The sequence below is a fragment of the Myroides odoratimimus genome (assembly GCF_004337635.1).
In the GTDB taxonomy this organism is placed as follows: domain Bacteria; phylum Bacteroidota; class Bacteroidia; order Flavobacteriales; family Flavobacteriaceae; genus Flavobacterium; species Flavobacterium odoratimimum.
In genome coordinates, this window is the sequence record NZ_CP037427.1 from 3,010,047 (window position 1) to 3,067,717 (window position 57,671).

The following is a 57,671-nucleotide window of genomic DNA, read 5'->3' on the forward strand; positions in this document are numbered from 1 at the left end:
ATAGAAGCGGCTGTTGAAAGGAAGGTATGATTAAGTACGGCTAATTCGTAGAGCTCTGTTCTATACTTCTGTTTAGACTTAGGCTCTTGAATCATACGTTGAAAGGATGCCATAAGGTTACCTATTTCAATAAAAGCATATTTTCTAGCTAATTTATAAGGTAGGGTTACTTCTCCTTTTTCATTGTAGTAAAGTGTAATTTCCTTTACGTACTCTTTATTCGCTTCTATCGATTTTTTTAGATGTGTATTTAAGTTTAAGAATTCCCATGAAGGCCATAGTAGATAGTTCGCTCCGAAGGCTAATAACGCTCCTATGATAGTATCAATAACTCTATAGATCATAACATCCATAAAATCAGGTGTAAGTAATCCATATATCAGTACTACATACATCGTGATAAAGGTAACTCCAACTTTATAGTCTGTATGAGAGAACCAATACCCTATAATCATGGTTAGTACTGTAATATATGCAATGACTGTGGCACTAGGAATAATATATAACAATCCTATAGCCACTAAACCTCCAATAACAGTACCTATTACACGCTCAAAAGATCGCTGCTTAGTCAATCCAAAACCAGGACGCATAATAACAACGATAGTTAGTAATATCCAATACCCGTTTAATACACCTGATATTTTACTAACGATAAGTCCTGCTAATATGGTCAAGGTAAGTCTTAGAGCATGTCTAAATATGGTAGAGGTAAAGTTTAAGTTCTCTTTTAGAGTTTCTAAACGATAATGCACAGGAGTTAAGAATTTTTCTAAATCCTTAAAGCGCTCTTCTACATCTGCACTAAATGCTTTCTCTGTTAGAGCTTTTTCTAAATCATGAATTTTGTTTACCTGATTTTCCGCATAATGGATAACATTCGAGAACATGACTACAGCTTCTACCATATTAGTAGACTCTCCATTCTTAACAAAATCGTTAAGCATGGCCTGAATCTCTGCTAATTCTTTAGATAGGTCATATTTAGATCTATACTTAGTCCCTAAGTTTATAGAGTAGGCAATATCGTCAATTGTCTCCGCAAAGTGATAAGCTAATTTCTGATAACATTCTATAATTTCAGGTCTTTTGCTAAATAAATCATGTAATTTATTGTGTTCAAAAGAAGTAGACACAGCCACTTCTAGTATTTCTACTAGAGTAGAGAAGGCTACTAGCAATCTACGGTTATTAGAAGAGTTACCAGTATTAGCTTTATTTCGAACTAAATATTCTCTCAGGTTTTCATGTACCTCATTGAGGCTTACTTGTATATTTAATTGTTCTTCTGTGATCTTTTCTACATTCGCATTTTTATCCCACAGTTGTCCTCTGTGTTTTAGATAATCTGCTGTAAGCTCCATACACTCAGATGTCTGTAATACAGCATATCGCTTAGGTCTAAGGAGATTAAAAGTAACGGATACCAATAAGTAAAGTAATCCTCCTAATAGAAGCATTAAACAGTGCATAAATAAGGCATGCCCTTCATAACTATGTGCTAACCCTAAACTAGCCGCTAATAGTCCTGTAAATGAAAGCATATTTGCACGATGTCCATATACAGATATCATGCTTAAAGAGAAAAATACAAAGACAAAAATCGGGTAGAAATACCAGTTGCCATCAGTAATGGATAGGGTGAAAGTAACAGCTGGTACAGTAAATGCACCTACTAAAAGCCCTATTATTTTATCTTTTTTATTACTAGGAATATCAACAGGAGCTGTTAACATGGCACCAATAGCCGCAGCAAAAGCCCAATCAAAAGCTTCATAGGGCATTAGTATTAAAAAAGGGACAACAGCTGATATAGTGATTTTTAACGAATCTGCAAGATGCGTATTATCTGTGAATTTTCTAGCTTTTCCTAGCATAGGTTACTTAATCTTTGGCTTTAATTAGAGAATAGTACTTTTTATCAAGCAAGATAAAACAAATAAGACATCAAAAATAATTTGTAGTATTATTTATTCATTTATTTTTGAGTATTTTTGCACCTTTAGAATAAAATAAGAAGACATGATATTATCAATAGTTGGGTATGGTGATGCTGTTCTACGTAAAGTAGGGGAAGATATCACTAAAGACTATCCAAACTTACAAGAGCTAATAGCTAATATGTACGATACAATGTATGGAGCACATGGAGTAGGATTAGCAGCACCTCAGGTAGGATTACCTATTAGATTATTCGTTGTAGATACAGCTCCTTTTGCTGAAATGGATGGGAATACTGAAGAAGAGATTGCTTTTTTGACTACTTTTAAAAGAACATTTATAAATGCTAAGATTTTAAAAGAAGAAGGAGAAGAGTGGTCTTTTAATGAAGGATGTTTGAGTATTCCAGATGTTCACGAACCAGTTAAAAGAAAATCTAAGATACAAATAGAATATTTTGACGAAAACTTCGTTAAACATGTAGAAGAATTTGATGGTCTTGCGGCACGAGTTATTCAACATGAGTACGATCACATTGAAGGTGTGCTGTTTACAGATAAAATATCTATCTTAAAAAAGAAGTTAATTTCTAAAAAATTAAATAATATCCTTGAAGGAAAAATATTTACAGATTATAAAATGAAATTAACTAAGAAAAAAGGTAGATAAATAACTTGATTATTAATAACAATTTAAGATATTTGCGACTCTTAAAGTAAAATTTAGACAAAAATGAGTTTAGAAAAAGTTTTAGCTATTTCGGGAAAACCAGGTTTATATGAGTTACTAGTACAAACTCGTACAGGATTTATCGCTGAATCATTGGCTGATGGGAAAAAAAGTACAGTAGGATTAAGAAACAACGTTAGTTTACTATCAGAAATTTCTATCTATACTTACAATGAAGAAGTAAAGTTATTTGAAGTTTTCAGAAACATTGCTGCAAAAGAAAACAATGGTGAAGCTATTTCTCACAAAGAAGACAATCCTACATTAGTGGCTTACTTCAGAGAAGTATTACCAGAATTTGATGAAGAAAGAGTATATGTTTCTGATATCAAAAAAGTATTGAATTGGTATAACATCATTCAAAGAAGAGGATTGATTGCAGAAGCTTTTAGTGCAACTGCAACAGAAACTGAAGCAAAATAATTTATAAGAATTATATGTAAAAAGCCCGTTTTGTAAAAAGCGGGCTTTTTTTTATTTTAGACCAAAAGAATCAAGATGTATACAAGACAAGAGCAATTAGAGGCTATAGATCGCTTACTAACTATACTAGACGAGCTTAGAGTAAAATGTCCATGGGATAAAAAACAAACATTCGATAGCTTAAAAAACCTTACTGTAGAAGAAATGTACGAATTAGTAGATGCTATTACAGAAGGGGATACGGATCAAATGAAAAAAGAATTGGGGGATTTATTAATGCATATTGTTTTTTATGCTAAGATAGGTAGTGAACAGTCTTTGTTTGATATTAAAGATATTGCTGATAGTATCTCAGATAAACTTATTTTTAGACACCCTCATATTTATGGTGATGTAAAAGTAGATTCTGAAAAGGATGTATTGGCAAATTGGGAAAAACTAAAATTAAAAGAGGGAAACAGATCAGTCTTAGCGGGCGTGCCTAAAGGTTTACCAGCTTTAATAAAAGCTTATCGCATTCAAGAAAAAGCAAGTGGAGTAGGGTTTGATTGGGACGAAGCTAGTGATGTTTGGCAAAAAGTAGAGGAAGAGATAGAAGAGTTTAAGGTAGAAGCAAAGGCCAACAATCAAGACCTAATGGAAGAAGAATTTGGAGATATCTTGTTCACGCTAGTTAATTATGCTCGTCATAAGGGGATTGACCCTGAAAAGGCATTGGCAAGATCTAACAGTAAGTTTATTTCTCGATTTAATATAGTAGAAGAATTAGTTAATAAAGAAAAAGGTGGTTTTGAAGATGTAACTCTTCAAGATCTAGATCAATATTGGAATAAAGCAAAAGAATAATGGGGCTACAGTCATCTCTCTATTCAAAATTTGTTTAGTATATAATGAGTTAAGATAAAAACAGAAGTCCTTATGCCGTAATGTGCATAAGGACTTCTGTTTTTATCAGCGTAAAGCTTTTTTATCGAAGCTGTAAGTGATTATTTGCTAATCTGTTTTTTGTTAGTTTCTTTCGAATCAGATTTTTGAATTGTTTTTGCTTCTTCATGCTCGCGCAATAAATTAAAGAACATCTCCTGTTGAGCTTTCATGTCTTCTTGCATCCCTTTCATCAATTGCATAAAATCTTGAGCAAAGAATTCTTCAAATTCATCATTTGCTTGCTCAGAATATAATGCTCTTTCTGCATGTGGATCATTTGCAGTATTTAGCATAGGGTTAGTTCGATTACCTAACTCTAAATAGCGTTCACCTGCTTCATTTTGATGTATTTTTACTGTGAAATCAGCTATCCCATTAGAGTTATACTCCGACTTTTGTTGAGAGGATCCTCTTTGGTCTTTAAAGCTTGTTTTAAGAGAAATAAGTTCTCCTTTAGCATTCCTCTTTATATTTGAGAAAGTAAGGTTTGCTATCTTTTCGTTGTTAACTTCTTTTTTAATCTCATCTAATTCACTATCTTTAGTATTCTTATTAATATGATATTCTACTGTAGTACTCTTAATATTTAAACCCTCTTTCTCTTGTGCGTTTATTGTACTACTAGAAAAGAATAGCACAGTAGCTAAGACAGGAACTAGTAATGTTTTAGTTGGAATAATTAACTTTTTAAATGCATTCATAATAATAGATTTTAAATAATAAAATGGTTTAAGGATAAAGACGAATTTAAGTCTTTAAGTTTTAAACTTTTTTTAAAGTTAATAGTATGAATGTTAAAAAACAAAAAATGATATGATTAAAGACTTAATAAAAGAAGAAGTATTAATAGAAGGAACTGCTCGTCCTTTCCTTTCTGACAGTAGTTATCTGAGAGGAGTAAGCTCTTTGCCTTTAGTAATATTCTGTCATGGATATAAAGGTTTTAAGGATTGGGGGGCTTGGGATAAAGCCATGGATTATATTGCAGAGACAGGATGTTATGCAGTTAAGTTTAATTTTTCTTTAAATGGTACAACAATAGATAATCCTCAAGAGTTTGATGATTTAGAAGCTTTTGGGCAAAACACATACTCTCAAGAACAACGCGATCTTACAAGTGTCATTGATTATTATAAAGAAAAGCCAGAAGTAGATAAAGAAAATATTTATCTAATAGGACATAGTAGAGGAGGAGGAACTGTAATCTTACAAGGGTATTACAATCCAGAGGTAAAGGGGATAATTACCTGGGCAGGAGTGTCTGATTATAGAAAACGTTTTCCAAAAGGAGATCGTTTTGAAGAGTGGAAAGCAAAAGGAGTATTCTATAGTGAAAATGGTAGAACAAAGCAGCAGATGCCACACTACTTTACTTTCTGGGAAGACTATGAAGAGAATGAGACAATTTTAAACGTACAGAAAGCGGCTCAAAACTTAAAGAAACCAACTCTAATAGTACAAGGTACTAATGATCCTGCAGTACCACTAAAAGAAGCTCAATTATTACATCAATGGGTATCTAATTCTCTTTTGGATGTAGTAGATGAGGCAGATCATGTGTTTGGTTCTAGACACCCGTATACAGAAGAAACACTGCCTAAACATTTAGAGCATGTCGCTAAAGTTACTTGTCAATTTATTCATTCTACGAAATAGTTATTGATCTTAAATAAAAAAGGAGAGGTAAAATGATATCATTTTACCTCTCCTTTTTTATGATATGACTATATCTTTTAGTCTAGATTACTTTTACCACAGTGATAGCATCTTCTTGCTTCTAGAATTAATTGGAATTGAACTCCAAAAAGGATAGAAGCTAATACTAGGTGAGCTGCTTGAGTTCCGAATGGAAAATGAACGTAATACATCATAATACCAGTGAATATCTCTAGAATTAATAATACCATTACCCACTTCATTTTATCAAAGCCTAAGTTAGATCTTCTATTGATGTAGAACAGATACATATTCAAAAACATAACTATGAAAGAGAAACTACGGTGGATATAGAATTCTACTGTAGGGTTATTTAACCATAAATACTCATTTCCTATACCTGCTTGCACTTGTTCGTCTATAAACTCACGTACTTGTGTTCCTAACACTACTTGTGCAAGAGTGAAGATAAGAGAGATTACTAATAGAATTCTAAAAGTACCATTGTACTTCTTAATCTCGGTTTCTTTTTTAGCGCTTTTAATGATTCCTATTATAATGGCAACAATAACTAAAGCCATGACCATGTGCACTGTAATCTTAATAGGATTTAATACTGAATATACTACAGTAGCTCCTAACCAAGCTTGGAATCCCATTAAGAAAACTACTAACCATGATGCTAATACTAATCCTTTGCGGTCTCTCCAGAAAGAAAACGAAGCTATAGCCATTGCTAAACAAGCTAATCCAGCTAATGCTCCACAAAGTCTATTTACATACTCTGTCCAAGTATGACTAGTATTGAATTGAGCGTAGCTGTGTTTAGTGTATTTCTCCCAGTGACTCTCATTATAAGTGTCTGTAGTTGTAAAGGTTTCTTTTGCTTTCCACAGGCTTTGATCGTGTATGATCATTTGCCCTTTTTCGTATTCTCTATTCGGTTCCCACGTGATCGTTTGTTCATCCGTAGGAGGGATGTAATATCCAAAACACTTTGGCCAATCTGGACACCCCATTCCTGAGCCTGTCATTCTTACTGCTGCACCTGCAAAGATTACTAGATAAACTAGTATAAGAGATGCTTTAGCTAATGGCAAAAAATAGTTTCTCATTATTCTTGTTTTTTATTTACAATTTCAAGTCCCATCTTAGATGCTTTTGCTTTCATAAATTCAAAAGCCGCATCGTATTCATTAGGGATAATACCTTCTAGAATAGCTTCTTTAATAGCTTCTTTGATCATACCGATCTCTCGACAAGGTTTAAGATCATAAAGCTCCATAATCTCTTCTCCTGTAATAGGAGGCTGAAAATTACGCACGTGATCGCGTTCTTCTACTTCGACTATTTTATCTCTAACTATTTTAAAGTTGTTGTGATATTTCTTAAACTTAGAAGGGTTTTTAGTCGTGATGTCAGCTTCACAAAGCGTCATTAAATCTTCTACATTTTCTCCTGCATCAAATACCAATCTTCTTACCGCTGAGTCAGTTACTTCTTTTTGAGCAAGAACAATAGGTCTTGAACTCATAATAACCATTTTTTGGACAAATTTCATCTTTTGATTTAATGGCATATGTAATCTCATAAAGATCTTTTTAACCATCTTACCTCCAAGGAATTCATGTCCGTGGAATGTCCATCCTTGCTTTTTAGAAAAGCGTTTAGTAGGTGCTTTTCCAATATCGTGAAGTAAGGCAGACCATCTAAGCCATAAGTCATCTGTATTTGGACAAATATTATCCACTACTTCTAAAGAGTGATAAAAGTTGTTTTTATGAGTATGTCCTTCTATCTCTTCTACTTGATTAAGAGCTGTAAGCTCAGGTAAGATCAAATCAAGTAGCCCTGTTTTATATAGCAATAAGAACCCTTTAGAGGGCTTCTTAGACATTAATATCTTATTTAGTTCATCTACGATACGTTCTCCAGAGATAATCTCTAATCTCTGATGATTAGCAGTGATAGAATCAAGAGAGTTCTGCTCTATCATAAAGTCTAATTGAGTAGCGAAGCGAATTGCTCTCATCATACGCAATGGATCATCAGAATAGGTAATATCTGGATCGAGAGGAGTGCGAATGATTTTATTAGCTAAATCAGCAACCCCATTAAAAGGATCTACTAACTCTCCATAAGTTTCTTTCTTAAGAGATATTGCTAAGGCATTGATGGTAAAGTCACGTCTATTCTGATCATCTTCTAATGTGCCATCTTCTACAACAGGCTTTCTGCTGTCGAAGTGATAGGACTCTTTTCTCGCTCCAACAAACTCAATGTCAATGTCATCATAACGCAACATAGCTGTTCCGTAATTTTTAAACACTTGTACCTTAGGTTTGTTAGGAAGTAATTCAGATACTTTTAAAGCTAATTCGATACCACTACCAACCGCAACGATATCAATATCTTTTTTAGAATCTCTTTTTAATAAAAAATCTCTTACAAATCCGCCAATTACATAGCTATCTACATTTAGACTTTCTGCTGCTTTAGAGATATAGTCAAATATAGGATGTGTAATGGCTTCTTTATATATAGGGGTCTCAGTCATAATATATTCAATAGGAGGTACTATTTTCTAATGATAGTAACTAGGCTATTATCTTTTAATTTAATAATTGTAGAAGGCTTTGCAGGCTTTGTGTCTTTTTGACGTAGGTTTACTACATAATCAACTCCTTCGATAATCTCTTTGCTAATTTCGCTAAAGTTAGCAGGAGAAGGTTCTCCACTAATATTGGCAGAAGTAGATACCAAAGGTGATTTCATTTTTTCAATTAATCTAAAGCAAAAAGGCTCTTCTACAATACGAACACCTAAAGAGTTATCCGCTGATACTACTTCTTTAGCTACATACTTAGGGTTGTCTAAGATTAAGGTAGTAGGTTTTTCGCTGCAGTCTAAGATATCCCATGTCACAGCTGGTGGAGCATTGAATACTCTGTGGAATATTCTCTCATTTACTAAGACAATCATACTTTTTGATTCTGCACGCTTTTTAAGTGCATATATTTTTTTGATAGCTTCAGGGTTATTTGCATCACATCCTATTCCCCATACAGTATCAGTAGGGTATAAGATAATCCCGCCATTTTTAATGACTTCGTATGCATTGAAAACTTCTTGTTGGATATCTTCCATTATTTTGTTGTAAATAGTATCGTTATAATCAAGGAGGTAAAATTACTAAAAAAATAGGATAGAACTAACTGATAGAAGTCATTAAAAATGCGGACTAAGCCAAATTCAAAACAATTATAATATTTTTAAGAATTCAAGAGTTATTTTCCTTTAATTTTAAAGCCTCTATAAGAGTCTAAATTATATAGAAAATAGAGAAGACAACTGTAAAGTCAGTGGTTTTAGTTAGTATTCTATAAATTTGATTTAGTATATTTAAACAGCGATTTTTTAAACTCAATTCTTCTAGTTAAACTATCGCTCAATCTATGTTTTTAAAACTTCTAACAAACAATGAGCAAAAAGAATATGAAAGACTTTGATAAAGATAAATTATTAGCAATGTATGCCAAAGTGTGTAAGAATACACTTATGGAGACACTCGACATAGAATATATAGATGCTGGACCTGATTTTTTAGTAGCTAAAATGCCTGTCAATCCAAGAGTACACCAACCTATGGGGCTCTTACATGGAGGAGCATCTGTGGCATTAGCAGAAAGTCTAGGAAGTGGAGCTTCTCTAATGCTAATAGATCCTACTAAACAGGAAATAAGAGGTATAGAGATTTCTGCTAATCACGTAAAGAGTAAGCGATCTGGTTATGTAATCGGAACAGCTAGATTATTACACAGAGGACGCACACTGCACTTATGGGAAATAAGAATAACAGATGAGAATGATGTATTAGTTTCTATCTGTAAAATTACAAATATCGTTATCGATAAATAATTAAAGTGATTTTGTTATTTTGGTCTTTTGTGATGAGGATGATGTAAATTTAAGAGTGTAATTCGTGGAGCAAAAACAAAGTAACAAAAGCACAGAAAAACAAATCAACATAAAAGATGTATTTATTTAAATGCTTAGCGAAGCAGTATGCGGATCAAAAGCCTTTTGCAGTCTATCGCAAACCAAATTCTAAAACAATAGTAGGGTTATTTCAAAAAACGTATGCTCTTCATAAGGTGGAGACATTTGAAGAACAGGGTTTTGTATTTGCACCTTTTGCAGAAGGGACACGTTTTTATATTCCATTAGCAGAGTCTGCTATTATAAAGGAAGCACAAGGAGATCTTGCTTTAGACCTTCCTGAAGTGAACCTTAATTATGATGATAAGAAAGCTAAGGAGGATTTTGAAGATCTGGTAAGACGTTGTGTAAGTGCTATTAGAGATAAACAATTTGGAAAAGTAGTTCCTTCTAGAAAAGAAAATGTTCCTTATCAAGTAGAGGATTTAGGACAGTTATTTAATAAATTGTGTAATACTTATCCAACGGCATTTTGTTCTTTAGTATATCATCCAGAAATAGGACTGTGGATGGGAGCAACACCAGAAACATTATTATCTATAAAGAACAATACTTTAAAAACAATGGCTCTAGCAGGCACACAAGTAAATCATGGGCAAGAAGTAGTAGAGTGGGGGATTAAGGAACAAGAAGAACAATTATTTGTAACGGATTTTATTACAGAAACTTTAAGACCATTTGTCCAAGATATAACAACCTCAGAACCTTACTCTAAACGTGCGGCTAAAGTGATGCATATTTGTACAGATATTACTGCTACATTAAGCAACAACAGCCTTAAACCAATAGTTGAAGCACTTCATCCTACTCCTGCTGTTTGTGGGATGCCAAAGGATGTAGCACGCGATTTTTTGGTTAGAGAAGAAGGATATTATAGAGGGTATTATGCTGGTTATTTAGGAGAATTAAATTGCAATGTAGAACAAGAAAATACAGATGAAACGAATCTATTTGTAAATTTGCGTTGTATGAATATAGAAGAGGATAGTGTTAACCTCTATATTGGCTGTGGGGTAACTATAGATAGTGATCCATCAAGCGAATTTATAGAAACAGTGAATAAGTCTTCTACCATGAAACAGGTATTCATTTAAGAATTGTGAATTACAGAATAATAAAAAACAACAAATGAAATTAGATATATTAGCGTTTGGAGCTCATCCAGACGATGTAGAATTAGGATGTGGAGCAACTATTGCGAAGGAAGTTTCTCTAGGGAAAAAAGTAGGGATTATTGATCTTACCCAAGGAGAATTAGGAACGAGAGGTTCTGCAGAGATTAGAAAAATAGAAGCAACTAACGCTGCGGCTATATTAGGAGTGTCTGCAAGAGAGAATTTAAAGTTTAGAGATGGATTCTTTATTAATGATGAAAAGCATCAGTTAGAAGTTATTAAAATGATCCGTAAGTATCGCCCAGAAATAGTATTGTGTAATGCTATTGACGATAGACATATCGATCATGGAAAAGGGAGTAAATTAGTGTCTGATGCTTGTTTCCTTTCAGGATTGAGAAAGATAGAAACTAGCTTAGATGGAGAAGAACAAGAAGCATGGAGACCTAAGGTTGTATATCATTATATACAATGGAAAAACATAGAGCCAGACTTCGTTGTAGATGTAACTGGCTTCATGGATCAGAAAGTTGATTCTGTTATGGCATATAGTACGCAATTCTTTGATCAAAATTCTAAAGAACCGAGTACTCCAATCACGTCAAAAAACTTCTTAGATAGTATAACTTATCGTGCGCAGGACCTAGGAAGACTAATAAATAAAGATTTTGCTGAAGGTTTTACAGTTGAAAGGTATTTAGCAGTCAATACTTTAGAAGATTTGATATAAATTTAGTGTAAAAAATAAGCAAAAAAGCTTGCGAAGTATAGAATAATCGCTAAATTTGCACTCGTTAAACAGAAACATGGTAGCTATAGCTCAGCTGGTTAGAGCGTCGGATTGTGGTTCCGAAGGTCGTGGGTTCGAAACCCATTAGTTACCCTAGTATTTTAATACTGTTTAACATGGTAGCTATAGCTCAGCTGGTTAGAGCGCCGGATTGTGGTTCCGGAGGTCGTGGGTTCGAACCCCATTAGTTACCCTAAGTACTTTTTATTGAAATTAAATGGTAGCTATAGCTCAGCTGGTTAGAGCGCCGGATTGTGGTTCCGGAGGTCGTGGGTTCGAACCCCATTAGTTACCCTAAGTACTTTTTATTGAAATTAAATGGTAGCTATAGCTCAGCTGGTTAGAGCGTCGGATTGTGGTTCCGAAGGTCGTGGGTTCGAAACCCATTAGTTACCCTAAAAAAAAGGCATTCAATAAATTGAATGCCTTTTTTAGTTTTTAAATACTCAAGATTGTTTCTTTATTTAATTCAATAAAATTACCTTTTGTATTCACTTCTATTTTTACTTTATCTGCCTTAAATGCATTGCGTTGTACTTCTTTAAGTTCCTCTTTAGACATAGCGCTTATCTCTCTATCATTTACTGATAATATTTTATCATCTATTTTTAGGTTATTCTTTCTAATAGCTGGACTGTCCCAAACAAAAGAAATAACTAGTTCATTATTCTTTAGTTTAGTTTTAATCCCTATATTTTCATAAGTTTGAGAAAAGCTTTTATTGTATGGTTTAAAATAAAAGTGATTCTTATATAAGATGGTGCGATAATATTGGAGCCATTTAGATCCTAAGTTACTAGTATCATCTACATCTACAGCAGTGATAAATACAGGGATTTCATAATTACCTATTTTCATCTCTAAAGGAGCAATGTATGTTTTACCTATACTTGGACCAAAAGCACTATAACTAATCACCCCCTCACCAGTAAGTGCTTTAGAAAATACTTTTTTATCATTCAAAGTATTAAACATATCTTCACTTAGGTAAAAGAAATCATTATAACCTGTATCAAAGAAAATATTCTTTTCTTTTAGACCATTAAAATAAGACATTGTTAGGGTAGGAGTACCTGTATCCTCTTTTTTTACTTTAACTTTGTTAAATAAGCCTATTTCTTTTTTATCTAAAGTATTAGAGAGTGTTATCCTATTGTTTTCAAGGTCAAAATCCCAACAACTTTTACTTATCATATTGCCACCTATCAGACCATCTACACCTAATGATTTAAATGCATCCATATCACTTTGAACAGCAGTAAAGTTTTTATATTCTAAGTTTCCGATTTTAATGCTTGGAATACTTACATACTTAACTTTAGATACATTGTTAGAAGCATCATGTAGTTCGTCTTCATATATAAACTTAAAATCTCCTTTTACATTAAAAGTAATTGATGTCGGTGCACCAGTATCTACAATGAATTTATAGATCTTATTTTCAATAATTACATCCACATAGATATGGTCCTCTTTTAGTGTGTAATTTAAAATTTCATTATAAATACTAGGGGTTATAATTCCTTTTTTAAAAATTCCTTTTTGTGCAAATAAGTTAAAAGAGAACAATAAGACTAATACAGTTATTATGTTTGTTTTGTTGTTAAAAAACATATTTTATTATGTGTTGAGAGTTAATTTTAATTGATTACAAATATAAAGTTATTAAATAAAACAAATATATCTGTTTAGTATACTTTTTACTAATAGAAAGGAAGACTAAGTAATATGCATAATCACTATCTCTAATGCTACTCTTTTAGTATTTTTGTTCTAGAACACATATATTTATAAATCTCGATATGAAAGCATTATTAGTAGTAGACTTACAATATGATTTTTTGCCAGGGGGGAGCTTAGCTGTAGAAGAGGGGGATAAGATTATCCCTGTTATTAATACAATCCAAAAGCAATTTGATTTAATCATAGCAACTCAGGATTGGCATCCTAATAACCATAAGAGTTTTGCCAGCCAACATCCAGATAATAAATTATTTGATGTAATTAATCTTAATGGAATACCACAGGTACTTTGGCCAGATCACTGTGTACAAGGAACTAAAGGAGCTGAGTTTACTGCTGAATGGGATACTACTAAAGTAGCAGCTATTTTTAGAAAAGGAATGAATGTAGAAGTTGACTCCTATAGTGGTTTTTACGACAATGATCACCAGCATAGTACAGGTCTTCTAGGGTTTCTAAAAGATAAAAAAGTAACAGAACTATACGTCTGTGGATTAGCGGCAGAATTCTGTGTTTATTTTAGTGCAAAAGATGCCCAAGAAGCTGGAATCAAGACGTTCTTTTTGGATTTTGCTACTAAACCTATTACAGCAGAAGGTTTAGTGAACGCAAAAAAAGAAATGGAAACCTTAGGTATTACTATCCTAAAAAATCAAGAAGAGTTAGATTAAACAATGAAAAAATACAGTAGATTCAACTTTTTTAAACACACCTATTGCGAATGGCAAGAAATACCTATGTCATTTATCGAAGGGAGAAAACCTGATTACAAAAGCAAGACGGGGAGTATGTATTATTATGATGAGAAAGGGGTAGCGAGGTATGCAAACCACTGGGGTAGAGCAGCTAACTGTAGATGGAAGATCACGTCTGATGAGTATAAGAATAGTGTATATACATTAGCCTATGCTACCTGGGATAGCTTCTTTCCTAACAATGAACAAGAACCTTTATACGCGATAATCATAGATGAAGAAAAAAAATATGTGACTTTTAAGCATAAAGGTTGTCTTAATGATACAAACCATGTGTTGAGAAGTGCTTCTGAGACTGCAAAGAGGATTACGAAGATCAAAGAGATACTAGAAACAGATGGATGGTATAAGTATCTAGACTTTATTAATATTGAAGAAGCTAGAACATTCTTGATAAATGGTTTAGTGAATTCAAATATTGAATTCCTTAAACTAAAACAAGAATTATTGAAAAAACAGTAATAAATACGTTTAAATTTATTAATTTAGCTTTTATTAAAACAAATACTAATTAGTCTAGTAAAAGGATTACAAATTAAACAGTAAAAATTATGAAAAAGATTACTTTATTGGTAGCATTATTAGTAGCTGGAATTACAACTGCTAATGCTCAAATCAACGTAGAAACTCCAAAATTATCAGAAAAAGTAGGTACTACACCTATTAAAAAAGGAAACTGGATGGTAGGAGCTTCTGTAGGATCAACAGGCTATAGCTTTGAAGACAAAAGTTTTAATCTTAATATTAATCCAAGTGCAGGATATTTTATTTCTGATGGATTTGCAGTTGGTTTAGAAGTTGGAGCTGGTGTAACAACACATAAGAAACCAGTAAAAGATGACTGGAATTATAAAGTTATGCCATTTGCGCGTTACTACTTCCCAGAAGGAGCAAGCGCTACAGGTAGATTCTTTGGACAAGGAGCAATTGGTATATCAGGTACAGAAAATGCAACAAGTAAAACATCTTTTGCTTTTGATATAAAAGGAGGTTATTCTCACTTCGTATCTCGTAATGTCGCTTTAGAGGCTACTGTAGGATACAACTATAGTAAATCTAATGTTGCTGATTCAAAAGCACAAAATGGTATTGGTTTAGCAGTAGGATTCCAAATTTTCTTAGGAAAAAACTAATCATTTAAGGTGATTAAAATGAATAAAAAAAGCCAGAGCATATTGCTCTGGCTTTTTTGTATATACTATTTCCATCGTTTATGAGACCACAGCCATAAAGTAGGGTTTTTCTGAATACTTCTCTCTAATTCTTTAGTAAAATGAGTTGAAATAAAACCTTGTTCTGTCTGTGTAGCTTCTTTGCAAATAGTACTTATAGATAATTGCCATTTCTTATTGCCAAAAGGTGTTATTTCTCCATATAATACATAGGCATTGAGCTTTCTAGCTATTTGTTCTGCACCTGTATAGATATTAGTCTGTTGGTTTAGGAATGAGAGTTTTATTCCCTTGTTTTTACCAGGAAACTGATCCGCAATAAATACAGTCATAGTATTAGTATCTTTCTCTTTAAGTAATATGCGTAGAGCATGTTGTGAAGGAATAAGACGGATACCATATTTTTGTCTACGATTTTTGATTCTATTATTCCAAAATTTGTTCTTTAAAGGCTTATATAGCGCTTGTACTTGTATGTTAGTAGAGAGTGGGAGTTGCTTTATTAATTCCCAATTTCCATAATGACCAAGTATTAATATTATATTTTTATTTTCTTTTTTAATCTCTTCTAAATTGTCTTTTGTTCCTTGTGTTAGATATAGTAATTGTCTCTTAAAAAATAGCGTTTCAACTAGTACACGACTAAGGTTTCTATAAAATTGTTTATGATAGTGTGCCACCTCTTGATAAGAAGCATTTGGGAAAGCCCTTGTTATATTTTGAAGGGATACGCTGACTCTGTAATGAAACACCTTGCTTAAGAAAAACCCAATAGAATTATAAATATACTGCATAACTTTTTTTTGAAGAGCAAATATAATTGCTCTCTTTTATGCCATTAAAAGTCTTTGACCATCGGTGATACTGATGTGATTAATGGTTATTATTCCATCGTACTTCTTTAAGTATAAAAGTAGTAAAGGTTAATTCTGATTGCTATATAAAGAAATTCAAATCCAAAGACCATCATATAAGTATACTATTTTATTGTTGTTGCCTAATGTAATTCACTTCGTAAAGTATCTATTGAAACACTTGGTTTATCAGGAAAAATCAAAGGATTCCAATTAGAACATATTTCTTTTACTGATTACATGGCAAAACTACGATCGAAAAGAACAAGTTTTTAGAATAGCTTCCACTTCTTTCCAAAAACTTCTCTTTATTTCCAAAAAGTTCCACTTTTTTCCTATAATTAATTTTTAATTAACTGATTTTCAACAACAAAAGATATTGGTACTATGCGTTTCTTCGGAACCTCGTCGGAATAATTCAGTGTTTCTTCGGAAGGAAGGCCAGTTTTCCGAAGAACTCCAAAAGACTCTCTAATCAACGCCCGAAGAAAACCCTGTTTAATGTTTAGTTTTAGTAGTGCTAATCAGTTTCTTTTGTACAAATATTAAAAGATAAAACAAGTCTCTCTGTTTTGACAGCCTTTTAGGTTTAGTATGAAATAAAAAAGTATTATCGGACACTAATGATATTTTTTATACTAACTCTAAATACAATACTACATTTTTTTTAACCAAAATATAATGTTAATTTCGGTATCCTTTATTAAAAATCCTTACTACACATTATTAGAATATTAATTAAAAATCAGATTAAAAATGAAAAAAATTAGTGTAATCATCATGATGATAGCATTATCTATTTCTTCTTGTAGTAGTGATAATGGAAGTGTAGAAGCAGATCCTGGAGAAACAGATCCTATAGAAGAAGTCCCTAGTTCTAAAAACTCTTATGGTTCTTTCTCTGTAAATATGAGAATAGATAATAAGAACGTAACTTATAAATATTGGAATTACTTACCTCGTCATAGAGAAGGCAAGAGTTATAATGATACTTTTATAACAATGACTGATACTGACTTTTTTCCATCAAAAGATGATGCTAAGTATGGCGATTTTCCAGGAGGTCTTTTGACGATTAATATTAATAAACCTGAGCCAGGACTATATACAGTAGTAAGGTCTAGAACTTTTGTTTTAGCTAATGGTAAATTTCCTATTGGTCATGATAGATTAGCTACCGTAGCAATTAGAATAGGAGCTAATAAGAAAAACTATCAAGATGCTAAATATGAGTACATCGGTGATGATTATCTTGTAGACGCTGTAGAAGTAACCCAAGATGAAAAAGGAGTGTTACATTATACAATTAAAAAAGCTATTCCTGTTTCATTTATAGGAGGTATATTAGCCCCTAAATAAGCTGGAGTGAAATTAGTAAATTAATTACATAACTTTGGACTTATGAAATACAAGAAATGGAGCTTATCTGAGAAGCTATCAATTTTACAAGAAGCAGAAGAAAATGGGGCAATAGAAACTTGTCGTAAATACAGTTTAAGTACAGGTACTTTCTACTCATGGAAGAAGAAATTCGATTCTCAAGGAGAATCAGGATTAAGACCTGCTGTTTCTGACAAATCAAAAGAACTTAAAAAAGCAGAAGAAGAGAATAAGATTCTTCGTAAACTACTAAGTGATAAAGAAATAGAATTAGAAGTTCAACGTGAACTGCTAAAAAAAAAGTTTGGGACATCCGATCCAAAAAAGATCTGGTAGATTACTTTTATAGTAAATATCAAAAAAGTAAAGCTAAACTAATACATTGGATTGGCTTAAGTGAAAGCACGTACTACTTCAAGGGTTCTGGCAAGTCAAAAGGTAATAAAGCTACTTTATTAACCTATCATAAAACCCAAGGTTGGGTTAACGAACAAACTGTTGTAGAGTCAATTAAAGAGCTTTTAAAGGGTGATTTTATGGATTGTGGTTACCGTATGATGAGCGAGTATCTTAAACGCGAAGGGTACACCATTAACCATAAAAAAGTATTTCGTATCATGAAAAGCGCCAAACTTTTACAAACTCGTATAACTAGAGATCATTCGAATAAGAAGTACGTTAAGCATCGTAAAGTAAAGACTACAAGACCCTTAGAGTGTATTGAAATGGATATTAAGATGGTATGGATACCACAAAAAGGTAAAAATGCTTATTTACTTTCTATAATTGATGTACACAGTCGTAGAATATTAAAAGACTACTTCAGCTTTAATATTAAGCAGAAGCAGGTAATAGAATTATTGTCAGGGCTTTTTGAAGAGTTAGATTACCCTAAAAATGTGGTTATTAGATCGGATAATGGTAGTCAATTTATTGCCAAGAATGTAAGAGAATATCTTTCCTTAGTAGGTGTATCACAAGAATTTACACACGTAGCAACACCAGAGGAAAATGCTCACATAGAAGCCTATCACGGTACTTTAAAAAGAGAGGTTTTTACTAAATTTGAATACTTTACTTTTGGACAAATAGAACAAATATTAAAGAAGTACGTAGTATTTTATAATAACAAAAGACTACATGGTTTGCTTGGAAAAATCACTCCAATGGAGAAATGGGAAAAGGACAAACACTTGATTTGTAGTAGAGAAAAAGTAGCCTAAAACATTATACTTTAAAATTTAAAAATACTCTAGGTTTATAGGGGTCAAAACACCTATTTATATATAAAATAGACTCTTACCTTACGTTTTTTTGATATAATCTATAATGAATTTATAAAGGGTTTAAGTTTAGATTTTAATAACTTAGTAAGTTCATTAACACTGTTCTGAGCTTTGATTACCTGAGGTCTATTTTTATAAATAGCTTGTGTGAAGGTACCAGGTATAGCCTCTATATCTTTAATAGCTGTTGTAATTGCAGCTTTCACTTCATTATCTAAAGCTTTATTTTTTTCTGCTACTAGAGTTGATAATCCTTTTACTTGTTTATTATACTTTCCTAAGTAAACATTTTCAATTCCTTTAATATTATCAATAAAATCTTGTTTAGAATTATTACTGAAGCGAGATTCTTCTTTTTCAGGGAAAGGAGAACTTCCTTCAGGGTTTAAGGGGTCTTCTATTTTACCAGTTGCTACTTCATCTGATATAGTGATTAGTCCTTCTACTATTTCTTCTAATGCTGCTATTCTTGACGGGTATTTTTTAGATCCCATTCCTGCAGTATTAAAGACAGCGGCATAGTTTCCACCATCTGATTTCCATTCATTATATAGAAACTTAGTATTGTTCTGTAAATCTTCAGAGGCAGCTTTAAGATATTCTTTTTGTCTAGCTGTAATTTGTTCAGCTTTTTTAGCACCATCTTCTCCCCATAATAAAAACTCTATTAGGTGAAAACCTCTTGCTTCATTATTAGAACTAATCAAAGATGGAGTTATTTTTTGATTACTTTTTAGAATATTATTCATCGCTTCTACATCTACAGGCCAAGTATCCATAGCAGGATCAATACCATTAGTTTCAACAGGTCCATAAAGAAAACCTTCAGATAATTCCCATGGTATACGAGTGTCTACCCATGCTTTTTTTGCAAGTTCTAAGTTTTGTTGAGTTGATGTTGTGTTAAAGGTACTAATTGCTTTATCTAACGCTATAGCTTTATTATTTAACTCTTTATATGTCTCGATAATTATATTACCCGTAAGGTCAGTAATGACAGCTGTATGTAATTTATCTTTGCTATCATCTATAGTGGGACTATCATCATTGTTACTACAGTTAGTCATCATAAATGACATCGTGATAAGTCCTAATGTTAAAATTTTGTGTTTCATTTTCATTGTGTTATTTGAGTTAATTAAATTAAAAAGTAAATCCTATTCCAGCAGTAAAGGTGTTTTCTCGCTGTTTTTCACCTGTGTTTAATGAAGTAATAGGGTCAAAGTGATCAGAACCTAATCTTCTAGAAGAGTAATGCGCTTTTAGAACTACCTGAGGGTGTACAAACCAGTTGATACCACCAGTTATAACACTTCTTTCCCATCTAGGTTTACGTACTACTGCACCTTCTGTTTTATACATTGTATCGTAGTACTCATAGCGCATAAAAGGATATAATTGTTGCTTTGTTTTGAAGTTTAGGAAGTGTAAAACTTCATATCCAATATCACCAGAGAAACCAATCATTGACTTCCCGACAGGGGTTCTTTTAACACCTAGATTATTAGATAGATTAGCATTTTTTCTACTTACAATATTTGAGTTTTCAATATTTCCATATAAGAATACAGAACTAAACTTTATGTAGTTTTCATCATAACTCACATGCCCTTCAAAAATGGTCACATAAGCAGAAACATCCATATCTTTTTTAGGTCTATTAGCCGCGGCATCATTGACATAAGCAGCAACTCCAGCAAAGGTATTTTTGTTTTTTCCAAATTTATAGTCTAGACGAGCTGTATAAGCTAAACTATTACCCACAGCCATTTCAAAACGAGTTTGATGTCCTCTTTTTACCCAGTTACGAGAACTAAATCCTGTAGCGTCTAGTCCATTTGTAATTGATACTTCATAACGAAGGCGATCCTTGAGAAAAGTACCATAGAACTGAATACCATTTTCATACCAACCTAATGGCAGTATTTCGTTTTCCATTTCTTGGCGATGAGCTGTAAAGTAGTTAGTGGGTCTGTCTAGATTCTGAGCTAAGTTGAAGTGAAGTTTCATTCGACCTACACGAACATTAAAATAGGGGCGAACTTTAAAGTCTATAAATATTTGTTCTAACTTAACTTCTCCACCTGACTCAATTTCTTTTTCATATTCTCCAAATTCTTCTTGAGTATCTAGTTCAATAGTAGAACCTGTACCACCATGTTCAAATTCAATTTCTGTCTTTAAGCTAATCCAATCATTAAAATGATAACCTAAAAACAGATTTAATCTTTCAGCATCAAATTTGTTTTTAATTTGAGGATCTGTATCATATTTACCGTAGTTATAATAGTTAATAGCACCATAGCCACTAAGTGTAAAATTATCCCAACTTAGCAATCTTTTTTTATCTTCTTTTAATTCTTTAATAATCTCTTTTTTTAATTCATCCTTTAAGATTTGCCTCTGGATAGAATCATTTTCTTGAGCGTAGGTAAGGGAGCTAGTAAATAGCAGGCAAGCAAGTAGTTTTGTCTTCATTTTATATCTTATAAAGTGAATATTCGTGTTTATTTTTCTTCAAATATATACTTATTTAGATTTATTAAATATTATATATTAATATTTGTTAACGTAATTTTAAAAGTTTTTAGTAATAATTATCTATTTTATCCTATTAATGGTATTAATCAATTATTAAAGTAATAATGTCTTAAATAATTAACCACACTATTTTGAATTATTCTTTTTACTTCTAAAAAAAGAAAGGTACTTATGGAAGAGAATTGAATAAAAAAAGCCTCATAGTGAATAAACACTATGAGGCTTTTTCCTAATTAAGGTATTTAAGAAGGATTACTTTATCTTCTCTATAAATTGATTGACCATATTCTCATCTGTAGCCCATGAAGTGATTAGTCTAATAGCAGCATATTCTTGATCTATTGCTTTCCATATATAGAAATCATAATCTTTGTTCAACTCTTCTATCAGTGCTAAAGGAAGAATAGGGAATAACTGATTCGTAGTAGAATCTCCTAAGAAATGATATCCTTTTGCTTTAAATGCTTCTGTTAGTTTGGTAGCCATTCTATTAGCGTGGCTGGCTAAGTCAAAATATAGATTATCTGTAAATAAAGTTTCAAATTGTAACCCTAATAATCTTCCCTTCGCCAGTAAGGCTCCTTTTTGTTTTAGATTATAATCAAAATAAGTAGCTAATTCAGTATTATTAAACACAATAGCCTCACCTAATAATCCGCCATTTTTAGTTGCTCCTATATAGAATACATCAGTTAGATCAGCGATATCTTTTAAGGTAAGGTCGTTATTATCAGCTGTCAATGCGTGTCCTAATCTAGCTCCATCTATAAAAAGGTATAACCCTAATTGTTTACAAATAGAAGAGATGGCAGTTAGTTCTTCCTTAGTATAGATAGTCCCCAGCTCTGTAGAATTAGAAATATACACCATCTTAGGTTCTACCACATGAGGTCTTAATCCATATTCACCTACTGTACGTTCTATATCTTGAGCCGTTAGCTTACCATTAGTAGCCACTACTGGGATTACTTTATGTCCTGTAGCTTCTATAGCTCCTGTCTCATTCGCAAAGATATGCCCTGTTTGAGGCGCTATAACTGCTTGGTGTGTACGTAGGATAGAAGAAATAACTAATAAGTTAGCTTGAGTTCCTCCAGACACGAAGTAGATCTGTGCTTGAGGGTTCTGTATTTTAGCTTGGATTAATTCTTTTGCTCTTAAAGTATAGTCATCATCACCATATCCTGCTTGTTGGATTAGATTAGTCTCTATTATTCTATTTAGTATATTAGGATGCATGCCTTCTGCATAATCATTTTTAAAACTGTACATAATCACTTAGTATTAATTGATACACAAAAATACAGTAGAAATAAATAAAAAAATAGAATGTTCTAAACCTAATAGAATACACTTAACCTCTGTGTTGATTTTTAAACACAGCAGGAGTCACACCATATTTTAATTTAAAGATGCGTATAAAATGACTCTCATCAGAGAAGCCACATTGATAAGCTACTTCAGCTTGACTAATAGGGTGGTATAACAATAAATCGATTGCTTTCTTTAGTTTTTGCTCTCTTACGTATTCTCCAAAACTCATTTTAAAATAAACAGGAAACTTCCTCGATAAATAAACAGGATGCAATTGTAATTCGGTAGCAAGGTAATTTAAGCTTAATACTTCCCAACGCTCTTCATTGACTAGTTCTATCAATTTATTAACCCATAGCGGTTTATGAGTATCTAGGTCCTGAGCTTGAAGACGTGTTATCTGCCCAAAAGTCTGTAATAATAAGCCATCTATAGCAAGATTAGTAGCCTGATCAGCTAATTGAGATTCTATATGTATTTTATGAAATAACGTCTGTAAACTAGGATCTTTTAAGAGTAAGTCTCCTTCTATAAGGCTAGGAGACAAATCGTATTTTAAAAACCAAGCTGAAGGTAATTCTACATGTAAGAAATCAAACTCTTTCTGGATATCTTTATTGTAATGAGGTTCTTGGCTATGGTGGTATAAGAGTGTATTAGGCAGTAGTTCTAAAGTTCCTTTTTTAGTTACCTCATTTAAATAGCCATTTATATTGTATAAGAAATAAGCATGTTTGTGATAATGCCATGGAATATGATCAGTAGGAGAGGCATTTGCCTTGCTTAGAATAACATCTTTCACAACGAGTTGTTGTTTCTTTTCTCCAAAGTGTTCTCCTTCTTTTAAATAGTCCATATTTATCTACTTAAGATCTTAAACAAAGATAATAATACTTCTTAAACCTAGTTTATATCATAGGCATATAAACGAAAAGTAATTAAGTATCACTAATCATGACATTCCATCATCAAAAGATTCCCATTTAGATAATCGATTGTTACTAGTCCATCTTCAGCTACTGTATTGCTACTTCCTGTGCGCTCACCTAGTACGAGAGATTCGTTTTGAAGAGGGTAGAGGAGATTCGTTGTTGTAATATTACTTACTTCACCTACTGGGATAAGAGAAATAATTGTATCCTTTTCGTACCACTTTTTGAAGTGATTAGGTAGAGGGTATATACGTGAGTAGTCATCATACATCGTTATCTTCAGTCTATCTTTATATTTACAGATATTCGTAATATTTGTGATAGTATGATCAGCTCGTTTACCAGTAGCCCAGATTACATTGGCAGCTGGTATACCACGTTTTATAAGGTAGTCAAATGCCTTTTCTAAGTCAGTTGAGTTCTGATCAGCGATATGTACGATCTCTATAGGATACTGTTTTTCTCTATACGCATCTGCATCAAAGTCTCTATCAAAATCACCAAGTAAAACATCCACTTTCACACCTAAATTAATTACTCTCTCGATAGCTGAGTCTAGTACAACAACTAGGGGAGACCATTCAAGTAATTGTCCCATAAGTTCTTGGCTGCAGGCAGCACCATTAGCAATGATTAAAGCAGGCTCTTGGTCATCTCTGACGATATGATGTGAAGACATATTAGTGAGTTTTAGTAAGGCAAATTAAGGTATAATGTAGGATATAGACTCAATTTATTTTAAATTTTTCAAGAAAAGATTGTAGATTTATTTTAACGAATTGTATTCAAAGGCATTCTAATTAAAATAAGTTCATTACTGAATACATAAAAGAGTATCGTTTTATCAAAGTAATAGGATAGGATAAAAATCAAAACTAGATTACAATTCTTTTGATTAACCTAGAGATAATTTTAAAGTTTAAAACCTTCTTTTCTCTTCTTCTATACCTGTATTTCTTATATCATCATCTACTTCTTTTCCCTTTGAGAAATTATAAGAAACGGATACAGAGAATGACCTTGAATTAAATTTATTATAATTGTAATTATATATACCGTTAAAATCATATTCAGTACTAGATCTAAGAGAATTAAATACATCATTAACTCCTGCATGTAAATTAAATGAACGAGATATAGGATAAGATATATTTAGATTTAAAGAATTAATATTCTTATTTTTAGTGTATAGCATTCTGTAAGCCGATGTATAAGAGTAATAAGCGTTTAATTCTATATCTAAAGGTAAATAAAAAGTATTGTTTATACTAAAATCAGCATATAGTGAACTAAACTTTTGAGTTGGTAGCTTGAGCTCTAAGTAAGCACCTGTCAATTTTGTATTGGTTTCCCACCAATCACTGATTTTATAAGGGAAAGAAACAAAGGTATATAGGTCATTTCTATACCCTATATTAGTAGGGCTAGTAATTAAGATTCCATTGGTATTTCGAGGAATTGTCAAAATATTATTTTCTAAATAACGATATCTTAAATCTAATCGTAAATTATTCTTTAAACTATATCCTGTTTGTAAACTGTATATATCTATGGGTTTTAAGTTCTCATTCCCCATATAGGCACTTAAGGGACTACTTTTAATATAAGTGGGATTAAATAGTGAGTAACTCGGTCTTGATACTCGTTGTGAAGCTGAAATATAAAGTTTATTATCCCATACTTTAGTAGAGTAGGAGATATTAGGCAATAGCCTTAAGTTATGATTATTTCCTTCTACAGAGCCATTTGTATAATCATTATAGTTATATTCAGCTCTTAGACCTAAAGATAGTTTAGATTTCTCTTTTATAGGCATAGAGAAAATAGAATAGACAGATAGAATGTACTCCTTTAGAAAAAAATCATTTGAAAAATCTGTATTGGTTATCCATTGTTCATTTTTTAAATCTAAAAAGTGAAAGCCATCCTTATTATCTACTAAAGAAGCTCTGGCTCCTAATGAAAATTCTTTATTATCTTGATACTTCTTCTTCCTTGAAATATTAAAAGCATATATGTCATTATTGGATTTAGAGTTTTGTTGATTTTCTTCTTTTATCAGATTATAATCATTTTGAAAAGAATTCAATTGATAAAAAGGGTTAGTATAATATTTTTTGGCAATATCAATACTTGTATTGAATTTAGAACCTAAACTATCTAAAACATTAGTAAATGATAATGAGAAAGAATGCATTTTATTTATTTGATTAAAATAGGCTTTGGACAGGACTAGAGAGTCAGACTCTATAAGATGTCCAGTAATTTGAGAAGATACTTCACGTTGGTGGTCATGGTCTTGGTCATCTTCAAAGAGATAGAGAAAACTTATACTGCTATTATCGTTGAAATCATAGTCAGCCCCCAATGTAACATAGTCACTTTTTCTATTTAATTTACTATTTTCTGTATTTGTATAATAAAGTTGACTATTACTTCTTATCTGAGATTCATGTCCTTTTGAACTTGTTTTGTGTCTTGAGTGATAGTAATTTCCAAATACCCTAAGTTGTTCTCTTTTATAGAATAAACTTGCATCAGTAGAATAGCCACCTTTGTCATTATATAGAAGACCTTGTCTTATATTGCCGCTCCAGCCCTCTTTTTGGATAGTCGTAATCTTGATGAGGCTTGTTTTATTGCTTTGAACGCTTCCATCTACTCGATCTATAACTTCGATATTCTCGATTGTTTTAGGATTTATTGTTTCTAAAAAAGTGGAGATTCTACTTTTATCTATTTGAATATCTTTTCCATCTAATTGTATCAGAATATTATCATCTCCCAATACTTTAAGACCATTATTCGTTGATATAGTAGGAGCGTAATTTAAAATTGATATCAAATCAGGCTGATTTTGTAATCGTGTGCCTGACACATTAAGAATAACTCCTGTATCAGTTTGTTTAACAGGTTTTCTTTGACTTGTAATAATAAGTTCATCTAACTCTAGAGCTTTTTCAGAAAGAAAGATTACACCTAAAGAAATATCACTAATAATATTGATAGATGATTGATAATCATTATAATAAACAGAGGTTAACTCTAGACTATATAATCCTTCTTGAATATTCTCAATTGTAAATTTGCCATTTTCATCAGAAAGTACACTTTTGATAATTGTATCTTGTTTTTTCAATTTAATAGCACAATTGAAGATAACTTCATTATTGTTATCTTTTAATTGCCCTGTAATGCGATACTGTGCTTTACAGGTAAATGTAAAAAGCAGAAAAAGGATAAATAAACTATACTTCATACAAAAATAATTAATTATCAATAGTGATATGCTGCACAATATCTAAGATAACCTAAGCGCTTATAGACTTTAGATTAGAGATGAATGTTTATATTAAACAAAATATTTTATTAATTTAACAAAAATAAATTATATAATTGTTAATATCAATAACTTGGGCTTCTAGAAATTCTTTTTATAAATAGGAAAGCCCATCCTGATAAGAGTAAGAAATACCTCAAGAATTTCAAGTTATAGTTCAAGGTCAAATCAATTTATTTTAAAAAAATTTCATTTGAAATAGAATAACTTTATATTTGACCCAATTACTAAAAGAACAAACAATGACAAATTTATCACAAGAACAATGGTGGGAAAAAGCGCAAGCTGATTCTAATGCTATTATACTAGACGTACGTACAGAAGAAGAAGTAGAAGAGAAGGCTATCCCAGGTTCTATCAATATAGATATCTATAAAGGACAAGGTTTTTTAGATGAAATAGCTAATCTAGACAAAACTAAAGCTTACTATATCTATTGTAAATCAGGTGGAAGAAGTAGCCAAGCATGTCATGTAATGGAGTCTTTAGGTTTCGAAGAGACACATAACCTTTTAGGAGGGATTACAGAATGGGAAGGTCCTATTAAATAAAGTATATTAAAGCCAATTCATTAGAGTTGGCTTTTTTGCATCTATACGGTTATTTTATCTTATCTCTAATCTATTTATAGATGAATATACTTGCACTATGCTAGGGGTATTCTTGCACATTCCTTGGAGAAAGAGGTGCTCTGGGCAAGGAAACTGCAAGAAAACCGCAAGCAATCCCCTAGAATCAGCAAGCGAGACGTTATATCTATGATGTACAGTATGCCTATAAAAAGATACGCTAACCTAAATTTTAAGGATATCATAAGTATTATGCGATATCATTATTAGAATAGCTTTGTATATTTGTATTCACATAGCGTACATACTGTACGAGCTATGATATATTTCAAATCTTATTATGAAAAAAATCTTTTTTATCGTTAATCCAATTTCTGGAAAAGGAAAGCACAATATTACTGCAGATTATATTAAAACATTCTTTGATGAAAAAGCATTTGATATACACGTACTATATTCTACTTATAAGAGACATGCTATCGAATTAACACAGCAGGCACTATCAGCAGGTGCAGATGTTATCGTAGCTTGTGGAGGGGATGGGACCATTCATGAAGTAGCTACACAAGTAGTGGGTAAGGATGTTGTATTTGGTGTAGTACCTGTAGGTTCAGGTAATGGATTAGCTTCTAATCTATCTATTCCTAAAGATATAGAGCAGGCGATAATACGTGTACGCGATGGAAAAGTAATGAATATGGATGTCGGTAGTATTAATGGAGAATATTTCTTTAGTAATATGGGATTCGGTATAGATGCTACTATTATAGATAACTATGAAAAATCAGGTAAGCGCAAATTAGGTGCTTATATCAAAGCAGCATTAAACTCTGCTCAACAGTATAAAGCGAAGAGAATGCTCGTTACGTATAAAGGGCAAACCAAAGAAGTAAATCCGCTACTATTATTTATCTCTAACTCTAATGAGATGGGATATAATATGTCTCTAACTCCGAAAGCAAGTCTGACAGATGGACTATTAGATTATCTAATGGTGCCAAAAATCAATTTATTAAAACAATTGACTTTTGGACTCTATGTGATCTTAAAGAAAACAGAGAAATTCAGAAAGACAGATTATGTTCAGTCTGATTATATTACAGTAGAGATCATAGGGCAAGAAAGAAATGGTTTTCAGATGGATGGAGAATATTATGAGTACGATACTAATCAGTTTGAGATCCGAGTTATTAAAGGAGGACTAAGAGTATTGTGCTAGTAGTGATTATTATTGATAAAATTAAGAAACTTTAAAGTTCTCTTTTTAGACTAAATTATATAAAAAGTGTAACTTTGTAAGATATATAAAAACAACAAATAAGATAATATATTATGAATTCATTTGACGTAGTTGTAATTGGTTCAGGACCTGGAGGATATGTAGCAGCAATTCGTTGTGCTCAATTAGGATTTAAAACTGCTATAGTAGAGAAATACTCTAACTTAGGAGGAACTTGTCTTAATGTAGGGTGTATTCCTTCTAAGGCATTGTTAGCATCATCTCATCACATGGAAGAGATTGCTCATTTTGCTGATCACGGAATAGAAATCACTGGAGAAGTAAAGTTCGATTTATCAAAAATGATCGAAAGAAAACAAGCAGTAGTTGATCAAACATCTTCAGGTGTTAAATATCTAATGGACAAGAACAAGATTACTGTTTTTGAAGGAGTTGGATCATTTGAGAACGCAACTACTATCAATGTAACTAAAGCAGACGGAAGTGTAGAAACATTCGAAGCTAAACATAGTATTATTGCTACAGGATCTAAACCATCTACTTTACCATTCATTACTTTAGATAAAGAAAGAGTAATTACTTCAACAGAAGCTTTAAAACTTCCTGAAGTACCTAAACACTTAATCGTAATCGGTGGTGGTGTTATCGGTCTTGAATTAGGTCAAGTATACATGAGATTAGGATCTAAAGTATCTGTAGTAGAGTATGCTGATAGAGTATTACCTACAATGGATAGTGCTGTATCTAAAGAATTAACTAAAGTGCTTAAAAAAGCAGGTATGAAGTTCTATACTTCTCACAAAGTACAAGGAGTAGTGCGTGAAGGAGATGTAGTAACAGTAACTGCAGAAGATAAAAAAGGAGAATTAGTAACTCTAGAAGGAGATTACACTTTAGTAGCTGTAGGTCGTCGTCCATATACTGATGGATTAAACGCTGACAAAGCTGGAGTTAAATTAACAGAAAGAGGACAAGTAGAGGTAAATAATCATTTACAAACTTCTGCTTCTAATATCTACGCTATCGGTGACGTAGTACGTGGTGCTATGTTAGCTCATAAAGCTGAAGAAGAAGGAGTAATGGTAGCTGAGTTCTTAGCAGGCCAAAGACCTCATATAGATTATAACTTAATCCCTGGTGTAGTTTACACTTGGCCAGAAGTTGCAGCTGTTGGAAAAACAGAAGAGCAATTAAAAGCTGAAGGAATTGAGTACAAAGCTGGTAGCTTCCCATTCAAAGCTTTAGGACGTGCAAGAGCAAGTGCTGAAACAGATGGATTAGTTAAAATATTAGCTGATAAAAATACTGACGAAGTATTAGGAATACACATGGTAGGAGCTCGTGCTGCAGACTTAATCGCTGAAGCAGTAGTAGCTATGGAGTACAGAGCATCTGCAGAGGATATCTCTAGAATGTCTCACGCTCACCCTACTTTCGCAGAAGCTATTAAAGAAGCTGCGTTAGCTGCAACTGATAACAGAGCATTACACGTATAAGCTGATTATACTGAAATACATAGAAAAGCCTAGATATATTCTAGGCTTTTTTTATTTATAATTACCAGCTTAAGACCATAGAATAATATTTGTTTCTATTGTTAATTTAATTATGTTTGCATTAACTATACGTTAACAATTAAACATGAAAAAATACTTAATTCTTTGTTTTGCTGCATTAGCTTTATCTTGTAGTAAAAGTGATGATAATACTCCTAAAGGAGATCCTATATTTGATGCCCCTTATAGTGGCTTAAAAAGTCTAGACGAATTGCCTGTAGGTACTTTAAAATATGCAGGTAATAAGATAGGAAGTCAACCAGTAGGATTAATAGGAAAAGATAATAAAACCTGTAAACAATCTGATTATCTGCTTCTAGACATGAAAAGAGAAGTATTGACGTATCACTTATTCGAAAAGAAAGTAGGAAATATTTGCGCTTTATTTTGGGATTTCCCAGAAGAGATTATTCTTAGTGAGTTAAAAGAAACAGGAAAATTACCCGTTCAGATTTATACCAAAATAAAAAGGGCTCCTACTAAAGAAGAATTAGAAATAAATCCAGATAAAACTTATTATATTGAAACAAAACTAAAATATAATGGTGAATTAGAAGTTGGTTTTCAAGCAGGATATTTAAGAATAGAAGATAAGCTATCTAATGTTTCTGAAGGGAGTCTAAATAAAGGAAAAAGCTATTTGTATTTCCATATTAAATAATAGTATAAGGGGGATTAAGTTCGTTTAATACCCCTTTATTATTATCTGTAATACTAACATTATATTAGCTTTTAGATTTATTTTTTATTAGTAGATTTGTTACTATAAATACTTGAAATAAATGATCAAATTCAATAAAGAAACTAAAAAGCTCGAAATAACAGATAATCAAAAAGGACGATTAACATCTTCTAGGATTATGTCTTCTGCTATCCTAATCTTAGGAGCGGCTAGGCTCTATACTGCTAACTGGCAACAACCTAAAGAGATGGACTATGTATTCTGTATTATTGTAGCTACCTTCTTATATATTACAGTAAAGAACTTCTTAATACAAACTGCTGTTGACTCTATAGACAAATATGATATTAAGTATGTGAAGATGCCAAAAGCATTAGGTACTAAAGCGGTGATAAAACTGAATAATAGAAAGACTAGAGATGTGTTTGGACTTAAAACTCCTGATGCTAAGAATGCATTCAGAAAGGTCTTAAACGATGCTAAAATAAAAGTGATTAATTAATGGCTGTTGTTAAAAAGCATTATTGTGATTTCTGTAATGAGCTACCTTTAGATTCTGACAATCCTAATAAGTACTATCACGATTATGAATATGGCTTCGAATTAACGGATGACAATGCGCTGTTTGAACGATTTGTTTTAGAAATAAACCAAGCAGGGCTGAGCTGGAATACTATTCTTCAAAAAAGGAAAAGCTTCCAAAAAGCTTATGTAGGGTTTGATATAGACAAGGTGGCTAATTTTACGCAGGTTGATATTGATCGATTATTACAAGATAGCGGGATTATTCGCAATAAACTAAAGGTTAATGCTGCCATCTATAATGCTAATCAAATCATCGTGTTACAAAAAGAATTCGGAAGCTTTAAGAATTGGTTAGACCTACATAAAGAGCATACACTAGAAGAATGGCTAAAGTTGTTTAAAAAACACTTTAAGTTCGTAGGAGGAGAGATCGTAAATGAGTTTTTAATGAGTACAGCTTATTTGCCAGGATCACATCGAGTAGACTGTCCTATCCATAAAAATACAAGATTTTACTTAGACAAGTAAAATAGAGATACAATCACTGGAATGCAGTAGTTTAAAATTTAACTCTCAAAGTAAGTTACTTTGGGGGTTTTTTGGTTAATATTGCATGATCATTTCATTATAAAATAGCCAAATGGAGAATCAATTGGGGTTAAGAACAGTTACTGTTACTAGGTATATTATGCCACTGCGAGAAGGAGGTTCACTTCCTGCACTTGCAGATGCTGATGACGACTTTAAATATGTATTAAAATTTAGAGGAGCTGGTCATGGTATCAAAGCATTAATTGCTGAATTATTAGGTGGTTTAATCGCTAAGAAATTAGGATTGAATGTACCTGAATTAGTCTTTGCTGAGCTAGATGAGGCTTTTGGTAGAACAGAAGCAGATGAAGAAATACAAGATCTACTACAGTTTAGTAAAGGTTTAAATCTAGGTCTTCACTTCTTATCTGGAGCTTTGACTTACGACCCTTCTGCTTTAGAGATAGAAAGTAAATTAGCTTCTCAAATCGTGTGGCTAGATGCTTTTATCACCAATGTAGACCGCACATTTAGAAATACGAATATGCTAATCTGGCATAAAGAGTTGTGGTTAATAGATCATGGCGCTTCTTTTTACTTCCATCATTCCTTTACGAATTGGGAAAAAAGTGCGTTGACTCCTTTCTCATTTATAAAGGATCACGTATTACTACCTGTGGCAAAAGAGCTAGATATAGTGGATAAAGAGTTTAAAGCATTACTTCAAGAAGAAGATCTTAAATGTATTACAGATCAGATACCTACTGATTGGTTAGAATGGGAAGAGAGCGATTTGACTCCTGAAGAGATAAGAAGTGTTTATTTCTCTTTTTTAAAGAACAGATTAGCGAATTCTGATCTATTTGTTAACGAAGCAAAAAAACATCAAGATGCAGGTATATGAGTATGCAATAATAAGGTACACTCCTAAAGTAGAACGAGAAGAGTTTATCAATATTGGGGTATTAGTATTCTGTAAGGCTAAGCGAATGTTGATCTCTTCATTTCATTTAGACAAGAAGAAGATTGAATGCTTCGAAAGCGAGTTAGACTTTGACACTTTAAAAGACCACGTAGATGCTTTTGAGCGCATTGCAAAGGGACAGTGTAAAATATCACCTATAGGAACTTTAGATGCGGCAGAACGCTTTAGATGGCTAACCGCTGTAAAGAGCTCTTGTATACAATCTTCTCGTCCACATCCTGGTATGTCTGAAGATATGGAGGAAGTGTTAACTAGACTTTTTAAAGAATTAGTATTATAAGATGCCACTGTACTACCTTAAAGATAAAATAATAAAGCAAACTACGTTCATCCTTAAAAGATTGCCTTTTTGGGTTAGTTTCATAGCGTTGTTTTTAATGATATACGATTTAGGTTTTAATACACTTAACGATTATCATTACCACTTAAATGTTTTTTACAATATTTGTTTGAGCATCGGGATGCTTGCTATCGTTAGACGTTATTTTAATAAAGATAACCACGAGACTTTAGGAGTGAAGATATTTGACTGTTTTAGTATTGTATTGTTTTTAATCTTGATTATAGCCAGATGGCAGCCTGAGCATACTATAAGGTTCTTTGACAGCAATGCTGTTATTTCGTTTGGTTTATTCCTAATGTTAGTAAGGGAGTTTTCTGTCTTACAGTTAAACTTAAAACAGACTAGAATGAACCCTGCTCAGCTATTTGTTGTCAGTTTTCTATTAATCATTTTTATAGGAGCATTCATGCTTTCTTTCCCTAAAGCTACGAATACACCAGGTAGTATGCGTTATATAGATGCTCTATTTACGGCTACGAGCGCTGTGTGTGTAACGGGTTTATCTACAGTAGATATCGGTGCGCAGTTCACTATATTTGGAAAGACTGTGATGATCTTTTTAATGGAATGTGGAGGACTTGGAATCATGACCTTAGCGAGCTACTTTAGTTTTTTCTTTAGAGGAAAAGCCTCTTATGGAAATCAATTAGTACTTAAGGATATGTCTTATATCGATAAACTAGGAGACGTATTCGCTACGCTGAAACGAATTATTATTATATCTGGTATTATACAGTTTATAGGGATGATCGCGATATTTATCAGTATACGTCATCAGCATTTTGAATCTTTGTTTGACAGAGTGTTTTTCTCTATTTTTCATGCTGTATCAGCCTTCTGTAATGCTGGATTCTCTACTTTACCTGAGAACCTATACACTTTTGAATACCGCTTTAATTACCCATTGCATTTAATTATAGCAGGGTTATTCATTATGGGAGGATTAGGGTTCCCGATTGTATTCAATGTATATAAGTATGTAAAGCACTTGATTATCAATAAGCTTCTTCCTTTTAGCATGAAGGAAGCGAAGATTCATATTCCTCGTGTTATTAATTTAAGTACTCGTATTATCTTAATCACTACAGCTGTATTAATCGTAGGAGGTACTGCAGTAGTCTATATCTCAGAATATAATAATACGCTAGCAGAGCACAGTGGCTTCGGAAAGTTAGTCACAGCATTCTTTACAGCTACTTCACCACGTACTGCGGGTTTTGCGACAGTAGATAATAATCTATTTACTACTTCTACATTCTTAGTCGTGATTCTCTTAATGTGGATCGGGGCATCACCAGTATCAACAGGAGGGGGTATTAAAACAAGTACTTTTGCTATTGCTGTCTTAAATATCTGGGCGTTAATGAAAGGTAGATCTAGAATAGAAGTATACAGAAGAGAGGTGGATCAACTGTCTGTACAACGTGCTTTTGCGATTATATTCTTATCTTTATTTGTGATAGGAATAGCTATTTTTGCGCTCTCGTTTTTTGAGCCCAAGACAGATTTATTAAGATTAGCATATGAGGCATTCTCTGCTTATAGTACATCAGGATTAAGTACAGGGATTACAGCTCAGCTGACAGACCCTAGTAAAGTAACTCTGATTATGCTTATGTTTATTGGACGAGTGAGTATGCTTACCATTCTAATAGCAATAAGCAAAAAAGAAAAATTAACGAATTATAGATATCCAACAGAAGAGATTCTGATTAACTAATATAGGACATGAAATATATTATTATTGGTTTAGGAAATTTTGGTGCATCATTAGCACAAAAACTTACAGAACAAGGAAATGAAGTAATAGGTGTAGACAAAAGTATGGCTAGGGTAGATGCTTATAAGGATATGATATCTCATACTATCTGTCTAGACTCTACTGATCAATATATGATGTCTGGACTACCTCTAGCGAATACAGATATCGTTATCGTAGCAATAGGTGAAGATCAAGGAGCTAATATTATGACTACTGCTGTTCTAAAAAACCTAAATGTAAAAAGGCTTATCAGTAGAGCTATTAGTCCTGTGCATGAGAATGTCTTACAAGCCATAGGAGTAGATGAAATCGTACATCCTGAAGAAGAAACAGCAGAGAGATGGGCGAAGAAATTATGTATAAAAGGGGTAGTAGATTCTTATGAGATTAACGGACGATACAGTATCGTAGAAATCACTGTGTCTGACCGTTTTGCAGGTAGAACATTAGGAGAGATCGGTTTTAGAACTAATTATAACTTAGTCGTTCTTACAACACTGAAGATAAAAGAAGAAAAGAGCTTTATCGGGATGCATAAGAAAATACACGAAGTACAAGGTATTGCCTCTTATGAAACAGTATTGAATAAAGGGGATATCATGGTTATCTATGGTGATAACAGAGATATTAAAAAAATATTAGCAGAATAATCTAAAACTATAAAGAAATGGGAGAGCAAGTTTTAAACGATCTGTTTTGGTTAAAAGATAGAGCAGAGGAGATGCCTGTACTATTTGTGGGGCATGGCTCTCCTATGAATGCTATAAAGGACAATGAGTTCTCTCAATATTGGAAGAACTTAGGGAGACAACTGCCTAAGCCAGAAGCCATCTTAGTAGTCTCTGCCCATTGGTTAACAAAGGGAACACTAGTTACTGCGAACTCTACCTTAGAAACAATTCACGATTTTAGAGGTTTTCCAAAAGTGTTATTTGATGTTGAATACAATGTAAAAGGAAATCCTATTCTGGCAAATGAGATAACTCTTCTAAGCGAACATCAAGATATACACGAAGATTTAACTTGGGGATTAGATCATGGGGCATGGTCTATACTGTGTCATTTATTTCCTGAGGCAAATATTCCTGTATTGCAATTAAGCATAGATTATTACAAAGGTCCTGAATATCATCTAGAAATAGGAAAACAATTAAAAGCCCTTAGAAAAAAAGGAGTATTAATAATAGGTAGTGGAAATATCGTACACAATCTATCTGCTCTAGACTGGCATAATATGAATAAAGACAATTATGCATTTGATTGGGCAATAGAGAGTAATGAATTAGTAAAACAGGCAATCCTCGATAGATCTTTTACAGACCTATTAGATTATAAAAATAAAGGTGTAAGTATGCAATATGCAGTACCTACACCTGATCATTATTATCCGTTATTATATATTCTAGGTCTGACAAATAGTAGTGATAACATCCACATCTTTAATGATAAATATGTAGGTGGATCCTTAAGTATGACTTCTTACTTGTTTGGGTAAGTTTAGTATAAGTACATTTCCATTTCTACTTGTTCTAGATAAGGTTCTCCACCTATAGATTTAAAGAAAGAATGAATACCAAAGTTTTGACCATCTATATTCGTGATATAGAAGTTTCTATCATTGCCAATTAATTCTTTGATAAGATATGACGCGATTCCTTTACGTCTATATCCTTCTTTTACCCAAATTTGAAGGATTTTATTACTGCGTTGGTCATATATTAAATATCCTAATGTGGTAGTGCCATTAAGTGTTGCTTTGCGCATCGTGAGGCTAGTCTCAAAGTTATTCACACAGAACTCATTATTCTCCCATGTAGGGATAATATCTTTTTCTGCAAAATAGATAAGGTACTCATAATATGGCAAATTATTAATTTGCAAACCTTCTATTTCTTCAAACTTAGCACTTTTTACATTCGTTACCCCTTTAACTGAATTAACCACTCTCCACTTCTTAAAGCCTATTTTACGATAGGACTTACAAGCAGTTTCGTTAGAACTGATTACTTCTAAGTTAATTTTACGCATATTAAAACTCTTAAATAAAGGGATAGCATAATCATACATCTTAGTAGTAAGATTATTACCTCTAAAAGAAGGCAATACTCCTGTACCAGCATTATATAGATAGTCATTATTCTTACCGTGAAGAATAAATCCTACTAATTCTTTATTACAAAAAGCCCCTACAGAAATTGTTAAATCGATTCCCTCAGCTTTAATTTTGTCTTTTAATTGTTCCAATGTTAATCTCATAGGGACAGTATAATCTGAAAAAGACTTGTTAAAAACAGATAAAAGCTCCTCTAAGTTTATATTCTTTAAAAAACGATATTGAAAACTATAAGTCATACACTTCCTTAATCAATTTATTTATAATATTTGATGATGAGTCTCTTCTGGCATAATGGGAATTAGTTCCGCACCAAAGAGAATTAAAATTATGAAATTTTTTTTGTTTTGCAAAACTTCTTAATTTTTGTGTTAAAATATTTTGAATAGGATACAAAGGTATGTTTTTATTATTAAAATCTATCATTTTCACAAATTTATTAAGAATACCTCTAGCAAATTTACCAGAAAAAGACTTGGTCAAAACAGTTTCAACTGCCTCTCCTTTGTGTAAAAGATCTTTTTGATAATCCATAGCAGTGCTTTCATCCGCTGTAATAAATAAAGAACCGTAACATACCATAGCGGCACCTTTATCTAGATAATCACGGCCTATAGTACCATTGTATAAGCCGCCTGCCACAAACAAAGGTTTCTGTACGATAGGTAATACGCTATTAAACAATTCTTCTAATGGGAGGTTATCTTCTAAAGAATCTTTCAGAAAAGTACCTCTATGACCTCCTGCTTCGATACCTTGAAGAATAATAGCATCGATACCCTTGTTATCTAAATAAATAGCTTCTTCTACTGTAGTGGCTGTACCTATTAAATATATATCTAGGTCGTGTAGTTCTTTTATCTCTTGATCTGTAAAACAGCCAAAAGTAAAAGCAAGATAGGGAAGGCCTAGTTCTTTTACTACTTCTAGATTACCTTGATACGTCTCTTGATCAAAGTCGGTAATTGTAGTATGAGAATATCCTATTTCCTTGCCTATCTCACTTAATGTATGTTGCATATCATCAATCTCTCTTTGATCAATATCAACTATAGGATTAAGAAACATATTAACGATAAAAGGCTTGTCTGTTAAAGACTGCGTTTTTTTGATTAACTCTCTGCTTAAGCCAGGAGGGAAGCCACCTAATGGAAGTGTACCTATACAACCTGAGTTACTTACTGCTGCTACCATCTCTGGCGTAGCTACTCCTAACATAGGAGCTTGGCAAATAGCATAATCTGTACCGAAAATAATGTTCGCTTTTTTCATAATCTATATTTTTAGAGTTCCATATCTCCTACGGGGTAATCTCCAAAATGATGAGATAAATGAATAGTCTTATAGGTCAATGTAGAATATTTATTAGAGAACAAGATGATACATACATTATCTTTAGCTAGTCTTATATATGAAGAAGTATTTCCTCTCCACCAGCCATTGTGATACGTATACATATCGCCATTGTCCATCTCTAATAATCTTATTCCTAACCCATAATTTCTATTTCCTTTTTTCTCAAAGCTATATCCTTTAAACATTTCTTGTTTAAGATCAGCACTTAGGAAATTATCAGAATATAAAGCAGTATCAAACTTCAGAAAATCTCTAGGAGTGGTATAGATGTTTTTATCTCCATAAGTTCCATCCATATAGTCCCATCTCATTAGTTTTTTCCCTCCAGAGAAAGATTGTGTTACTTCATTTTTTCTCGTTAGATCATCAAATACAAAACTGTGGTTCATCTCTAACGGATCAAAGATTAACTCTCTTACAGCTTCTCTAAATGTCTTCTGAGTGATTCTCTCTACAATAGACGCTAATAATACATAGTTAGTATTACTATACGTAAATCGAGTATTAGGAGTGAAGTCTAGTGATACTCTCTTTTTATTAATTACTTTTATTACATCTTCATTTGTAACAGTGGTTTTATTATCCCAGATATTCTTATAATATCCATAATACCCCAAACCACTTCTGTGACTTAACAAGGTTCTTACCGTTATCTCAGGATAAGGAAATCCTTCTATAATCTCAGATACGCTCTGGTTAAGGTCTAATCTACCACTGTCTACTAATCTTAGAATAGTAACGGCTGTGATAACCTTACCAACAGAAGCAACATGCATAGAGGTCTCGCTTCCTATAGAGTCGTTACCACTTCTATCTGATACTCCAGAATAGTTCTCATAAATAACCTGACCATTCTTAGCCACTAGGAAACTACCTGTATATCCGTTTTTATTAATATTATCGTTATAAAAATTCTCTATAATATGAGCCTTCTCTAAAATATAATCTGTAGTAACTTCTGGAAACTCCACTTTATAAGGGTTATCCACACGTACATTATGTTCTTTTATGATAGGAATATTTGTAGCTAATTCTTTATTCTCTTGGCATGCATATAGAGATAATGCCGCCATTATTGTTATTGCAAAATATCTTTTATTAATCATTCGTTCTTCTAAGTAAAAGACCAGTTAGAGTGATTTTATAACTGGTCTTATTTTAATATCTTATAACTACTGTATTCTCAATTGTTCTTTCGTTTTTTTAAGTAATCCATCTTTGTGTAAAAGCACTGAAATAGACTTTAATTTCATGTATGGAATACTCATGTAAATATAACCATCATTTCCTACACGATCACTATTTGGCCCCCATGAATTTTTTACTTTATAGTAAATATTTCCTTTTTGATCCTTTACTTTACCTACGATGTGCATGAGGTGATCATCTTGGGTATTAAAGTTATAAAACTCTTGTAATCTGTAATCAGCAGTAATGTCTTTCTCTTTAATAATCTCCGTTAAACCTTTTTCTGTATCAGCATTGTCATTGGGAATAAAAGCAATTCCATATTTACCAGAAAAAGTCTTCTCAGATACATCACAATCTAAAGAAAGTGTATAACCATTATCTAAAGCGTAATCAATATTAGCAATATACTCATCTAGTGGAAGATTATACATACTACCATTAGAGAAATTATCTGGAATATTAAGAATAAACGAAGAATAATTCTTTTTATTTTGGAAAGAAGAAATTGTTACATAATCATCAGGATTAAGGGTAGTCATTTTCAAGAAACTCTCAGGAGTATATTTTTTGCCTTGATAAGTAAACTCTTTAATATTACTTCCCATATACATATCTAATACGTGCTCAGTTAGTTCTTTCCAATTACTAGAAATAGGAGCGTCACTCTTAGCAAAAGCATCTATTAGACTCTTTAATACCTTAAACAGTTCTTTATGATCATAGGTTTCTTGTCCTACTAGCCCAGAATACGCTTCTACAGGAACTAATCCATAATCTCTCATACTGTTAATCACATCGTGAGCTAAACCACCTTCACCGAATTGAGTTTTACCTTGTCTTAGAATGTAGTTTTCTATTTTTTTAGGGTATGTATTTCTAACGTTATACATCTCAGAAAGATCAATGTGTTTGTTCGTTTTTCTAATTATTTCAGATTCTAAGAATGAAGAAGTACTAAAGCTCCAGCAAGTTCCTGTTTTTCCTTGACTGATAACAGGTGTACCTTGAATATCTACAATGTTTTGAAAATCATACTTTTGGGCATGTACTCCTAATCCTAAAAATAGGACAGATAGGGATAATAGTGTTTTTTTCATGGATTATAATGTTTTGGAATGGCAATATAATGCAAAAAATAGGTTATTTTTACCCTAAATTAAAAAACATTATGAGTAAGATTCAATGGGAAACAGCTATCGAGTTTGAGGATATTACATACAAAAAGTGTGATGGAGTAGCTCGTATTGCTTTTAATAGACCGGAGGTTCGCAATGCTTTTAGACCAAAAACAACTAGTGAACTATATCGTGCATTCTATGATGCACAAGAAGATACATCTATCGGAGTAGTATTATTATCTGCAGAAGGGCCATCACCTAAAGATGGAGTTTATTCGTTCTGTAGTGGAGGAGATCAAAAGGCTAGAGGGCATCAAGGATATGTAGGAGATGATGGTATGCATCGTCTAAATATCTTAGAAGTACAACGTCTTATCAGATTTATGCCTAAGGTAGTAATCGCTGTAGTTCCAGGATGGGCTGTAGGAGGAGGGCATAGCTTACATGTAGTATGTGATATGACTCTAGCGAGTAAAGAACACGCTATCTTTAAACAAACTGATGCTGATGTAACAAGTTTTGATGGTGGATATGGTTCTGCATATTTAGCTAAAATGGTGGGTCAGAAAAAAGCAAGAGAGATCTTCTTCTTAGGTAGAAACTATTCTGCTCAAGAAGCTTTCGAAATGGGAATGGTAAATGCTGTCATTCCTCATGCAGAATTAGAAGATACTGCTTATGAATGGGCACAAGAGGTATTGGCTAAATCACCTACTTCTATCAAGATGCTTAAGTTCGCGATGAACTTAACAGACGATGGAATGGTAGGTCAACAGGTATTCGCAGGTGAGGCAACTCGTCTAGCTTATATGACTGATGAAGCTATAGAAGGAAGAAATGCATTCTTAGAAAAGAGAAAGCCTAACTTCCCTAAAAAATGGATTCCATAGTAGTTTATATCTAATAAACTCTAGAGATATAGAAGCCATCCAAATATTGGATGGCTTTTTTATACCATATAACTTAAGAGAAACGTATACTAAAATTTAAACAAGGATGAAGTCTAGATGGAATATTTTAGCATTTTTTTCCTAAAAAGTCCAAAAACTTCCACTTTTTTCCTAAAAAGGACATTTTAAAAAATACAACTAATTGATTTTTAGTAATATAATGTATTTCAATATCCTCTTTGTTCGGAAGGTATTCGGTAAAGTTCAGTGTTTGTTCGGAACAGAGGCCTTTTTTCCGAAGAACATCCAAAGAGTGCCCAATGACTCTCCGAAGAAACTGTTCTACACATATCATTAAATAGATGTCTATAAGTATTAATTTACTTATCAAAAACCTATTTCTTTTTTCTAAAGAACCTCATTCTTATTAAAAAAAAGAAGTGTTTATCAGCTAATTCTACTCTCTTATCTTATTCAAATCCTCTATATTAGCAATCCTATAAACTAGATTCAAGGCTTCATATTTACTTAAATTATTACTTTACATAATATGTAATATGTGCTGAAAATAAATAAGTTACAAATACTAATAAATACTTATAACTTATTGTTATAGGGTCAAATATAAGAATTTAAAAGAAAATAAATAGGGTAGAACACTACTCTAAAAAGTTTTTAAATAACTTCTGACTTTATACCCTTAATTCTTGAATAACTTTTTAACTTTACTACAAACCAGGAGACAGTAGAAAATGGCAAAATTAATATTAAGAAGAAAAAAAGCATTTGTAGAGCGATTTAGAAATTATACTATTTTCTTAGATGGAGAGAAAATAGGGTCTATAGCTAATGGAACAGAAATGACTTTTGATATCTCAGAAGGAAAACATATTCTTAGTACCAAAATAGACTGGAATACATCTAATGCTATTATTTTTGAAATAGCAGAAGATCAAACTTTGACTTTCTCTGTAAAAGGAGCTAATCCACTTTATGCTTTATATTATACCTTCGCCAAACCACATAAATATCTCAAGCTAAAACTTATTGGTTAAGCTATCGTATAAATATTAGTAGATAGACTCATAGAAACGTTATCGTATCTCATAAATTCTATTTAATTTTGGCTTCTAATACCTTTCTAAATGCAATAAGCTTTTAGTATTACTTAAATATATAGATGATAAAAATTAAAGCATGGGTAGGTGCTGCAAGATTGCGTACTTTACCTCTCTCTGTTTCTGGAATAATCGTTGGTAGTGCATGTGCATATCCTTATTTTTCTACAAATACTTCTTTTCTAAGTATCTTTTCTTTTGCAATATTGACTACTTTGTTACTTCAGATTCTTTCAAATTTTGCAAATGATTATGGAGATGGAGTAAAAGGGACAGATAATGAAACTCGTATAGGTCCACAGAGAGCTTTACAGAGTGGTTTAATTACTCCTAAGGAAATGAAGCAAGGAGTAATCATTACTTCGTTATTATCGCTCATTTCTGCTTTGGTTCTAATTTATATTTCCTTTGGTAAGGATAATTTTTTCACTTCTATATTCTTCTTTGTTTTAGGAGTAGCCTGTGTAGCAGCAGCTATTAAATATACAGTAGGATCAGGAGCATACGGATATAAAGGATTAGGAGATTTATTTGTGTTTATCTTCTTTGGTTTAGTGAGTGTGTTGGGATCTTTCTATCTATACGGCCAAGTATTTGATTATTGGGTAATCTTACCAGCTATAGCAGTAGGAAATCTAAGTATCGCGGTATTAAATATTAATAATATGCGAGATTTAGAGTCTGACAAATTAGTTGGTAAAAACACATTAGCTGTAAAACTTGGTAGAGAAGGCGCTAAACAGTATCATTATTTTATTGTTCTATTTGCTTTAATAGCTTTCATCGTTTATGGAATACATGCTAATTTTTCAATAGTAAAATATTTCTTTGTAATCGCTTATATTCCTTTATTAAAACACTTGATTTTTGTAAAGAAAAACAGAGAACCTAGAGAATTAGATTCACAAATGAAAATAGTAGCATTAAGTACTTTTTTACTTTCTGTATTATTTTCAATAGCTTTAATACTTTAAAAATTAGAATTATGGAAATTACGTATTATGGACATGCCTGTTTAGGTATTAAAATAGAAGATATTAATATCATAGTGGATCCTTTTATATCAGGAAACCCACTACCTGCCGCTAAAGGAATAGATGTAGATGCTATAAAAGTAGACTATATTCTTATCACTCATGCTCATGGAGATCATATAGCTGATGTAGAGCGTATAGCTAAGAATAATCCAGAGGCAGTTATAGTATCTAATGCAGAAATAGCAGGACATTATGAAGCAAAAGGTTTTCAGGCTCACCCTATGAACCATGGTGGGTCATGGATGTTTGACTTTGGAAAATTAAAATATACTCCAGCTATCCACTCAAGTTCTTTTCCTGATGGAAGTTATGGAGGACAACCTGGTGGGTTCGTAATAGAAAGTAAAAATAAGAATATCTATATAGCTGGTGATACATCTCTTACTATGGATATGAAGTTAATACCTATGTTTACGAATCTAGACTTGGCTATTTTGCCAATAGGAAGTAACTTCACTATGGATATAGATGAGGCTGTTATCGCTTCAGACTTTGTTAAATGTGATAAAGTCTTAGGATATCACTTTGATACATTTGGTTATATAGAGATAGATCATGAAGAAGCTAAACGTAAGTTCTTTGAGAAAGGAAAAGACCTAATGCTTTTAAATATTGGAGAAAGCTTGACTTTATAGTTATGATTGCTAGATATAAAAGACATAATTTAATATTCAAGAGACCTTCTGGTACCTCTAGAGGAATTCTTACAGAGAAAGAAACTTGGTATATTATATTAGAAGATAATAATAAGATAGGAATAGGAGAGTGCGGTATACTGCGCTCTCTTAGTTTTGATGATAGACCTGATTATGAAGAAAAGCTACAGTGGACAGTAAAAAACATTCACTTAGGTAAGGAGAAACTTTGGGAAGAACTAAGAGACTGGCCGTCTATACAGTTTGGTGTAGAACAAGCTTTTCTTTCTTTAGAAAGTAAGAATCCTTTTATCTTATTTCCTTCTGATTTTACAGAGCATAAAGATGCTATAGCCATTAATGGTTTAGTATGGATGGGAGAGGAGGCCTTCATGAAAGAACAGATAGATGAAAAACTAAAAGAAGGCTTTAATTGTGTTAAGTTAAAGATTGGCGCTATTGATTTTGATAAAGAGCTTGGTTTACTTCAGTATATAAGAAAACATTTCTCTGCAGAACAAATAGAGTTAAGAGTAGATGCTAATGGAGGCTTTCATCCTGAAGAGGCTCTATTTAAACTAGAACAGTTAAGTACATTAAATCTTCACAGTATAGAGCAACCTATAAAACAACATCAACAATATCAAATGGCTGAATTATGTAAAATAACACCTTTGCCAATTGCTTTAGATGAAGAATTAATAGGTGTTACTAACTATACTGATAAGGCAGCTCTTTTAGATAAAATTATACCTCAATATATTATCTTAAAGCCAAGTCTAGTAGGAGGATTTAAAGGCAGTCTTGAATGGATAAAATTAGCTAAAGAAAGAAATATTGGTTGGTGGATAACTTCTGCATTGGAAAGTAATATCGGTCTTAATGCTATAGCTCAATGGACTTATACACTTGAGTCAAATATGCCTCAAGGACTAGGAACAGGATCACTTTATATAAATAATATAAACGCTCCACTAGTAGTTAAAAATGGGGCATTATGGTATGATGATCAAATTCAATGGGATCATTCAATCTTAGATAATTAAAAAACAAAAAAATAGCAACAAATATATTTGTTGCTATTTTTTTGTTCATTTTTAAGCTATTATGATTTTCTATATTCATCAGGTGATACTCCTACATATTTTTTGAAAAATCTTGAGAAATAGGAATTGTCTTTAAAACTTAGTTTATATGCTATTTCTCCAGCAGATAGGTTAGTATTAACTAATAGTCTTTTACTTTCTAATAAAATACGACTTCTTATAATTTCGCCTGCAGACTGCCCTTTAATCTTTTGACATATCGCATTTAGATAGTTAGGAGTAACGTATAATAGCTTAGCATATTCTTTAGGGAACCTGAGTTCATAGAAGTTTTTCTCAACTAAGTGTTCAAATTGTTTTATAAGGTTAGTAGGCTGTAACTGTGTATATGAAAAATTGTATTCTTCGTTTACTTGCTTCTTTATTAGAAGCAATAATTCAAGGATGTATATGCGAATTAGATTAAGATCTATACTTTCTTTTATTTGAAATTCAAAAGTTATTTTGTCAAATATGTTAACTATAGTTGAGTATTGTTTTAAGATATTAAGCTTAGTATGCTCAGAGTTATACTCAAAAAAAGGTAATAACTGAATAAAGTCTTTATTTAATAGAAAGGATGAAAAGAAGTCTGCTGTAAAATTAATAATAAACCCTTGAGTTGTTTCATTAAAATCCCATCTGTGAACTTGCCCTGGAGCCAAAAAGAAAATATCACCTTTAGTTACAGAATAAGTTCGATTATCTATATGATGAATTCCTGTACCATTGGTTATAAGTAGTATTTGATAAAAAGCATGTTGGTGTGCAATTGAAACAACATTATTCCTCATTTGAATAATTCGATGCAAGTCAAAAATCACACAATCTTTTAAAACATTATTTTGGTCTAATAGATCACAACTATTATATCTAGGTATCTTTTTCATATTACTTATAAAAGTTATCAAAACTTAAAATATTAAATATACTATAATATTTTGTACAAAATTAATAAATTTTAAACAATATAAGAACAATTAAATATACTTAGCTATTAGTTATATCTATATTAGATACTGTATTTGTATAATACATATTATGTAAAATAGATTATTTTAATGTTAATTCTACTTCCTATTCTAAGTTATTATAAAGTATATTTGTATCAATTATAAATTACATCTAATGCTCTATCTTATACTTAGTATTTTAAGTAGTATTTCTGTTGGAGTTCTGTTTAAGCTTTTAAAAAAAGAAAAAACTAATATATTTCAGATAATTATCTTAAACTATATTACTACAGTACTTCTATCATTCTTCATTTTTAAACCTTCAGCTGTATCTATTACAGATTTTCCATTATTTCTAATTATTGGTTTAGGTCTTTTATTACCTAGTATATTTTTAATTCAATACCTAAGTATTAAAAATACAGGAATTATAAAAACTGATATAGCTCAAAGAATGTCTTTGTTTATTCCAATATTAGCATCAGTCTTTATTTTTAAAGAAAATATTTCTAATTTAAAATATCTTGCCTTGTTAATAGGTTTTGTCTCTATAGGTTTGATCTTAAATAAAAACGATAATAATGAAGTAAAGAGCAAAAACAATTATTTGTATTTACTTTTTGTTTTTATTGGTTTTGGAGTAATTGACGTATGTTTTAAGCAAGTAGCGTTACATAGTTCAATCCCCTACACTTCTACTCTATTTTACATATTTTCTTGTTCTCTAATTCTTTCTTTAATTTCTTATAGTGCTTACTTACTTATTAAAAGAATTAATTTTAAAGTTAATACAAAGACTTTAGTCTTCGGAGGTTTAGTTGGTTTATTAAACTTTATGAATATCTACTTCTATTTAAATGCGCATAAAGCTTTTTCTGATAATCCTACAGTAGTTTTTGCAGGAATGAATTATGGAGTTATTCTTTTAGGTACGCTTATAGGATATTTTGCTTTTAAAGAAAAGTTATCTAAGCTTAATATTATTGGGCTATCATTAGCTGTTGTTTCAATAGCATTACTGATTTATAGTCAGCTCAACTAAAAAAGGAGGAAAACAGTTAACTGTTTTCCTCCTTTTTTATAACCATTCAATAAGGGAAATCCCTAATCCTATATTGGTTTGTTTCCAATTATAATCTATCATTGTTTCTCCATATCCTCTATTAACAACTAAAAAGGCTTTTAGATTATTCTTTATTGGATATGCCCAAGTAAACTCAGCAAAGCTCTTATAATGATTATTAAACTTTAAATTATTTCTAAGCATTAAAGTAAAAAGCTGTCCATTCTTTTCTCTATAACCTATAGTGAACTCAGCTCTTCCTATATAATCAGATATTCTTGGATTATCATCTGATTTTCTTTTTTCTGGTAATCTAATCCATGGTTTAGCAAGAAAGGTCCAATTCTTATATTCAGCAGCTACATGCATCGTGATTCTATTCCAACTTCTAGAATAAGGCAAACTCTTACCATTAGATTGATGATTAAACCCTACACCTACCATTTTAAACTTAAACTCGTTAATAGCGTAATTTAAAGGATAGTTAAATATAATCTCAGGTTCGTAATTTAACTCTCTAAAAGGTCTCGATTCTTTATCATTATAAGCTTGCCAATTAGCTGTTTGGGTAAAACCTAACCAAATATCTCCCTTTCCTAAAATTAAACCAGTAGCGATTTTGGTCTTAAAGCTGATCTGAAATCTTATCTCTGTTTTGTTATAATCTATTGGCTCTGTAGCTGAATTATTACTATTAAAACTAGTAGGCATTTCATTAGGACGACTAGACCATCTAGCAGGTAATAAATACATCTGCTTATAAGGAGTGATGGTAAATGTTTTATTTTTAGTCTCGGGATCTAACTCCCATCTCTCACTAATCCCTTTAACTCTTCTATCTTTTTCAAATAAAAGATCATCTCCTTCTTGAGCAAACCCTATCTGTAAGAAGCATAAACTAGCAATAATAACTTTATAATTCATAAGAAAATTATTTAAAAAAGTAATGTTTGTTGTCCATCATCATCTACTTCAGTATTTGGACCTTCTCCCAAAATAATTTCCTCTTCCTCCTCCTCTTCTTCCTCCTCTTCAATATAAGGTAAAGACTCTAGAATATTAACTTGTTTTATTTTATCTATAGAAACTTGATTACCTAAAGCTTTAATTCCTTTAATAGTTATAAATTGCTCTACATCAATTGTTTGGTTTTCTTTTTGTATTCCTTTTATTTTAGAGAATACAACTTCAAACACAGGTCTAAAATCAGTTGATATTATTTCTAATCTTGAATTAGGGTGTTCTGTAATAAATAACTCTTCTCTATTTTCGTTTTCAATAATAAAGCGTTTTAAGTAGTAACGAGCTTTTTCCCCATCAAAATATAAAGCAGAAATAGGTTTGTTTTCTTTCCATTTTTCAAGAACTATCATATCTTCCTCAAAGTGAGTTGTTAGTTCAGGAACAATAGTTTTCACTTTACCACTCTGATTTATAATCAATAAACGGTCTTCAGGCTTAAATTCACCTAGTAACTCTCCTCTGCCATCTACATTTAATCTTTTAACAGTTTCATCAAACCATATTTTGCGAGGACGTAACGTAGAAATACCTTTTTCTTTTAATTCTATCTTTTTAATTGCATATTTAGTAACCACGTTACCTTTTGCAGCTCTTCCTTTAATTAATAATTCTGCGAAGTCCAAGTCAAACTTCAGTTTCTTAACATTAGTCAACTGTCTTAATAAGATAGTAACTACTTCTGCTTCTCCATTGGGATTTGCAGAGAAATAAAGTACTTGTGAACCAGGTTTATCTTGTGTCAGAGGATACATCTTGTCACGAGTTACTCCTGTTACATTAAAACGTTTGATATAAGAAGATCCTGACTTACCATCTCTATAAATCAAATTATAGATAGTACGCTTATCGTTTTTATCCCAAACAGCAATGTGTATAATATCCTTTCCGACGAATTTCTTCTCGTCTACGCGAGATACCATCATAGATCCATCTCTTAAGAATACAATAACATCATCTATATCAGAACAGTCACATACATACTCATCTTTTCGAAGACCAGTACCAAAGAAACCTTCCTCTCTATTTACATAAAGTTTAGTATTTCTAAGAACTACCTTAGTTGCCTCAATGGTATCAAAGCTTCTTAATTCTGTAAGACGCTCTTTACCTTTACCATATTTCTCTTTAAGAGTAGTAAAGTATTTTATAGCGAAATCTATTAAGTGTTCTAAATTGTATTTTACAGCTTCTATTTCACCTTCAAGAGCTTCGATATTTTGATTTGCTTTATCAATATCAAAACGAGAAATACGCTTAATACGTATCTCTGTTAATCTAATGATATCTTCTTGAGTGATAGCACGTTTTAGGTTAACAACAAAAGGCTTTAATCCTTCATCAATAGCTGTTAATACTCCTTCCCAAGTTTCTTCTTCCTCAATCGCACGGTAAATACGATTCTCAATAAAGATTCTTTCAAGAGAAAGGAAGTGCCACTTCTCTTCTAATTCATTAAGCTCTATTTCTAATTCTCTTCTTAATAATTCTACTGTCTGGTGAGTAGAATTCTTAAGCATCTCCGAAACTCCTGTAAACAGAGGTTTATTATTCTGGATAACACAACCTAATGGTGCTATAGATGTCTCACATGCTGTAAAAGCATATAATGCATCTATTGTTTTATCTGGAGAAGTTCCTGCAGGTAAGTGAATTAATATTTCAACTTGTGCTGCAGTATTATCTTCTATTTTCTTAATCTTAATTTTACCCTTCTCATTCGCTTTTAAAATACTATCTATTAAGCTGGTAGTAGTAGTAGAAAAAGGAATCTCCGTAATAATTAAAGTATTCTTATCTAGTGGAGCAATTTTTGCACGTACACGAACACGCCCTCCACGAGCCCCATCATTATAATTAGACACATCAGCAATTCCTTCTGTTGGGAAGTCTGGGTAAATAGTAAAAGGTTTTCCTTTTAAGATTTTAATAGATGCATCTATTAACTCATTAAAGTTGTGTGGTAATATTTTTGTAGATAGACCTACTGCAATACCTTCACCTCCTTGAGCCAATAATAAAGGGAATTTTACAGGTAGATTAATAGGTTCATTCTTTCTACCATCATATGATGCCTGCCAGCTTGTTATTTTAGGAGAATATAATACTTCTAAAGCGAACTTGCTCAAACGTGCCTCAATATAACGAGAAGCTGCCGCACCATCCCCTGTTAGGATATTACCCCAGTTACCTTGCATATCAATAAGAAGATCCTTCTGTCCTATTTGAACCAAAGCATCACCAATACTTGCGTCACCGTGAGGGTGATACTGCATAGTATGTCCTACGATATTAGCAACCTTGTTATAACGACCATCATCCAACTCTTTCATAGAGTGCATAATACGTCGCTGAACAGGTTTAAAACCGTCTTCTATAGCAGGTACAGCACGTTCTAAGATAACATAAGAAGCATAGTCAAGGAACCAGTCCTTGTACATACCAGTTACCTTAGTGATAGTCTCCGTTACTTCTTCTTGAACATCAGAAAAATCTTCTATAGGATGTTCATTATTTATATTGTTTAACTCTTGATCTAAATTCTCTTCTTGGCTCATAATATTATTCTACAACATCAAGTTCTACTTTAAGATTATCTATGATAAATTCTTGTCTATCTGGAGTATTTTTACCCATATAGAACTCTAACATTTTATCTATAGACATTGACTTATCTAACATTACAGGATCTAATCGTATATCTTCCCCTATAAAATACTGGAATTCATCAGGAGAAATCTCTCCTAACCCTTTGAATCGAGTAATCTCTGGTTTAGGTTTTAATTTCTCAATAGCGTTTATACGTTCTTCTTCACTATAACAGTAAATAGTTTCTTTCTTATTTCTCACCCTAAATAAAGGTGTCTGCAAGATGTATAAATGCCCTTCTTTAATTAATTCTGGGAAGAACTGTAAAAAGAAAGTAATTAATAACAATCGAATATGCATACCATCCACATCGGCATCAGTAGCTATCACGATATTGTTATATCTTAAGTTCTCAAAGTCATCTTCTATATCTAATGCTGCCTGTAGTAAGTTAAACTCTTCATTCTCATACACGATTTTCTTCGTCATTCCATAAGAGTTCAGAGGCTTACCTCTTAAACTAAATACAGCCTGTGTATTAACATTTCTTGATTTGGTAATAGAACCAGAAGCAGAGTCTCCCTCTGTAATAAACAAAGTACTGTCTAAATACAATGGATTCTTTATATCTGTTAAGTGAACTCTACAGTCTCTTAGTTTTCTATTGTGTAAACTAGCTTTTTTAGCGCGCTCTTTAGCTATCTTTCTAATTCCAGATAACTCTTTGCGCTCTTTTTCTGCTTGTAGTATTTTCTTTAATAGTGCATCTGCTATCTCTGGATTTTTGTGTAAATAGTTGTCTAACTGTGTTTTTACAAAATCATTGACAAAAGTACGTACCGTAGGTAGATCTGGTCCCATATCAGTAGATCCTAGCTTTGTCTTCGTTTGAGATTCAAATACTGGCTCTTCTACTTTTACAGCTACTGCAGCTACGATAGACTTTCTAATATCAGAAGCATCGAAGTTTTTATTATAAAACTCTTTAAGTGTTCTTACTAACGCCTCTCTAAATGCAGCTAAGTGAGTACCTCCTTGAGTAGTATTCTGCCCGTTTACGAAAGAGTAATATTCCTCAGAATATTGACTTCTACTATGTGTTAATGCTACCTCGATATCATCACCTGATAAGTGAATAATCGGATATACTTGATCTTCTTCAGTAATATTTTCTAAAAGAAGGTCTTTAAGCCCATTTTCAGAAAAGAATTTTTCGCCATTAAACATTACTGTCAATCCTTTATTAAGATAACAGTAGTTCTTTAGCATACGCTCTATGTACTCTTTACGGTATTTATAGTTCTTAAAGATGGCTTCATCAGCTATGAAAGAAACTTTAGTTCCTTTACGTCTCGTAGTTTCTACTAATTCCTCTTCTGTTACTAAATCTCCAGCAGAGAATTCAGCCCCTTTTAATTGTCCATCACGTACAGACTCTACGCGGAAGTAGTTAGATAAAGCATTTACTGCTTTGGTACCCACCCCGTTTAGACCTACTGATTTCTTGAATGCCTTAGAATCGTATTTACCCCCAGTGTTCATTTTAGATACTACATCTACTACTTTACCTAAGGGAATACCACGTCCGTAATCACGTACAGTGACAAGCTTATCTTTGAGTGTAACCTCAATAGTCTTACCTGTCCCCATCACGAATTCATCTATACTGTTGTCTATAACCTCTTTAATTAGAATGTAGATACCATCGTCAGGAGAAGAACCATCTCCTAATTTTCCGATATACATACCAGGACGCATACGAATATGTTCCTTCCAGTCTAACGAACGAATATTATCTTCGGTATATTGATTTTGATCTTGCATAAAAACGTAGGAATTTGCGCTAATTTACTACTAATTAGCTTAAAATAAAAATTGTGAAATAACAGTTTTTTAGGATTTAATCCTCTGATGACTTTTTGATAACATTCTTCTCTATCTCAATGGAATAAGGCCCTGGTACTATTTTTCTGCCATATAAGATAGCATAATTTTTTGTAAACTCAGCACCGAAATAGAGGATCATCGCCGAATAGTATACCCATATCAACATAACTGTCACAGAACCAGCTGCTCCATAAAGTGATGATGAGGCCGTATTACCTAAATACCAACCTATTCCGAACTTCCCTATCATAAATAATACAGCTGTAAAACCTGCTCCTATAAAGGCATCTTTCCATCTCAACTTACCATTAGGTAAAGTCATGAAGATAAGCACAAATAGAATAGTTATTATTAAAAAGACCACCGCATTATTAAGTAATTTTACTAAACTAAGTGTCTCTTCGCCAAAGAAATTACCTAAATAACTATACAGAAGACTTACAATTGAATTGATCATTAGACTCACTAATAAGACAAATCCAACAGATCCTATCATAGCGAAAGAAAGCAACCTGTTTTTAACCAATCTAGCGATATTTTTGTCAGGTTTGGCTGCTAAGCCCCAGATATAGTTTATAGAGCTCTGTATCTCTGCAAAAACCCCTGAAGCACTAAATAATAAAATACCTACACCAATAATAGTAGTGATATAACCACTTTTTCTATTTAGCTGAACATTACTCATTGCATTCTGTATCTCAGTTGTTGTATTGGGACCTACTAGATCTCTTAATTGATCATAAAAGAAGTTAGCTACCTCTTGTTCCTCAAAAATAAATCCACTAGCAGATATAATCAATAACATTAAGGGAGGTAAAGCAAAAATGGTATAATAAGACAATGCTGCACTAAACTTCATAGCATTATCATCTAAGAAGTCAAATACGGATTGTTTAAACAATAAGATTACTTTTTTAAAACCACTATTCTGCATAGTTAGACTATTATTAATAGATTAAGATACTAATATTTTTTAAACTTAAAGACTATTTAACTTCTAAACCACTGATTTTAAAGTCAAATGTAACAATAAGACTAATTACCTTATTGCTACTACAAAATTCTATAAAATTTTAACAATTCCTAATTTACTTTTACTAAAAATAGTAGCAAAAAAAAGAGAAGCTAATTAGCTTCTCTTTTTTCTTTCCTATTTGATAGATTACACGTTAAAACGGAAGTGCATTACATCACCATCTTTTACGATATATTCTTTTCCTTCTACTCTTAGTTTTCCAGCTTCTTTTACTTTAGCCTCAGAACCATAAGTTACATAATCATCGTATCCTATTACTTCTGCACGGATAAATCCTTTTTCGAAGTCACTGTGGATTACTCCAGCTGCTTTAGGAGCAGTATCTCCAACTTTAATAGTCCAAGCTCTTACTTCTTTTACTCCAGCTGTGAAGTATGTTTGTAAGTTTAATAATTTATATGCTGAACGAATTAATTTAGATACACCTGGCTCGTCTAATCCTAAGTCTTCTAAGAACATTTGTCTTTCTTCGAAAGTCTCTAGTTCCATAATGTCAGCCTCAGTTCCTACAGCTAATACGATTACTTCAGCATTTTCGTCTTTTACTAGCTCTTTTACTTTTACCACATAATCATTTCCTGATACAGCAGCTCCCTCATCTACGTTACACACGTATAATACAGGTTTTGTAGTGATTAATTGGAAGTCTTCTAATAACTCTTCCTCATCTGCATTTTTAGGCTCTACTACACGAGCAGATTTACCTTCTAATAGCGTTACTCTAATTCTTTCTAATAAATCAGCTTCTACTTGAGCTTCTTTATTTCCAGTCTTAGCTGCTTTTTTTACTTTCTCTAATCTCTTCTCTACAGTCTCAAGGTCTTTTAACTGTAATTCGATATCGATAGTTTCTTTATCTCTGATAGGATTTACATTCCCATCTACGTGAATGATATTATCATTGTCAAAACAACGTAAAACGTGAATAATAGCATTACACTCTCTAATATTTCCTAAGAATTGGTTTCCTAAACCTTCTCCTTTACTTGCTCCTTTTACTAACCCAGCAATATCTACAATCTCAACAGTAGCAGGTAATACACGTTCTGGTACTACTAACTCTTCTAATTTAGACAACCTTGGATCTGGTACATTCACAACCCCAATATTCGGTTCTATTGTACAAAATGGGAAGTTAGCACTCTGCGCCTTTGCATTAGATAAACAATTGAATAATGTTGATTTACCTACATTTGGCAATCCTACTATACCTGCTTTCATATTTTAAAATATATTGTGAATTTTTAATCGTTTGCAAAGATATTGAAAATTATAGAAGTTCATAGTCTTTAGGGAAGTTTACATAAAATTAAAACCCAAATACAACATATTTAGAATAATAAAAGTTATAAGAATAGAAAGCTTTAGATAATCATAAACAAAAACATCTTTTAGATCATAGATTATTGATGTTTTTAAACTAAATTGAAAAGTGGATATAGTACAATAAAAAAGCCACTCGCTAGGAGTGGCTTTTCTATATTTAGATTATTTTGTTAATCTTCATCGTCAGCAATTTCTAAGTCTTTTAGTGCATCTAATGAATCTTCTGGAGCTTCTACGAAATCCTCTTCATCCTCATCGAAGTTTTCAATTCTATCTGCTAACTTAGTACTTACTTTTACCAGGTATATAGTATCCTCAGTTCTAACTTCCACTGCTTCTACAGTTTCGTTCTTTACGTTTTTAAAACGTATAATGTCTGCATCATCATACCCGTCAGGAAATTTTTCAACCAATAATGTCAAAATTTCGTTCGTTAACTTTGCGTAATCAACAATTACTCTTTTCATTCTTTGTTCTTGCTTTATTTCAGTTTCAAATGTAATAGCTAAATTGTAAACTACAAATAAAATATCACATTTATTTACTGCGAAAAATTAAAAATTAATTACCAAGAATATATGCAAAAATTAATGGCGCAACAATCGTAGCATCTGACTCAACAATGAACTTAGGTGTGTCGATATCTAATTTACCCCATGTAATTTTTTCGTTAGGAACTGCTCCTGAATATGATCCGTAAGATGTAGTAGAATCAGAGATTTGGCAGAAGTATGACCAGAAAGGTACATCTTCCCACTCTAAGTCTTGGTACATCATTGGAACTACACAGATAGGGAAATCTCCAGAGATACCTCCTCCGATTTGGAAGAATCCTACTCCGTGTCCTCCTGAGTTAGCTCTATACCACTCTGTTAAGTAGATCATGTACTCGATACCTGTTTTTACAGTGTGTACATTTAATTTTCCTTTGATTACGTTTGAAGTAAAGATGTTACCACAAGTTGAATCTTCCCATCCTGGACATACGATTGGAATATTCTTCTCTGCTGCTGCAACAATCCAAGAATCTTTAGGATCAATCTCGTAGTATTGCTCTAATACACCTGAGTTAACGATTTGGTATAAGAATTCGTGTGGGAAATAACGTTTTCCTTCAGCTTCAGCTGCATGCCATACGTCTTCTAAGTGTTTTTGTAGACGACGGAATGCTTCCTCTTCTGGAATACAAGTGTCAGTTACACGGTTATAGTGGTTATCTAATAACTCTCTCTCTTGCTCTGGAGTCAAATCTCTATAATTTGGTACTCTTTTGTAGTGAGAGTGAGCAACCAAGTTCATCACGTCCTCTTCTAAGTTAGCTCCTGTACAAGAAATGATTTGTACTTTATCTTGACGAATCATCTCTGCTAAAGAAATTCCTAACTCAGCAGTACTCATCGCACCACCCATAGAGATTAACATTTTTCCTCCAGCGTCTAAGTGTGCTTCATATCCTTTTGCAGCATCCACTAACGCAGCAGCGTTAAAGTGTCTATAGTTATGCTCAATAAACTGACTAATTGGTCCTTTACTCATTTTATTTTTACTTTTTATATTAATAATTTCTTTTAATTCTTATTTGTTATATCCTAAGATATCTAATACTTGCTCTGCAGTCTGTTGTTCAGAGAATAACTCTGTAGCAATAATTCCATTCTCATCCTTATCGATTAAGATATGTTTTGGTTGTGGAATTAAGCAGTGGTGAATACCTCCAAATCCTCCGATCTGATCTTGATAAGCACCTGTATTAAAGAACCCAATATACAAAGGTTTTTCTTTATTAAACTTAGGCAAATAGATTGCGTTTAAGTTTTGCTCTGAGTTATAGTAATCATCACTATCACAAGTCAATCCCCCTAACAATATACGCTCATAAGTATCATTCCATCTATTGATAGGCAACATGATAAAACGTTTATTGATAGCCCAAGAATCTGGTAGAGTAGTAATGAATGATGAGTCGATCATATTCCATTTCTCTCTATCATTTTGTTGCTTTTGGTATAAGATTTCATAGATAGCTCCTCCACTCTCACCTACAGTATATGAACCGAATTCTGTAAAGATATTAGGTACATCCACTTCAGCTTCCTCACATACTATCTTGATTTGATTGATGATTTCGTCTACCATATATTGGTAATCAAATTCAAAAGCTAAT

Annotated in this window: 55 protein-coding genes, 4 tRNA genes and 1 pseudogene (2 of these 60 cut by a window edge); 34 read left to right on the top strand and 26 right to left on the bottom strand. The window is 32.3% G+C overall.

Annotation, left to right across the window (positions count from 1 at the left end; translation table 11 throughout):
• Window positions 1-1,877 carry the 5' portion of an FUSC family protein gene (locus E0Z07_RS13540; protein WP_039329556.1) on the bottom strand. 394 nt of this gene lie to the left of the window's left edge, so 1,877 of the gene's 2,271 nt are visible here — the first part of the coding sequence; it begins with the start codon at window positions 1,875-1,877; the stop codon falls past the left edge of the window.
• Window positions 1,878-2,022: 145 nt separating this feature from the next.
• Here E0Z07_RS13540 and def point away from each other — a divergent pair, with 145 nt between their 5' ends.
• The 3 genes from def (at window position 2,023) to mazG (ending at window position 3,939) form a co-directional block, all read left to right on the top strand.
• The gene (def, locus tag E0Z07_RS13545; protein WP_006258863.1) at window positions 2,023-2,610 is read left to right on the top strand and encodes a peptide deformylase; all 588 of its coding nucleotides are present in this window, start codon (window positions 2,023-2,025) and stop codon (window positions 2,608-2,610) included.
• 63 nt (window positions 2,611-2,673) lie between these two features.
• Complete coding sequence (locus tag E0Z07_RS13550; protein ID WP_071307367.1) at window positions 2,674-3,093, top strand: DUF5606 family protein; 420 nt, start codon at window positions 2,674-2,676, stop codon at window positions 3,091-3,093.
• Between the two features lie 75 nt (window positions 3,094-3,168).
• Window positions 3,169-3,939: a nucleoside triphosphate pyrophosphohydrolase gene (gene mazG / locus E0Z07_RS13555; RefSeq protein WP_131540843.1), complete on the top strand. Its 771-nt coding sequence runs from the start codon at window positions 3,169-3,171 to the stop codon at window positions 3,937-3,939.
• A 140-nt stretch (window positions 3,940-4,079) separates the two neighbouring features.
• On the opposite strand, the gene E0Z07_RS13560 is transcribed toward mazG, so the two are convergent.
• Window positions 4,080-4,721: a hypothetical protein gene (locus E0Z07_RS13560; RefSeq protein WP_016649405.1), complete on the bottom strand. Its 642-nt coding sequence runs from the start codon at window positions 4,719-4,721 to the stop codon at window positions 4,080-4,082.
• Window positions 4,722-4,833: 112 nt separating this feature from the next.
• On the opposite strand from E0Z07_RS13560, the gene E0Z07_RS13565 reads away from it, so the two are divergent.
• The gene (locus E0Z07_RS13565; protein WP_131540844.1) at window positions 4,834-5,676 is read left to right on the top strand and encodes an alpha/beta hydrolase family protein; all 843 of its coding nucleotides are present in this window, start codon (window positions 4,834-4,836) and stop codon (window positions 5,674-5,676) included.
• 77 nt (window positions 5,677-5,753) lie between these two features.
• Here E0Z07_RS13565 and E0Z07_RS13570 read toward each other — a convergent pair whose 3' ends face one another.
• Genes E0Z07_RS13570 through E0Z07_RS13580 form a run of 3 tightly spaced genes read right to left on the bottom strand, consistent with a single transcriptional unit; the run spans window position 5,754 to window position 8,823 of the window.
• The gene (locus E0Z07_RS13570; protein WP_016649403.1) at window positions 5,754-6,791 is read right to left on the bottom strand and encodes a COX15/CtaA family protein; all 1,038 of its coding nucleotides are present in this window, start codon (window positions 6,789-6,791) and stop codon (window positions 5,754-5,756) included.
• Complete coding sequence (locus E0Z07_RS13575) at window positions 6,791-8,233, bottom strand: CCA tRNA nucleotidyltransferase (RefSeq protein ID WP_016649402.1); 1,443 nt, start codon at window positions 8,231-8,233, stop codon at window positions 6,791-6,793. Before E0Z07_RS13575 ends, E0Z07_RS13570 begins: the two co-directional genes overlap by 1 nt.
• 20 nt (window positions 8,234-8,253) lie before the next feature.
• The gene (locus tag E0Z07_RS13580) at window positions 8,254-8,823 is read right to left on the bottom strand and encodes an L-threonylcarbamoyladenylate synthase (protein ID WP_006258856.1); all 570 of its coding nucleotides are present in this window, start codon (window positions 8,821-8,823) and stop codon (window positions 8,254-8,256) included.
• A 348-nt stretch (window positions 8,824-9,171) separates the two neighbouring features.
• Between E0Z07_RS13580 and E0Z07_RS13585 the strand changes: the two genes are divergently transcribed.
• The 7 genes from E0Z07_RS13585 (at window position 9,172) to E0Z07_RS13615 (ending at window position 11,975) form a co-directional block, all read left to right on the top strand.
• On the top strand, window positions 9,172-9,594 hold the full coding sequence (locus E0Z07_RS13585) for a PaaI family thioesterase (protein ID WP_016361618.1): 423 nt from the start codon (window positions 9,172-9,174) through the stop codon (window positions 9,592-9,594).
• Window positions 9,595-9,710: 116 nt separating this feature from the next.
• Window positions 9,711-10,769, top strand: a complete 1,059-nt coding sequence (locus E0Z07_RS13590) for a chorismate-binding protein (protein WP_131540845.1) — start codon at window positions 9,711-9,713, stop codon at window positions 10,767-10,769.
• A 34-nt stretch (window positions 10,770-10,803) separates the two neighbouring features.
• On the top strand, window positions 10,804-11,520 hold the full coding sequence (gene bshB1, locus E0Z07_RS13595; protein ID WP_006258853.1) for a bacillithiol biosynthesis deacetylase BshB1: 717 nt from the start codon (window positions 10,804-10,806) through the stop codon (window positions 11,518-11,520).
• A 79-nt stretch (window positions 11,521-11,599) separates the two neighbouring features.
• Window positions 11,600-11,673: transfer RNA gene (locus E0Z07_RS13600), tRNA-His, on the top strand.
• A 26-nt stretch (window positions 11,674-11,699) separates the two neighbouring features.
• A tRNA-His gene (locus E0Z07_RS13605) sits at window positions 11,700-11,773 on the top strand.
• 27 nt (window positions 11,774-11,800) lie between these two features.
• Window positions 11,801-11,874: transfer RNA gene (locus E0Z07_RS13610), tRNA-His, on the top strand.
• Between the two features lie 27 nt (window positions 11,875-11,901).
• Window positions 11,902-11,975 (top strand) — tRNA-His (locus E0Z07_RS13615).
• 43 nt (window positions 11,976-12,018) lie between these two features.
• Here E0Z07_RS13615 and E0Z07_RS13620 read toward each other — a convergent pair.
• On the bottom strand, window positions 12,019-13,194 hold the full coding sequence (locus tag E0Z07_RS13620; protein WP_006261213.1) for a PDZ domain-containing protein: 1,176 nt from the start codon (window positions 13,192-13,194) through the stop codon (window positions 12,019-12,021).
• Window positions 13,195-13,382: 188 nt separating this feature from the next.
• Between E0Z07_RS13620 and pncA the strand changes: the two genes are divergently transcribed.
• The 3 genes from pncA to E0Z07_RS13635 all read left to right on the top strand — a co-directional run bounded on the left by pncA (window position 13,383) and on the right by E0Z07_RS13635 (window position 15,211).
• Complete coding sequence (pncA, locus tag E0Z07_RS13625; protein ID WP_006261214.1) at window positions 13,383-13,994, top strand: bifunctional nicotinamidase/pyrazinamidase; 612 nt, start codon at window positions 13,383-13,385, stop codon at window positions 13,992-13,994.
• A 3-nt stretch (window positions 13,995-13,997) separates the two neighbouring features.
• The gene (locus E0Z07_RS13630) at window positions 13,998-14,540 is read left to right on the top strand and encodes a hypothetical protein (protein ID WP_006263598.1); all 543 of its coding nucleotides are present in this window, start codon (window positions 13,998-14,000) and stop codon (window positions 14,538-14,540) included.
• Between the two features lie 89 nt (window positions 14,541-14,629).
• Window positions 14,630-15,211 (top strand): outer membrane beta-barrel protein, encoded by a 582-nt coding sequence (locus E0Z07_RS13635; RefSeq protein ID WP_006261216.1) that lies wholly within the window; start codon window positions 14,630-14,632, stop codon window positions 15,209-15,211.
• A gap of 65 nt (window positions 15,212-15,276) precedes the next feature.
• On the opposite strand, the gene E0Z07_RS13640 is transcribed toward E0Z07_RS13635, so the two are convergent.
• Window positions 15,277-16,071 (bottom strand): lysophospholipid acyltransferase family protein, encoded by a 795-nt coding sequence (locus tag E0Z07_RS13640; RefSeq protein WP_316928210.1) that lies wholly within the window; start codon window positions 16,069-16,071, stop codon window positions 15,277-15,279.
• A 789-nt stretch (window positions 16,072-16,860) separates the two neighbouring features.
• Here E0Z07_RS13640 and E0Z07_RS13645 point away from each other — a divergent pair.
• Genes E0Z07_RS13645 through E0Z07_RS13655 form a run of 3 tightly spaced genes read left to right on the top strand, consistent with a single transcriptional unit; the run spans window position 16,861 to window position 18,707 of the window.
• Complete coding sequence (locus E0Z07_RS13645) at window positions 16,861-17,463, top strand: hypothetical protein (RefSeq protein ID WP_131540846.1); 603 nt, start codon at window positions 16,861-16,863, stop codon at window positions 17,461-17,463.
• A gap of 42 nt (window positions 17,464-17,505) precedes the next feature.
• Window positions 17,506-17,820 (top strand): transposase, encoded by a 315-nt coding sequence (locus E0Z07_RS13650; RefSeq protein ID WP_006260111.1) that lies wholly within the window; start codon window positions 17,506-17,508, stop codon window positions 17,818-17,820.
• Window positions 17,814-18,707, top strand: coding sequence for an IS3 family transposase (locus E0Z07_RS13655; RefSeq protein WP_131540847.1), 894 nt, complete (start codon window positions 17,814-17,816; stop codon window positions 18,705-18,707). The genes E0Z07_RS13650 and E0Z07_RS13655 overlap by 7 nt, the downstream gene beginning before the upstream one ends.
• 101 nt (window positions 18,708-18,808) lie before the next feature.
• Here E0Z07_RS13655 and E0Z07_RS13660 read toward each other — a convergent pair whose 3' ends face one another.
• The 6 genes from E0Z07_RS13660 to E0Z07_RS13685 form a co-directional block, all read right to left on the bottom strand.
• The gene (locus tag E0Z07_RS13660) at window positions 18,809-19,891 is read right to left on the bottom strand and encodes an imelysin family protein (RefSeq protein ID WP_006263601.1); all 1,083 of its coding nucleotides are present in this window, start codon (window positions 19,889-19,891) and stop codon (window positions 18,809-18,811) included.
• A gap of 22 nt (window positions 19,892-19,913) precedes the next feature.
• On the bottom strand, window positions 19,914-21,248 hold the full coding sequence (locus E0Z07_RS13665) for an autotransporter outer membrane beta-barrel domain-containing protein (RefSeq protein ID WP_131540848.1): 1,335 nt from the start codon (window positions 21,246-21,248) through the stop codon (window positions 19,914-19,916).
• A gap of 315 nt (window positions 21,249-21,563) precedes the next feature.
• Complete coding sequence (locus E0Z07_RS13670) at window positions 21,564-22,583, bottom strand: threonine aldolase family protein (protein ID WP_131540849.1); 1,020 nt, start codon at window positions 22,581-22,583, stop codon at window positions 21,564-21,566.
• Between the two features lie 82 nt (window positions 22,584-22,665).
• Window positions 22,666-23,481: a helix-turn-helix domain-containing protein gene (locus E0Z07_RS13675; protein ID WP_016649391.1), complete on the bottom strand. Its 816-nt coding sequence runs from the start codon at window positions 23,479-23,481 to the stop codon at window positions 22,666-22,668.
• Between the two features lie 92 nt (window positions 23,482-23,573).
• A complete protein-coding gene (locus tag E0Z07_RS13680; RefSeq protein WP_073144204.1) occupies window positions 23,574-24,236 on the bottom strand; it encodes a thiamine diphosphokinase in 663 nt (220 codons plus the stop codon).
• A gap of 240 nt (window positions 24,237-24,476) precedes the next feature.
• On the bottom strand, window positions 24,477-26,816 hold the full coding sequence (locus E0Z07_RS13685) for an outer membrane beta-barrel family protein (RefSeq protein ID WP_131540850.1): 2,340 nt from the start codon (window positions 26,814-26,816) through the stop codon (window positions 24,477-24,479).
• 323 nt (window positions 26,817-27,139) lie between these two features.
• Here E0Z07_RS13685 and E0Z07_RS13690 point away from each other — a divergent pair, with 323 nt between their 5' ends.
• The 11 genes from E0Z07_RS13690 to ygiD all read left to right on the top strand — a co-directional run bounded on the left by E0Z07_RS13690 (window position 27,140) and on the right by ygiD (window position 36,585).
• Window positions 27,140-27,448: a rhodanese-like domain-containing protein gene (locus tag E0Z07_RS13690; RefSeq protein WP_006261228.1), complete on the top strand. Its 309-nt coding sequence runs from the start codon at window positions 27,140-27,142 to the stop codon at window positions 27,446-27,448.
• Between the two features lie 358 nt (window positions 27,449-27,806).
• Window positions 27,807-28,685, top strand: coding sequence for a diacylglycerol/lipid kinase family protein (locus E0Z07_RS13695; protein WP_059051354.1), 879 nt, complete (start codon window positions 27,807-27,809; stop codon window positions 28,683-28,685).
• Window positions 28,686-28,798: 113 nt separating this feature from the next.
• Entirely contained in the window at window positions 28,799-30,202 is a 1,404-nt protein-coding gene (gene lpdA, locus E0Z07_RS13700; protein ID WP_131540851.1) for a dihydrolipoyl dehydrogenase, read from the top strand.
• Window positions 30,203-30,347: 145 nt separating this feature from the next.
• The gene (locus E0Z07_RS13705; RefSeq protein WP_006258838.1) at window positions 30,348-30,923 is read left to right on the top strand and encodes a hypothetical protein; all 576 of its coding nucleotides are present in this window, start codon (window positions 30,348-30,350) and stop codon (window positions 30,921-30,923) included.
• Between the two features lie 121 nt (window positions 30,924-31,044).
• Complete coding sequence (locus E0Z07_RS13710) at window positions 31,045-31,446, top strand: hypothetical protein (protein ID WP_006265320.1); 402 nt, start codon at window positions 31,045-31,047, stop codon at window positions 31,444-31,446.
• Window positions 31,446-31,997 (top strand): DNA-3-methyladenine glycosylase I, encoded by a 552-nt coding sequence (locus tag E0Z07_RS13715; RefSeq protein ID WP_006265322.1) that lies wholly within the window; start codon window positions 31,446-31,448, stop codon window positions 31,995-31,997. Before E0Z07_RS13710 ends, E0Z07_RS13715 begins: the two co-directional genes overlap by 1 nt.
• Window positions 31,998-32,109: 112 nt before the next feature.
• Window positions 32,110-32,904, top strand: a complete 795-nt coding sequence (locus E0Z07_RS13720; RefSeq protein ID WP_006265323.1) for a HipA family kinase — start codon at window positions 32,110-32,112, stop codon at window positions 32,902-32,904.
• Complete coding sequence (locus E0Z07_RS13725) at window positions 32,891-33,265, top strand: DUF3037 domain-containing protein (RefSeq protein WP_006258834.1); 375 nt, start codon at window positions 32,891-32,893, stop codon at window positions 33,263-33,265. The genes E0Z07_RS13720 and E0Z07_RS13725 overlap by 14 nt, the downstream gene beginning before the upstream one ends.
• Window position 33,266: 1 nt before the next feature.
• Window positions 33,267-35,048, top strand: a complete 1,782-nt coding sequence (locus E0Z07_RS13730) for a TrkH family potassium uptake protein (protein ID WP_006261233.1) — start codon at window positions 33,267-33,269, stop codon at window positions 35,046-35,048.
• 8 nt (window positions 35,049-35,056) lie between these two features.
• On the top strand, window positions 35,057-35,740 hold the full coding sequence (locus tag E0Z07_RS13735) for a potassium channel family protein (protein ID WP_006261234.1): 684 nt from the start codon (window positions 35,057-35,059) through the stop codon (window positions 35,738-35,740).
• A 17-nt stretch (window positions 35,741-35,757) separates the two neighbouring features.
• Entirely contained in the window at window positions 35,758-36,585 is an 828-nt protein-coding gene (ygiD, locus tag E0Z07_RS13740) for a 4,5-DOPA-extradiol-dioxygenase (protein ID WP_039329579.1), read from the top strand.
• A gap of 2 nt (window positions 36,586-36,587) precedes the next feature.
• On the opposite strand, the gene E0Z07_RS13745 is transcribed toward ygiD, so the two are convergent.
• From E0Z07_RS13745 to E0Z07_RS13760, 4 genes are all read right to left on the bottom strand, one after another.
• On the bottom strand, window positions 36,588-37,346 hold the full coding sequence (locus E0Z07_RS13745) for a GNAT family N-acetyltransferase (protein WP_225581960.1): 759 nt from the start codon (window positions 37,344-37,346) through the stop codon (window positions 36,588-36,590).
• A gap of 85 nt (window positions 37,347-37,431) precedes the next feature.
• Complete coding sequence (locus E0Z07_RS13750) at window positions 37,432-38,475, bottom strand: NAD(P)H-dependent flavin oxidoreductase (RefSeq protein WP_006265325.1); 1,044 nt, start codon at window positions 38,473-38,475, stop codon at window positions 37,432-37,434.
• Window positions 38,476-38,486: 11 nt separating this feature from the next.
• Window positions 38,487-39,632 (bottom strand): serine hydrolase domain-containing protein, encoded by a 1,146-nt coding sequence (locus tag E0Z07_RS13755; RefSeq protein ID WP_006258828.1) that lies wholly within the window; start codon window positions 39,630-39,632, stop codon window positions 38,487-38,489.
• Window positions 39,633-39,731: 99 nt separating this feature from the next.
• On the bottom strand, window positions 39,732-40,847 hold the full coding sequence (locus E0Z07_RS13760; protein WP_039329583.1) for a C1 family peptidase: 1,116 nt from the start codon (window positions 40,845-40,847) through the stop codon (window positions 39,732-39,734).
• Between the two features lie 71 nt (window positions 40,848-40,918).
• Here E0Z07_RS13760 and E0Z07_RS13765 point away from each other — a divergent pair, with 71 nt between their 5' ends.
• The 5 genes from E0Z07_RS13765 (at window position 40,919) to E0Z07_RS13785 (ending at window position 45,594) form a co-directional block, all read left to right on the top strand.
• Window positions 40,919-41,758, top strand: coding sequence for a 1,4-dihydroxy-2-naphthoyl-CoA synthase (locus E0Z07_RS13765; RefSeq protein ID WP_006258825.1), 840 nt, complete (start codon window positions 40,919-40,921; stop codon window positions 41,756-41,758).
• A 752-nt stretch (window positions 41,759-42,510) separates the two neighbouring features.
• Window positions 42,511-42,813 (top strand): hypothetical protein, encoded by a 303-nt coding sequence (locus E0Z07_RS13770; RefSeq protein WP_006258824.1) that lies wholly within the window; start codon window positions 42,511-42,513, stop codon window positions 42,811-42,813.
• A gap of 125 nt (window positions 42,814-42,938) precedes the next feature.
• Window positions 42,939-43,850: a 1,4-dihydroxy-2-naphthoate octaprenyltransferase gene (menA, locus tag E0Z07_RS13775; protein WP_039329588.1), complete on the top strand. Its 912-nt coding sequence runs from the start codon at window positions 42,939-42,941 to the stop codon at window positions 43,848-43,850.
• 11 nt (window positions 43,851-43,861) lie between these two features.
• Window positions 43,862-44,548 carry a metal-dependent hydrolase gene (locus E0Z07_RS13780; RefSeq protein WP_006263612.1) on the top strand — a complete coding sequence of 229 codons (687 nt, stop codon included), beginning with the start codon at window positions 43,862-43,864 and terminating at the stop codon, window positions 44,546-44,548.
• A gap of 2 nt (window positions 44,549-44,550) precedes the next feature.
• Window positions 44,551-45,594, top strand: a complete 1,044-nt coding sequence (locus tag E0Z07_RS13785; protein ID WP_039329591.1) for an o-succinylbenzoate synthase — start codon at window positions 44,551-44,553, stop codon at window positions 45,592-45,594.
• A 59-nt stretch (window positions 45,595-45,653) separates the two neighbouring features.
• Here E0Z07_RS13785 and E0Z07_RS13790 read toward each other — a convergent pair whose 3' ends face one another.
• Complete coding sequence (locus tag E0Z07_RS13790; protein ID WP_006263614.1) at window positions 45,654-46,523, bottom strand: helix-turn-helix domain-containing protein; 870 nt, start codon at window positions 46,521-46,523, stop codon at window positions 45,654-45,656.
• A gap of 238 nt (window positions 46,524-46,761) precedes the next feature.
• Between E0Z07_RS13790 and E0Z07_RS13795 the strand changes: the two genes are divergently transcribed.
• Window positions 46,762-47,628, top strand: a complete 867-nt coding sequence (locus tag E0Z07_RS13795) for a hypothetical protein (RefSeq protein ID WP_006258817.1) — start codon at window positions 46,762-46,764, stop codon at window positions 47,626-47,628.
• A 36-nt stretch (window positions 47,629-47,664) separates the two neighbouring features.
• Here E0Z07_RS13795 and E0Z07_RS13800 read toward each other — a convergent pair whose 3' ends face one another.
• The 8 genes and pseudogenes from E0Z07_RS13800 to E0Z07_RS13835 form a co-directional block, all read right to left on the bottom strand.
• Window positions 47,665-48,573: a phospholipase A gene (locus E0Z07_RS13800; protein WP_006258816.1), complete on the bottom strand. Its 909-nt coding sequence runs from the start codon at window positions 48,571-48,573 to the stop codon at window positions 47,665-47,667.
• 11 nt (window positions 48,574-48,584) lie between these two features.
• Window positions 48,585-51,227 (bottom strand): DNA gyrase/topoisomerase IV subunit A, encoded by a 2,643-nt coding sequence (locus E0Z07_RS13805; RefSeq protein WP_006258814.1) that lies wholly within the window; start codon window positions 51,225-51,227, stop codon window positions 48,585-48,587.
• Between the two features lie 4 nt (window positions 51,228-51,231).
• Window positions 51,232-53,082, bottom strand: coding sequence for a DNA topoisomerase IV subunit B (locus E0Z07_RS13810; protein ID WP_006258812.1), 1,851 nt, complete (start codon window positions 53,080-53,082; stop codon window positions 51,232-51,234).
• Window positions 53,083-53,158: 76 nt separating this feature from the next.
• Window positions 53,159-54,079 carry a YihY/virulence factor BrkB family protein gene (locus E0Z07_RS13815; protein ID WP_006258811.1) on the bottom strand — a complete coding sequence of 307 codons (921 nt, stop codon included), beginning with the start codon at window positions 54,077-54,079 and terminating at the stop codon, window positions 53,159-53,161.
• A gap of 228 nt (window positions 54,080-54,307) precedes the next feature.
• Window positions 54,308-55,402, bottom strand: a complete 1,095-nt coding sequence (gene ychF, locus E0Z07_RS13820; RefSeq protein WP_006258810.1) for a redox-regulated ATPase YchF — start codon at window positions 55,400-55,402, stop codon at window positions 54,308-54,310.
• 278 nt (window positions 55,403-55,680) lie between these two features.
• Window positions 55,681-55,974: pseudogene (locus E0Z07_RS13825) on the bottom strand (hypothetical protein); the annotation flags it as partial.
• A 94-nt stretch (window positions 55,975-56,068) separates the two neighbouring features.
• Window positions 56,069-57,043 (bottom strand): deoxyhypusine synthase family protein, encoded by a 975-nt coding sequence (locus E0Z07_RS13830; protein ID WP_006258808.1) that lies wholly within the window; start codon window positions 57,041-57,043, stop codon window positions 56,069-56,071.
• 39 nt (window positions 57,044-57,082) lie between these two features.
• A protein-coding gene (locus E0Z07_RS13835; protein WP_006258807.1) for a type III PLP-dependent enzyme domain-containing protein crosses the window boundary here: on the bottom strand, window positions 57,083-57,671 show its 3' end. The gene runs 809 nt beyond the window's last position; 589 of the gene's 1,398 nt are visible here — the last part of the coding sequence; its start codon lies off the right edge, out of view; it ends in the stop codon at window positions 57,083-57,085.

What these genes read in the sequence shown, in the direction of transcription:
- E0Z07_RS13760 (WP_039329583.1), bottom strand. Translation starts at nt 40,847, where the DNA reads ATGAAAAAAACACTATTATCCCTATCTGTCCTATTTTTAGGATTAGGA.
- E0Z07_RS13715 (WP_006265322.1), top strand. Translation starts at nt 31,446, where the DNA reads ATGGCTGTTGTTAAAAAGCATTATTGTGATTTCTGTAATGAGCTACCT.
- E0Z07_RS13570 (WP_016649403.1), bottom strand. Translation starts at nt 6,791, where the DNA reads ATGAGAAACTATTTTTTGCCATTAGCTAAAGCATCTCTTATACTAGTT.
- ygiD (WP_039329579.1), top strand. Translation starts at nt 35,758, where the DNA reads ATGGGAGAGCAAGTTTTAAACGATCTGTTTTGGTTAAAAGATAGAGCA.
- E0Z07_RS13765 (WP_006258825.1), top strand. Translation starts at nt 40,919, where the DNA reads ATGAGTAAGATTCAATGGGAAACAGCTATCGAGTTTGAGGATATTACA.
- E0Z07_RS13695 (WP_059051354.1), top strand. Translation starts at nt 27,807, where the DNA reads ATGAAAAAAATCTTTTTTATCGTTAATCCAATTTCTGGAAAAGGAAAG.
- ychF (WP_006258810.1), bottom strand. Translation starts at nt 55,402, where the DNA reads ATGAAAGCAGGTATAGTAGGATTGCCAAATGTAGGTAAATCAACATTA.
- E0Z07_RS13635 (WP_006261216.1), top strand. Translation starts at nt 14,630, where the DNA reads ATGAAAAAGATTACTTTATTGGTAGCATTATTAGTAGCTGGAATTACA.
- E0Z07_RS13795 (WP_006258817.1), top strand. Translation starts at nt 46,762, where the DNA reads ATGCTCTATCTTATACTTAGTATTTTAAGTAGTATTTCTGTTGGAGTT.
- E0Z07_RS13590 (WP_131540845.1), top strand. Translation starts at nt 9,711, where the DNA reads ATGTATTTATTTAAATGCTTAGCGAAGCAGTATGCGGATCAAAAGCCT.
- E0Z07_RS13585 (WP_016361618.1), top strand. Translation starts at nt 9,172, where the DNA reads ATGAAAGACTTTGATAAAGATAAATTATTAGCAATGTATGCCAAAGTG.
- E0Z07_RS13790 (WP_006263614.1), bottom strand. Translation starts at nt 46,523, where the DNA reads ATGAAAAAGATACCTAGATATAATAGTTGTGATCTATTAGACCAAAAT.
- E0Z07_RS13780 (WP_006263612.1), top strand. Translation starts at nt 43,862, where the DNA reads ATGGAAATTACGTATTATGGACATGCCTGTTTAGGTATTAAAATAGAA.
- bshB1 (WP_006258853.1), top strand. Translation starts at nt 10,804, where the DNA reads ATGAAATTAGATATATTAGCGTTTGGAGCTCATCCAGACGATGTAGAA.
- E0Z07_RS13650 (WP_006260111.1), top strand. Translation starts at nt 17,506, where the DNA reads ATGAAATACAAGAAATGGAGCTTATCTGAGAAGCTATCAATTTTACAA.
- E0Z07_RS13565 (WP_131540844.1), top strand. Translation starts at nt 4,834, where the DNA reads ATGATTAAAGACTTAATAAAAGAAGAAGTATTAATAGAAGGAACTGCT.
- E0Z07_RS13815 (WP_006258811.1), bottom strand. Translation starts at nt 54,079, where the DNA reads ATGCAGAATAGTGGTTTTAAAAAAGTAATCTTATTGTTTAAACAATCC.
- E0Z07_RS13690 (WP_006261228.1), top strand. Translation starts at nt 27,140, where the DNA reads ATGACAAATTTATCACAAGAACAATGGTGGGAAAAAGCGCAAGCTGAT.
- def (WP_006258863.1), top strand. Translation starts at nt 2,023, where the DNA reads ATGATATTATCAATAGTTGGGTATGGTGATGCTGTTCTACGTAAAGTA.
- E0Z07_RS13560 (WP_016649405.1), bottom strand. Translation starts at nt 4,721, where the DNA reads ATGAATGCATTTAAAAAGTTAATTATTCCAACTAAAACATTACTAGTT.
- E0Z07_RS13645 (WP_131540846.1), top strand. Translation starts at nt 16,861, where the DNA reads ATGAAAAAAATTAGTGTAATCATCATGATGATAGCATTATCTATTTCT.
- E0Z07_RS13750 (WP_006265325.1), bottom strand. Translation starts at nt 38,475, where the DNA reads ATGAAAAAAGCGAACATTATTTTCGGTACAGATTATGCTATTTGCCAA.
- E0Z07_RS13735 (WP_006261234.1), top strand. Translation starts at nt 35,057, where the DNA reads ATGAAATATATTATTATTGGTTTAGGAAATTTTGGTGCATCATTAGCA.
- E0Z07_RS13670 (WP_131540849.1), bottom strand. Translation starts at nt 22,583, where the DNA reads ATGTACAGTTTTAAAAATGATTATGCAGAAGGCATGCATCCTAATATA.
- E0Z07_RS13745 (WP_225581960.1), bottom strand. Translation starts at nt 37,346, where the DNA reads ATGAGATTAACATTGGAACAATTAAAAGACAAAATTAAAGCTGAGGGA.
- E0Z07_RS13805 (WP_006258814.1), bottom strand. Translation starts at nt 51,227, where the DNA reads ATGAGCCAAGAAGAGAATTTAGATCAAGAGTTAAACAATATAAATAAT.
- E0Z07_RS13665 (WP_131540848.1), bottom strand. Translation starts at nt 21,248, where the DNA reads ATGAAGACAAAACTACTTGCTTGCCTGCTATTTACTAGCTCCCTTACC.
- E0Z07_RS13660 (WP_006263601.1), bottom strand. Translation starts at nt 19,891, where the DNA reads ATGAAAATGAAACACAAAATTTTAACATTAGGACTTATCACGATGTCA.
- E0Z07_RS13580 (WP_006258856.1), bottom strand. Translation starts at nt 8,823, where the DNA reads ATGGAAGATATCCAACAAGAAGTTTTCAATGCATACGAAGTCATTAAA.
- E0Z07_RS13680 (WP_073144204.1), bottom strand. Translation starts at nt 24,236, where the DNA reads ATGTCTTCACATCATATCGTCAGAGATGACCAAGAGCCTGCTTTAATC.
- mazG (WP_131540843.1), top strand. Translation starts at nt 3,169, where the DNA reads ATGTATACAAGACAAGAGCAATTAGAGGCTATAGATCGCTTACTAACT.
- E0Z07_RS13630 (WP_006263598.1), top strand. Translation starts at nt 13,998, where the DNA reads ATGAAAAAATACAGTAGATTCAACTTTTTTAAACACACCTATTGCGAA.
- E0Z07_RS13785 (WP_039329591.1), top strand. Translation starts at nt 44,551, where the DNA reads ATGATTGCTAGATATAAAAGACATAATTTAATATTCAAGAGACCTTCT.
- E0Z07_RS13770 (WP_006258824.1), top strand. Translation starts at nt 42,511, where the DNA reads ATGGCAAAATTAATATTAAGAAGAAAAAAAGCATTTGTAGAGCGATTT.
- E0Z07_RS13730 (WP_006261233.1), top strand. Translation starts at nt 33,267, where the DNA reads ATGCCACTGTACTACCTTAAAGATAAAATAATAAAGCAAACTACGTTC.
- E0Z07_RS13685 (WP_131540850.1), bottom strand. Translation starts at nt 26,816, where the DNA reads ATGAAGTATAGTTTATTTATCCTTTTTCTGCTTTTTACATTTACCTGT.
- E0Z07_RS13575 (WP_016649402.1), bottom strand. Translation starts at nt 8,233, where the DNA reads ATGACTGAGACCCCTATATATAAAGAAGCCATTACACATCCTATATTT.
- E0Z07_RS13710 (WP_006265320.1), top strand. Translation starts at nt 31,045, where the DNA reads ATGATCAAATTCAATAAAGAAACTAAAAAGCTCGAAATAACAGATAAT.
- E0Z07_RS13720 (WP_006265323.1), top strand. Translation starts at nt 32,110, where the DNA reads ATGGAGAATCAATTGGGGTTAAGAACAGTTACTGTTACTAGGTATATT.
- E0Z07_RS13675 (WP_016649391.1), bottom strand. Translation starts at nt 23,481, where the DNA reads ATGGACTATTTAAAAGAAGGAGAACACTTTGGAGAAAAGAAACAACAA.
- pncA (WP_006261214.1), top strand. Translation starts at nt 13,383, where the DNA reads ATGAAAGCATTATTAGTAGTAGACTTACAATATGATTTTTTGCCAGGG.
- E0Z07_RS13830 (WP_006258808.1), bottom strand. Translation starts at nt 57,043, where the DNA reads ATGAGTAAAGGACCAATTAGTCAGTTTATTGAGCATAACTATAGACAC.
- E0Z07_RS13810 (WP_006258812.1), bottom strand. Translation starts at nt 53,082, where the DNA reads ATGCAAGATCAAAATCAATATACCGAAGATAATATTCGTTCGTTAGAC.
- E0Z07_RS13725 (WP_006258834.1), top strand. Translation starts at nt 32,891, where the DNA reads ATGCAGGTATATGAGTATGCAATAATAAGGTACACTCCTAAAGTAGAA.
- E0Z07_RS13800 (WP_006258816.1), bottom strand. Translation starts at nt 48,573, where the DNA reads ATGAATTATAAAGTTATTATTGCTAGTTTATGCTTCTTACAGATAGGG.
- E0Z07_RS13705 (WP_006258838.1), top strand. Translation starts at nt 30,348, where the DNA reads ATGAAAAAATACTTAATTCTTTGTTTTGCTGCATTAGCTTTATCTTGT.
- E0Z07_RS13755 (WP_006258828.1), bottom strand. Translation starts at nt 39,632, where the DNA reads ATGGCGGCATTATCTCTATATGCATGCCAAGAGAATAAAGAATTAGCT.
- E0Z07_RS13550 (WP_071307367.1), top strand. Translation starts at nt 2,674, where the DNA reads ATGAGTTTAGAAAAAGTTTTAGCTATTTCGGGAAAACCAGGTTTATAT.
- E0Z07_RS13620 (WP_006261213.1), bottom strand. Translation starts at nt 13,194, where the DNA reads ATGTTTTTTAACAACAAAACAAACATAATAACTGTATTAGTCTTATTG.
- lpdA (WP_131540851.1), top strand. Translation starts at nt 28,799, where the DNA reads ATGAATTCATTTGACGTAGTTGTAATTGGTTCAGGACCTGGAGGATAT.
- menA (WP_039329588.1), top strand. Translation starts at nt 42,939, where the DNA reads ATGATAAAAATTAAAGCATGGGTAGGTGCTGCAAGATTGCGTACTTTA.